Source organism: Mycobacterium sp. (assembly GCF_002863225.1).
GTDB lineage: Bacteria > Actinomycetota > Actinomycetes > Mycobacteriales > Mycobacteriaceae > Mycobacterium.
Genome location: NZ_PKEK01000022.1, coordinates 56,751 through 113,532, shown reverse-complemented (window position 1 = coordinate 113,532; position 56,782 = coordinate 56,751). Strand labels below are relative to the sequence as shown.

Here is a 56,782-nt window from a genome sequence, read left to right as displayed (position 1 = left end):
GCCCAGTCCGCCAAAAGCGATTGGGACCCCAAATTCCTCAGTGACGAGTGGTCGCAGGTGGTGCTCGGCAACGGAATCACCGATGAGGCTGAGTATCTGCGCGTGACGCGTAGTGGTCGGTCGCAGCGGCTGACCCGCCCTCAACGCGCCGACGTGTGGCTCGCTATCGAGCAGTTCCAACTTTTGATGCGAGCGCAAGGCCAGACCACCTTCACCGAGTTGGCCTCGCGCGCTGCCGCCGCCCTCGAATCCGATCCCAGATTGCGAGATCAATTCGGCTATCTCCACGCGGTGATTGATGAAGCTCAAGACTTGCATCCGGCTCACTGGAAGCTATTGCGTGCGTTGGTGCCCATCGGAACCGATGATCTCTTCATCGTCGGTGATGCTCATCAACGAATCTACGGTAAGCCCGCGCCCCTTTCACGTTTCGGAATCGAGACTCGTGGGAGAGCCCGCCGACTGACGGTGAATTATCGAACCAGCCGAGAGATCCTCCGGTGGTGTTTGCAAATCGCCGACGCTGACGCGGACGACCTCGACACGTCGTCGGACACACTCGCCGGTGCGCGCTCGGTGTTCAACGGACCAGAGCCGGAGTCGCTTGGTTTCAAGTCGAAATCGGAAGAGGACGAAGGAATCGTCGAGAAGATTGAGCAGTGGATTGCGGATGGGTACTCACGCTCTGACATCGCAGTTTTCACGTACGAGCGGAACGACGTGCGGGAGATCTGCGAGTCGCTCGAAGCGGCGGGCGTTGACGCCGAGGTGGTGAATGAGAACACCAAGGAGGAGAAGCTCGGCGATGTAGTGCGTGTGATGACGATGCACCGGGCGAAAGGCTTGGAGTACCGCGGAGTAGCGATGGCCCGGTTGGGCTCGAAGTCATTTCCGCCGTACTTCGTGCAGCAGAAGCATGGCGAGGAGAAGCAAGAGGAGGAGAAGCGGCTGCTACGCGTTCTCTACGTTGCGGGTTCAAGAGCTCGGGAGAGGCTTGCGTTGTTTTGGACCGGTGAACTTTCGCCGCTTCTCAACCGGACGTGAGAACAACCTTCTTGCCGCTCTTGGTGTTTTTCAGTCTGCCTCCATGTACCGCAGAGCGCAGATCGATGTCGTCTACCAGTGGTCCGACCTTTGCGCTTGACCATCGTAGCGGTGCCCGTCTGCAGGTCCAGCGCTTAAAAGACCACAGCGAGTACGTCGCAGCGTGGGATTCCTCGTACGGATTTCTCCATCCGAAAGCCGAATGACTGGCTTGTCGTCTTCGGTGAACTTGACTGCAATGTAATGATTTCCACCGTCAGCGCGGCGAACGACTCGCTAGAATCTCTCCCGCGCCGGCGGGTGAAAGATTGTGGCAGATGGCCATCCAGCTTTGGCCTCGGCCGTCGCAAGCGCGAGAGCAAGAGCGTTGCCTGTCAGTCATAGTCGTGCCCCGCCTGTCGTTCAGGATTGCGAGTCGCGATCTGCAGTCGCCAGTAGCTCCACGACCTCGCTCGGAACAGCAAAATGTGAGGACTTAACGCCGGCCTCATAGACCGCTCGCAGGAGCGGCACCACACCGAACGGCACGTCACCCCGCTCCTGCAGTTCGGTAGTTACGCGCTTCACCGGCTTGGTGAAACCACGAAGCATCTGACCGTGATCGCGGCCATCAATCTCGTAAACGCGTTCCCTTGAGATTCGACCGTTGTTCTCAACCGCTTCGCGAATCACCTCCGCCTGAGGGTGTCCCTGGGTTTCCAGCTCGCTTAGGACAGCGGTTATAGCTTCAAGCGTCCACGAGACCTGGGCATGCGTTTGGCTGTGAACTCGCTCGACGTCTTGCAACGACTCTTCACTCGTGCCGACGCCGAGTGCGGAGGAATGTTTCAGAAGATCTGAGGGTTCGAGAAGGTAAAAGCGGCAGCCAGTCTCGTGCAAGTATTCGGTGATCAGCTCGACGCGAGGGCCAACCTTGACCCCCCGCTCGGCGCGATTCCACCAGTCCTCTTTGACATCTGCAGTGACCAAGATGAGGTCTTGTTTTGCTCTTCGCCCTTCCTTAATGAGCTGGTACCAGACAAGGTAGTCGCCAGAGGCTCCCTCTTCGAGATCAAGGTCAAGCTTGTCGACGTCCATGTAACCGGGCGGCACAGAACTCTCGGCCCGGCGCTGTCCCTCAGCAACCGCGTTATCCCATTCCTCAGACGAAAGTTCCTCGCCGACGGCGCCTTGGAGAACTCGCTCGAGCTCGTTCAGCATGCGGTCCTGGCCTGTCGGAGTATCGGGCCTTACGCGAGTTGGCTCTTCGCCGATACGGTCGCGCAGCTGGGCAAAGAAAGTTTCGATGTGCCCTTCCATTTCATTTCGTTCGTATTCGCTCAAGGCGACACTCTTCGCCCATTGGCGGATTGCGTTCTGCGTCGATGCACTGTTTTTCTGGAGTGCTGCGTGAACATCTTTGGTCGCGCCGCCAGTGCCGCAGAGTACGAATTGCCGATTCCGCCAGAATTCGCGGATTACCTGGTGCGGCACGAACAGCCGCTCTTTAGCAGCTGCCAAGACGCCCAGCAGATCAGCGACCGTCTGCTCGTTATACCGATACAAATTCAGGAGAACGTTCGTATCGACCGCTATGATTCCGGCTTGCAGGGCACTGCGCATGTCGTCAGTGCCCATAACGCGATTACCCGCGAAGCCCGTGTAAAGACCACCACGCGACATTGATCCGACCTTCCCACCTCTGCTGGGACCTACGCCACAACCTACAGCCGGAGCAGACATAGGTGTCAGAGATTTCGCCACATCTGTCAGGGCGCTACCCGGTAAGGCTGGTGGCCGACATCGAAGAATAGAGATAAGGAAGCATGTTTAGCTCTGTGGCGAGTTTGCTCAGACTGAGCCGATGACCACCCCTCAGCCCCCCACCACCTAACCCTCCCCCGCCGCAACCAGCAACATGAACGTCCGCTCCCCTTTGCCGGCCTTGGTCGTCAACGTCAAGGGGTAGTACCCATCCCGCACCGACTCCGCTACCTTGATCGTCACCGTCGACGTCCCCGACCCGTCGTCGCCGAACTTCCCCGACACCGACTCCACGGAAATGCCTCGCTCAGACGACTTTCCGCTGATCTCGTAACCCTCTGGCCCGTCGACCATCCGCTGCACATTGACCGTCACATCCGTGGTAGTACCAGCATCCATCGCGACGACCGAAGGCGACACGTTCACCGTTACCGCCAGGCTCCCCGTCCCGAACGATGGCGGCACCGAGTCTGCAGCAGTCCCCCACGACTTGTTCGGCTTCGACGCGAGCGAGAACGCCAGCTCCCCGCCGCCGGCAAGCACTGACTCCGGCAAGTACGTCTTGTTAGTCGCTCGACCGTCAATGTGCAGGCCGGAAATGTACTGCATCCGGTGATGCCCGGACGCCCCCGGCGCAGTTATCCGAATGAATTTGTCTGCGGGCAAGGCGATCTCGACTTTGTCGAACAGCGGCGTATTCACCGTCAACACCGACGTCCCGGGCACAAAGGGATACAAGCCCAGCGCCGACCAGACATACCACGCCGACATCGCGCCCAGGTCGTCGTTGCCAGGCTCACCATCCGGCGTAGGGCTGAATAGCTCACTGCGGATCCGGTCGACCAATTCTTGTGTCTTCCAGGGCTGTCCGAGGTAGTTGTACAGCCACGGCACCGAAAAGTTCGGCTCGTTGCCCGCCCACAGATACGGCTCCACCGGGCCGACGTTCAGTTGCGAGGTGAACGTATCCAGCCGCTCCGAAGCAGCCGAACGCCCACCCAGAGCGGTCACCAGACCAGCCACGTTCTGCGGCACGTACCAGACGTATTGCTCGGCGTTGCCCTCATCGAACCCGACCTGGCTGAAGCAGCCCTTCCCGGGCGGCACCACCGCGGGCCCCTCGGGGAAGAATCCGAGCGAGTTGCGTGGCTGGATAGAGTGGGTGGTTGGGTTGAACAGGTTCTGCCAGTACTGCGCCCGATCCTGAAACTTGGCAGCGGCATCGGAATCACCTAGTGCCGAGGCGAATTGGGAGATGGCGAAGTCGTCGACCGACCACTCCAGCGAGATCGACGCCGCTGGGAATGAGCCGTGGCACGATGACGACGGCAACGGCAGATAACCACGTTTCAGATACGTGCCCACCGCGGGCCGCTCGACGTAGCCGTTGCGGCCGACCCCGCCTTCGGTCGCCGCATCGAGCATGAAGTGTAGCGCCCGCTGGACGTCGAAGTCCTTGGCACCGAACGCATAGGAGTTGGCAATCAGCGGCACCACGCTGTCACCGGTCATCTCTGCGGTCGCGGTATTGGCCAGCGCCCACCGCGGAAACGAACCGCTCTGCTCGGCGTCGTTGACCAATGACTGCGCCATGTCGCTGGCTTCACGCGGGAACAACATGCCCTGCAGCGCCGCCACCCCGCGGTAGGTGTCCCAGTCGGAATAGTTCGCGTACTGGGTGTGCCCGGCTTCGACGGTGTGGATGTCGCGGTCGAATCCGATGTAGCGGCCGTCGACGTCGTTGAATGTGTTGGGATTCAACAGCGAATGGTAGAGCGCGGAATAGAAGGTGACGATGTCGTCTTCGGTGTAGCCGGCGACCCTGATCCGTAACAGCGCGTCGTTCCACTGCTTCGACGCGACGCCGCGGATGTCGTCGAAATTCGCCGCGGCCTCGTCGAGATTCTTGCGCGCTCCGTCAATGTCGACGTAGGACAACGCCGTTCGCACTTCCAGGTCTGAGCCGGCGTCGAATTCGACGTACCCTCCGCTGGACCCCTGGTAACTCGAATACGCGCTGCGACCGTTCGGAAATACCTCGAAGCCGTCCCAGGTGCCGAATGCCTTGAACGGCTTGCTGAACTTCATCACGAAGTAGACCGTGTAGACGTTGTTCTTGCCGCAGAATCCGCCGCTGGTCGCCGATCCGGTGATCGTGGTGTTGTCGTCGCTGATCGCGATGTTCGCGGCCGAAGTCCCACCCAGCGAGCCGCCGGGTTGCACCAAGAACCGGGCCGCGCGATCACGCGGATAGTGGAACCGCCCGACCCCGGTGCGGTTGGTGGCGGTGAGCTCGGCCGTCACACCGGCCGACGGCAACCGCACCGTGTAATAGCCCGGCACACCGCGCTCGTGTCTGTCGTGCGCGATCTCCTCGGACGCCTTCCACGGCTCGTCGCCCACCGGGCTCGTCGTTGGCAGCATCGAGATGTCCCCGAAGGCTGGGCAACCCACCGAGGCGTGCGTCATGCTGAACCCGGTCGCGCGGCCGTTAGAGTGGCTGTAGCCCGCATAGTTGCCGACCGTGTCCGGCGAATACTGGACCATCCCGAACGGCACCGACGGCCCGGGGAAGTTGTTGATCTCGCCGACGGTTTTGCCGCCGTTGCCGGTACCGATCAGGGTGTCGACGTGCTCGACCGGGTTGGCCACCATCGGCGGCGGCTCATACGAGGTGGGCGTAGCACTGACCAGCATCGCGCTGACCAGCACGGCAGCAGCGATAAATGCCACGGCACCTCGACGTGACCGCATAGTCCAATTGTCCCCCTCCGTCGGTGCTCAACGTGGGAGGCGGATCGGTGGGGCGTCCTCACCAAACGGTGCAGAATTCTTTTATGCAGGAACCGCACGCGACGACGCGAACGTGGCTGCCTGGGCCGACTAGAAGCAGGCAGCCCGCGGAATGAGGAAAGACCAAATCGACCTCGCCGCGGAGCTCCTCAATATGGACCCTGCGCTCGTCGAAAGCCGAGCCTATGAGGCGCGGGACGGAATTATCAGAGTGTCCAGCGATATTCGCGGTCTCGGATCAGTGCTGGTCGGCCGTGATCTGTCGGTGATGTTCTTCCCGTCCTCAGTATTTCCAGAGCAAGCACTCGAAATCTGGGACACCGGCAAAAGGACACCGAAAGAATCCTTCGACGTCCTGCACGTTGGCAAGGACGGAACGCGCAGGCCGCCAAGCCGGGGCTAGGGACGGACCTGCTTTCCGGATGTGGGGCTGATCGCTCAGCGCCCCGCCCGAAGGCATGAAAGTATCCGAATATGCGATCAACCATCGCCAGGGTCGGCGCGCTGCTGGCCACCTTGATGCTGATCACGTCGTGCGGCGGCAACGACGAACCGGCCCCGGCACCGAAACCACCTGCGGCGCCGGGCTTGTCGCAGTCCGAGGCCACCGACATCGCGACCGAGGCTTACGCGTATGCCTATCCGCTCGTCACGATGGAATACACCCGCCGCGAATTCACCAACGTCCCCGCCGGCGAAGACACCCGCGCCCCGATGGGCCAATTCGCCCGCCAGCGCACCTACCCCACCGCCGCGGTCCACACCACCGCCGTGCCCAACGCCGACACGCTCTACACCCAGGCCTGGTTCGACGTGTCCAAAGAACCCTGGATCGTCACCGTCCCGGACATGGGCGACCGCTACTTCCTGCTGCCGATGCTGGACGCCTGGACCAACGTCTTCGCCGCGCCCGGCACCCGCAACGGCGGCGGCAGAGCCCGCACCTTCGCGATCACCGGCCCCGGCTGGCACGGCACCCTGCCGCCGGACGTGCTGGAGTACAAGTCGCCGACGGCGCTGGTGTGGCTGCTCGGCCGCATCTACTGCTCGGGCACCCCGGAGGATTACGACGCGGTGCACAAGCTGCAGGACGAGATCACCGCGACGCCGCTGTCGTCGTTCGGCAAGCCCTACCTGCCGCCGATCCCCCAGCTGACCGCGTCGGTGGACATGACGACGTCGGTGCGCCAGCAGGTGAATACCCTTGGCGCGCCGGAGTTTTTCAAGCTGTTCGCCCGCCTGCTCAAGACCAACCCGCCCGCTGCGGCCGACGAACCGATGGTGACCAAGCTGGCCCGGCTCGGCATCGTCCCGGGACAGGACTTCGACCCGTCCAAGCTGCCCGCCGACGCGAACAAAGGTCTCGCGATGGCGCCGAAACTTGGGCAGGACAACATCTCTGGCTGGCGCGAAGACGGCGTGGTCGCCGGCGACTTCGTCTTCAAGAACGGCTGGGCCTACACGATCAAGGCCGGCACCTACGGCACCAATTACCGGCAGCGGGCCTTCGTCACTCAGGTCGGCGTCGGCGCCAACCTGCCCGAGGACGCGGTCTACCCGACCTCGGACGGCCCGGACACCAAGCAGAAGTACAGCGGCGCAACCAAATACCTGATGCACTTCGACAAGGGCCAGCTACCGCCGGCGAAAGGCTTCTGGTCGCTCACGATGTACAACGGCGACCACTTCTTCGTCGAGAACCCGCTCAACCGCTACACGCTGAGCCCGCGCGACAAGCTGGTGGCCAACCCCGACGGCTCGACCGACTTCTACATCCAGGCCGACTCCCCCGGCCCGGACAAGGAGGCCAATTGGCTTCCCGCGCCGAAGGATCGGTTCTCGCTGATGCTGCGGCTGTACTGGCCCAACGAGAAGAAGCCGTCGATCCTGGACGGGACGTGGCACATCCCGCCGGTCAAGCCGGTGCCCTAAGCCACTCGGGCGTCGACGAATTCGTTAGCCGGAACCAGATCTGCCACCGCGCTGTCGGCGCTGCGACCATAGCCGGCCATCAGATCGGCGGCGGGAGTCACGCTCACGTCGAAGCCGTGCCGGGCGAACCACTCGCCGACCCGTTCGCGGTCTTCGAAGTACCACAGCTCGTCGGTCCTGGGCACCTCGCGGTCCGTGTCCGTTTTGGCCAACACCTCGCGCACCCGATTCATCCGCTCGCGACGCTTGGCCCGCAACTCCTCGTCGTTGAATTTCGGCCCCAGCGCCTCGACCGCTACCCGGCTACCGGGAGCCGCCAGCTCGGCGATCCGCTCGAACAGCAGCTCCTGCGCCGCGTTCGGCAGGTAGGGCATCAGTCCCTCGGCCGACCAGACGCTCGGCTGCGACGGGTCAAATCCGGCTTCCAGCAATGCTTTTGGCCAGTCGTGTCGGAGGTCGACCGCAACAGCCGTCCTGTTTGCGGCCGGCTGTGCGCCGTGATCGGTAAGCGTCGCCAGCTTGAAGTCCAGCACCCGATCCTGATCCAGCTCGTACACCGTCACGCCGTCCGGCCAGGGCAGCCGCCACGACCGGGCGTCGAGGCCCGCGGCCAGAATGACGGCCTGCTTGATGCCCGCCGCGGCGGCGTCGAGGAAGAACGTGTCGAAGAACTTGGTCCGCGAGGCCATGTAGCCGACCATCGCGTCCATCTGCAGCGGCAACTCGGGCACGGCCTCGACCACCTCGGCCGGCAGCTCTCCGCCGGCGTGCCAGTTCCACACCCCGTCGCCGGCGGCGTCCAGGAACACCCGCGCGAAAGGGTCCTGGATCAGTGGATCAGCCCGCTCGGTCTCCGAGGCGCGTGCCGATGCCACCCCCAATGCCGTCGCGCCGACGCTTTCGGTGATTTCCCAGGAGTCGTTGTCCGTTCTCGCCATGACTCGAAACTACGTGAGTTGGCTAGGTAGTCGCTGTGCGTTGTCTCGGCAGCCACAGCAGTCACTGGCTCCGGGGTGTGTACCTCTTTCGAAAACGGACCTACGGGCGATATCACGTCGAGCTGCCGATGACCTGGTGATATCGCCTGTGGTCACGTTTTTGAAAAGATTGTTGTGCCCAGACATTGATACGCAGGTGACAGCTGTGACTCAGCATGGCATCGAAGCGGTCCGCGACCCTCGACAATCCGGCTATCGGCGGAGGTCACCGGTTATGTTGTCCGCGGAACGCTGACAGACGCCGGAGGTTGCCTGGAGCATGCTCGTCGACGGTCGCGAGGTCAGGGTTTCCGGCAGCCTGCTGCAGCCGCTGACTCGCCGTACCAACGACATGCTGCGGGTGGCCCTGTCGGGGGCGCTGCTGGCGGCCGTGATCACCAGCTCGCTGATCACCCGCACGCGGTGGGACGGCCTGGAGATGTCCATCTCCCGGGTCATCGGGGTGCTGACGCCGACCCAGTCCGACATCGTCTACCTGGTCTACGGCCTCGCGGTGCTGGCGCTGCCGTTCATGATCCTGTTCGGTCTGATCTTGGCCCGGCAGTGGCGACTCCTCATCCCCTACGCCGCCGCGGCGCTGATCTCCGTGCTCGCGCTGTCCATCACCGGCACCGGCCTGGCCGCACCGCGCTGGCACTTCGACCTCAACGAACGCCTGCGCACCGTGCTGGCGCAATTCCTTGACGACCCGCGCTGGATCGGCATGCTCGCCGCCGTACTGACAGTGTCGGGACCGTGGCTGCCGGCCCGCTGGCGGCACTGGTGGTGGGCGCTGCTGCTGGCGTTCATCCCGATCCACCTGGTGGTCAGCGCGATCGTGCCGGCCCGGTCGCTGTTGGGTCTCGCGGCCGGCTGGTTCGTGGGTGCGCTGGTAGTGCTGGTCAGTGGGACGCCGGCGCTCGAAGTACCGCTCGACGGCGCGGTGCGTGCGATGGCCAAACGCGGCTTCGCGGTCGACGAGCTGCGGGTGGTCCGCCCCGCCGGCTCGGGGCCGCTGGTCCTATCAGCCGTCACCACCGACCCGGAAGAAGACGCCGTCGTCGAGATGTACGGGCCGCATCAACGCAGCGGTGGCGCGCTGCGGCAGGCGTGGCGAATCCTGCGGCTGCGCGAGAACGAGACCGCTCCCCTGCAGACCTCGATGCGACGCGCCGTCGAGCACCGGGCCCTGATGGCCATCGCGATCGGCGACCTGGGCGTAGCCAACACCACCACGATCGCGGTCGGCACACTGGACCGAGGCTGGACGCTGTACGCGCACAAGCAAATTCGCGGCGGACCGCTCAAGGAGTGCCACAGTTCCATCCCCGCGGCCGAAGTCTGGGAGTCGCTGCGCAAGCTGCAGGATCATCAGATCGCCCACGGTGACCTGCGCGACAAGGAGATCACCGTCAGCAACGGCGCGGTGTTCTTCGGCGGCTTCGGCAGCGCGGAATACGGCGCCACCGATAATCAACTCCAGGGCGACATCGCCCAGCTGTTGGTGACGACGACGGCGTTGTACGGCGCCGAGGAGGCTGTCGCTGCCGCGATTGAGGTGCTCGGCTGCGAGACCGTGCTGACCGCGTCGCGGCGGCTCACCAAAACTGCTGTGCCGAAACACGTCCGGAATTCGGTGAACGATCCGAAAGCCGTGATCTCCCGCAGCCGGGCCGCGGTGATGCGTCAAACCGGTACGGAGAAAATCAAATCCGAGACGGTCACCCGGTTCACCCGCAGCCAGCTGATCCAGTTGGTGTTGCTGGTCGCGCTGGTCTACGTCGCCTATCCGTTCATCAGCACGGTGCCGACGTTCTTCAACGCACTGGGCAAGGCCAACTGGTGGTGGGCGCTGCTCGGCCTCGCCATCTCGGCGTCGACGTACGTAGGCGCCGCGGCCGCGTTGTGGGCCAGCGCCGACGAGTCGGTGAACTTCTGGCGTCTCTCGATTGCACAGGTGGCCAACACTTTTGCCGCGACCACCACGCCGGCCGGCGTCGGCGGGCTCGCGTTGAGCACCCGCATCCTGCAGAAGAGCGGGCTCAGCACCACGCGGGCCACCACCGCGGTCGCGCTGCAGCAGTCGATGCAGGTGATCATGCACGTCCTGCTGCTGATCCTGTTCAGCACCGTCGCGGGCGCCGGAACCGACCTGTCGCATTTCGTGCCGAATTCGACAGTGCTGTACCTGATTGCCGGTGCGGCGTTGGGCCTGGTCGGCGTGTCACTGTTGGTTCCCAACCTGCGGCGCTGGCTGTCGACGGCGGTGACGCCCAAGCTCAAGGAGATCAGCACCGACATCGTCGAGGTGGCGCGCGAGCCCCAGCGGATGGCGTTGATCGTCTTGGGCTGCACCGGGACGACACTCGGTGCGGCATTGGCGTTGTGGACCAGCGTCGAGGCGTTCGGCGGAAGCACCAGCTTCGTCACCGTGACCGTGGTGACGATGGTCGGCGGCACGCTGGCCTCGGCCGCCCCGACGCCCGGCGGTGTCGGCGCTGTCGAAGCGGCCCTGATCGGTGGCCTCGCCGCGTTCGGCGTCCCAGCGGCCGTCAGCGTGCCCTCGGTACTGCTGTACAGGGTCCTGACCTGCTGGTTACCGGTCTTCATCGGCTGGCCGGTGATGCAGTGGCTGACCCGCAACGACATGGTCTAGCTCACACCATGGCTGGAATTACCCGCCGGTAGGTTAGTCTGGTCTCAACGTCGGCATCATCAGCACGCTGACACGTCGTGGACTGCTCCGACATTCCATTCCAAGCTTTCTCGCGGCGATCGATTTTGCCCACCGGCAATCTCGCCACCTGTATTTCCTGATGCCCGAAAGGCACTGTCGCACAATGACTTCTGTTTCCTTCGCTGAGCTCGGTGTGCCCGAGCGACTGATCAGCAACCTGTCCTCGCGCGGAATCGACGCGCCCTTCCCGATCCAGGTCGACACCCTGCCCGACACCATGGCCGGCCGCGACGTGCTCGGTCGCGGAAAGACGGGTAGCGGTAAGACGCTTGCCTTCTCGATCCCGCTGGTGACCCGCCTCGCCAACGCGAAGCGGCGGCCCAAGCACCCCACCGGCCTCGTACTGGCACCCACCCGCGAGCTGGCCACCCAGATCACCGCGGCCCTCGAGCCGCTGGCGGCCAGCTACGGCCTGAAGGTCACCACGATCTTCGGCGGCGTGTCGCAGACCCGCCAGGAATCCGCGCTCAACGGCGGCGTCGACATCGTCGTCGCGTGCCCGGGCCGACTGGAAGACCTGATGCGCCAACGGCTGATCAGCCTCGACGCGGTCGACATCACGGTCCTCGACGAGGCCGACCACATGGCCGACCTCGGCTTCCTGCCCGGCGTCACCCGCATCCTGGCCGCCACGCCGCCGAGCGGTCAGCGGCTGCTGTTCTCCGCCACCCTGGACAACGGCGTCGACAAGCTGGTCAAGCGATTCCTGCGCAACCACGTCATGCATTCCGTCGACGAGGCCAACTCGCCGGTGGCGGAGATGACCCACCACGTGTTCCACGTCGAAAGTGCCGGCGCAAAAACGGAATTGGTGCAGCGCCTGGCGTCTGGCACCGGCCGTCGGATCTTGTTCATGCGCACCAAGCACCAGGCCAAGAAGCTGGCCCGCCAGCTCACCGAGTCCGGGGTGCCGTCAGTTGACCTGCACGGCAACCTTTCTCAGCCGGCCCGCGACCGTAACCTGGCCGCCTTCGCCTCCGGCGAGGCCCGCGTACTGGTCGCCACCGACATCGCCGCCCGCGGTGTGCACGTCGACGACGTGCAGCTGGTGGTCCACGTCGACCCGCCCGCCGAGCACAAGGCTTACCTGCACCGCTCCGGTCGTACCGCCCGCGCCGGCAGCTCCGGCGATGTGGTCACCGTCGTGCTCCCCGACCAACGCCGCGACACCTCGGCGCTGATGAAGCGGGCCGGTATCGCCGCCCGCCCGCAGCAGGTGACCGCGACGTCCGAGCCGGTCGCGCAACTGGTCGGCGAAATCGCCCCCTACCAGGCCCCGGCTCCCAAGCCGGTGCAGGCGCAGCCCGCGCAGCGGTCTCAGCAGCGTCGCCGTCCGAACCGCGGTGGCGAGCGCGCCAAGGCCGCCCACAGTGGTCAGCGTGCCGGCGGGCGTAACCGTCGCAGTGGCGCCGGCGCGGGAGCGTCACGCCGCAGCTCCTACTGAGACTTGTTTCGATTGTTTCAATAGGTTGGCGCTGCTGGTAGCCTGGAGTCGTGTCCACTACCGTCGCTCCGCTGGTTCGCCGGGTCGTCGAACGTGCCAGCACCGAGCCCGGTTTCGCCGAGGTGCTCGACGCCATCCTCGGCGCGCCGACCACGCCGCACGGAACATTGCAGCGCGTCGCCGCGAAGACTCTGAACGAAGAGCGCCGTGGCTCCCTGGTGCGCGAATTCGTCGACGGCTCGCTGGCGACGCCGAAGGTGCAGCAGCGGCTGGCCCTGCAGTCACCGCAGGCCGTGCATCGGCTTCGCAGCCGGGGCAAGCTGATCGGCTCGGCAGTCGGCAACCACACCTATTTTCCCGCTTGGCAATTCGACGCCGACCGGGTGCGGACCGACCTGCCGCGCATCCTCGAACTGCTGTCGGCGTTCACCGCCGACCCGTTGGCCGCTGACCGGATCATGCGGCTGAAACACGACGAACTGGGCGGCGTGTCGATCGCCGAGGCGCTGCGCCGGCCCAAGACAGCCGACGCCGCCTGGCGGATGCTCGCCGCCATCGGTGCCTGACCTTCCCACCGGCTATCGAGAGCCGCTGCCCGACGCGAGACCTGTCGGCCTGCGGCGCCGCCGCGTGGACGCCGGCACCGAACTGTGGCGAGTCGAAGCGGCTCCACCGCAAGAGTGGACCTGGGCCGGATTCCCGTCAGCCCGCTACCGGTTCGACCCGGAATCCGGCGCATTCCGAACCCGCTATGCGGCAAGCGCTCTCGTCGGCGCATTCCGCGAGCGCTACCGCCCGACCGGTCTGATGATCCCCGCCGACCACGCCGAGCATCGGCTGGTGCGACTGGTCGCCGCCCGACATCTGCGGGTGTTCGATCTGCGCACCGAAGCCAATCTCGACATCCTGGGCGTCGACGACCAGATCAGCACCGGGCAGCACGAGGACGTGTGGCGGACCTGCAATCGGCTCGCCGACGCCGTCAAGCGGTGGTGGCCAGAACTGGATGCCGTCGTCTATCGGCCGCGCACCACGCCCGAGACGTCGATCAACTACGCGTTCTTCGCCCTCGAGCCGTTCACCATCGAATCGTGGCCGCTGGCCGAGCGCACCGAAGTGCTGACTGATTTGGTCCTGCGGCACGGATTCACCGTCGGCTGGGAGTTACCGTGAGGGCTACCGACCTCGGCGAGCAGATCGAGCCGGCGGGGAGGTAACCGGGTACCGATGTGCCCACCTCTGAGCGAAAAGTCTCGGCAGCACGGCGGAATTCGCTCGGAGGTGGGCACATCGAACTCCACCACCTCGCTGTGACTCACGTGGCGGATGCGCCTTCTGCGGCGTAAGTCCGCGTCACGACCGGCTTGTGGTCGCCAGCGGTGCACACAGCATCAGAAACGGCAGCGACGCGGTCGGCCGGCACCAGGGCGATCACGCAGCCGCCGAACCCGCCGCCGGTCATCCGCGCACCCAGCGCTCCGGCGTCCACCGCGGCGGCGGCGATCAGGTCGATGTGCGGGGTGGTGATGCCGAAGTCGTCGCGCATCGACGCATGCGACGCGCTGAAAATCCGCCCGGCCTCCGCATAATCCGAATCACCCAGCGCCGCAACGAAGTCCAGTACCCGCTGATTTTCGGTCAGCACGTGCCGGGCGCGACGGGCATCGACCGGATCGCTGACGCGGTCCAACGCCGAGACGTCGCGCACCTCGCGCAGTGACGCCACGCCGATATCCGCAGCGGCCCGCTCACAGGACAGCCGCCGCGCGGCATACTCCCCGCCGACGTGGCCGTGCCGCTCCCGCGAATCGATCAGCAGCAGTTCGACACCCCGCGACGACGGATCGAAACCCACCGGCAACACGGTCAGGTCGCGGAAGTCGACCAGCAACGCCGTCGCCGGCGCCCCGAACAGCGACGAGATCTGATCGAGCAAACCCGTTGGTGCGCCGACGTATTCGTTCTCGGCGCGCTGTGCAATACGCGCTTGGTCGAGACGGTCCACTCCGGAACACAAAGCGCCCAGCACCGCGCATTCCAGCGCCGCCGACGACGATAGCCCCGAGCCCATCGGCACCTGGCTGGAAACGGACAGTAAACCACCGGGCACCCGATGTCCGGCGGAACGCAGCGCCCAGACCACGCCGGCCACGTAGGCCGCCCACCCGGTCACGTCACCGGGTTCGGTGGTCAACGGAATTCGCACCGAGCCGTCGGCTAGGTCGCTGGACACGGTCAGGGCGTCGTCGTCAGATGGTTCGAACACCACAAAAGTCCGCTCCGGCAACGCGATCGGCAGCGACCAGCCCAAGTTGTAGTCGGTGTGCTCACCGATCAGGTTGACCCGCCCCGGCGCGGAATACCGGATCGTCATGCGAGGTCTCGAAGGCGGGCGGCGACGGCCTCGGGCACCACGTCGGTGATGAACGCGTCCATCGCCGACTCCGACGCCGCCAGGTATTTCAGCGCGGTGGCACTGCGCCGGATCGACATCAGCTCGACGTGGAAGTAGCCCGCGCGCAGGGCGGGAGTGTCCGAATATTGGTGCAGCGCCGAGATATAAGGCAGCGGGCCGGCATACATGCGGTCGAAGCGGCGCAGGATGTCCAGATAGAGCGTGGCGAAGTCGTCGAGTTCGGCCTCGGACAGATCAACGAGGTTGTGCACAAACCGGTTCGGGTAGATGTGCACCTCGACCGGCCAGCGCGCGGCGAACGGCACGAACGCGGTGAACAGGTCGGTGCGGGCGACGATCCGGCTGCCGTCAGCGACCTCGGCGGCCAGCAGGTCGGCAAACAGGTTGCCGCCCTTGTGCGCAGCGGCCTGCTGCATCATCGCCGCCGTCCGCGGGGTGAGAAACGAGTAGCCGTAGATCTGGCCGTGCGGGTGGGCCAGCGTCACGCCGATCTCTTCACCCCGGTTCTCGAAGCAGAACACCTGCTGCACGCCCGGCAACGCCAGCAGTGCCGCGGTCCGGTCCCGCCAGGCGTCGACCACCAGCCGGGCATGCGGTGGCGCAAGCTCGGCGAACGACCCGGTGTGGTTGCTGGAAAAGCAGATCACCTCACACCGTCCGACGCCCGGCAGCGGGGCGAATCCGTCCGGAATCGAAGCGGACGAACCGGCGCCGGACAGCGACGGAAAGCGGTTCTCGAAGACCACCACGTCGTAGTCGGGTGCGGGCACCTCGCTGGTGAGCCCGGTCGGCCCCGGGCAGAGCGGACACTGGTCCGGGGGCGGCTTGTAGGTGCGGTCCTGGCGGCGGGCGGCGATGATCACCCACTGCCCGGTGGCCTGGTCGAAGCGCAACTGCGACTGCCCCGGCTCGAACGGCGGCAGCGGGCGTCGGTCGGCGACCGGTGCCACCGAACGCCCGGGCAGTGAGAAGAACAACAGCTCGCGGCCGTCGGCCAGCGTCACCTGCGTGCTCATCGGGTCCCATCTTGGTCGCTGTGCCAGAGTCGAGTGAGAGAGACACGCACTTACCGCGAGAGAGGCTGGCCACGGGTGTTCGGTGACGCAACCGCGCTGTACGAGCGGGCGCGCAACTGGGCGGTCGGGTCGGATCCCGGGCTGCTGCGGCTGCGGATGGCCACCCGGACCACCGGAGCTTTGGCGACGGCGCTGCTGGTGCTGTTCCTGCTCACCAAGGCGACCGGGCAGCCGATGACCGTGGCCCTGCTGGGCGCGCTGATCACGATGGTGTCGGGGCGCTCGGTGAATGAGCCCGATCCGCGTCGGCAACGCATCACGATGGCGTTGCTGCCGCTGCCCACCGCGGCGGCGATCACCGCAGCGGCGCTGGTGACGCCGCACCCGGTGATCGGCGACGCCGTCTTCGTGGTCGTGGTGTTCATCGCCGTCTACGTGCGGCGGTTCGGCCCGCGCGGGACGGCGCTGGGCATGGTCACCTTCATGGCGTACTTCTTCTCGCTGTACCTACGGGCCCAGCTCTCCGAGCTGCCGTGGCTGATCGGCGCGACGGTGGTCGGCACGCTGTGCACCTTCGTGTGGAGCACCTACCTGATGCCGGACCGTCCGAAAAGTGTGCTGCGTCAGAGTATTCGCTCGCTGCGAGCGCGGATGGCGATCGTCGTCGACACCACCGCGGAGACCGTGCGCATCGGTAACCCCGACGAGCGACGGCAACGCCGGCTCCGTGTCCGGTTGCGTCGGCTCAACGAAACGGCGTTGACGGTCCAGACCCAGATCGAAGACCGCGTCAATCCCGGCCTGCTCTGGCCGGGCGTCAGCGGGGAGGATCTCGCGCTGTGGCTGTTCGACGCCGAGCTCACCGTCGAACGTCTCGCGACCGCGGGCACCCGGGCCGCCCTGGCCGACCTCCCGAGCGCCACCCGGGCCGAGCTGGCCGACACCGTGGCGATGCTGTCGCGGGCGATCCGGACACCACACACCGACGCCCTGCGGCAGACCGCGCAGGTCGCTCAGCAGCAGCTCGACGCCGACCCCGACGACCTGCCGGTCCGCCGCCTGGCGCTGGCGATCGTCGACACCGCCAAAGCCACCGCCGAAGTCCGTAAGCGGATCGAGCACGTCGCCGCCGAACCGGCGCCGCCCGAAGGTCTTGCGGCGGTCGAGCGTCAGCAACCCACCGGACTGCTGCCCACCACCCGGCAGGCCATCCAGGTGGCCGTCGCGGCGACACTGGCGATCATCCTCGGCGAGATCGTGTCGCCGTCGCACTGGTACTGGGCGGCGATCGCCGCGTTCGTCATCTTCGCCGGCACCAACACCTGGGCCGAAACCCTCGACAAAGGCTGGCAACGACTCCTCGGCACGGTGCTCGGTGTGCCCAGCGGTGTACTGGTCGCCACGCTGGTGTCCGGCAGCAAGATCGCCTCGCTGTCGATGATCTTCGTATGTCTGTTCTGCGCCTTCTATTTCATGAAGGTCACCTACAGCCTGATGACCTTCTGGATCAGCACCATGCTCGCGTTGATGTACGGCCTACTCGGCGAATTCACCTTCAGCCTGTTGCTGTTGCGGATCGAGGAGACCGCGGTCGGTGCGGTCATCGGCATCACCTCCGCCGTGCTGGTGTTGCCGATCAACACCAGAGCGAAGATCCGCGGCGACGCCCACGCGTTCTTCCTGACGCTGGCCGATCTGATCGAGGCCTCGGTCGCCAGCCTGCTGGGCACTCCCGCACCCGCGAAGCTCACCGAGACAGCGCGTCAGCTCGGCCGCGATTTGGCACAGTTCCGCATCACGGCCAAGCCGATGAGCGCCGGCATCGCCGGACTTTCCGGTCGCCGAACCATGCGACACGGCCTGCGGATGCTCGCCGCCTGCGACCGCTACGCGCGAATCCTGGCCCGCAGCAGCGAGTTACACATCGACACCCCACCGGAGCTGGCCGGTGCCATCCGAGCGGCCGCCGACGAGGTCCGCCGCAACGTCGACGTGTTGATCACGGCGCTGGAGTTCGACAAGCCCGCGAACGTCTTTCCGTCGACCGACTACATCGACACCGCAGAGACGCTCGCCCGACAAGACGTCGACGATCCACTGGCGCCCGAGCACCGACGGCTGGCGAACGCGCTGCACGCCCTGCGACAGATCGACCGCGTGGTGATCAACACCGCCATCGATCTGGGCGCCCACTACGGGGCGCTGCTGTCGATCTAGATCCCCTGACGGGCAAGGAAATCCAGCACCGCATCGGCGAACAGATCGTTGCGGTCGCCGGCCACCATGTGCCCGGCGCCCTGGACGTCGACGAACTCGACCTTCGGGAAGCGGGCAAGAAACTCCTCGGCGCGGTCCTGGCTGACCAGGTCGCTGACTTGACCGCGCACCAGCAGCACAGGCACGCCGCCGGCCAAGATCGTCTCGACCGCCCGGTTCATCCGGTCGACATCGGTCAACTCGTGGGGCGGCAGAGATGCGTTCTCGCTGATGAACTTCGGGTCCCAGTGCCAGTACCACCGGCCGTCGCGGCGCCGCAGGTTGGTGCGCAGTCCGTCGAGGTCTGACGGCCGCGGCCGGTGCGGGTTGTATTCGGCGATCATGTCGGCCACTTCGTCGAGCGAAGAGAATCCGGTCTGCATCCGGCCGGCCATGAACTCGTGAATCCGGTTGGCGCCGGACTGGTTCATGTTGGGCACGATGTCGACCAGCACGACCGCACGGGCGATACCGGGCGAAAGTTCGCCCGCCAGAAGCATTGTGGTGAATCCGCCCAGCGACGCGCCGATCAGTACCGGCTGCGGAGGAAGCCGGCGCAGCACCTCGGCCACGTCGCCGGCGAAGCTGGTCAACCGGTAGTCACCTTCCTCTGACCAGTCGGATTCACCGTGGCCGCGGAAGTCGAGTGTGACCGCCTGCCAGCCCCGCTCGGCCACCGCGGCGGCCGCCTTGCCCCACGAGCGCCGGGTCTGCCCGCCACCGTGCAGGAACACCACCGCCGGTGTCGCCGGATCCCCGATCCGGTCGGCGACGATCCGGGTGCCGCCGACACCCGACGTGGTGAAGGTTTCAGTCGTCACGGTCGCCCCTGTCGTGCAACTGCCGTCCCAAAGCCCGGATCTCCTCGCGCAATTCCTCGATGTGCGCGACAGTGGCCGCCTGCATCGTGCTCTCCTCCTCCGCCACCCGCTGGATGATCCAGGACGCGAGCGCGGCGGTCACGACGCCGACCAGGCTGATGCCACCGATCATCAGCAGCACGGCGATGACCCGGCCGGTGTTGGTGATCGGATAGAAGTCGCCGTAGCCGACCGTCGTCACCGTGGTGATCGACCACCAGACGGCCTTGCCGAACGAGTCGATCTTCGCGCCGGGCAGGTAACGCTCCTTGTCGAATACGGCCAGCGACGCGGAGTAGATCAACAGCACCACACCGGACACGGTGTAGACGACGATGCGACCGCGGAACGCATCGCCGACCGCGCGCTGCATCAGTTCGATCAGAATCAGCAAGCGCAACAACCGGAGTGGCCGCAACAGCGGCAACGTCACGATCGCGAGGTCGAGGAGGTGCTGGCGGAACCAGTGCCACCGGTTCGGCGCGAGGTTAAGCCGCACAACGTAATCCGCCATGAACAAGCCCCAGATGGACCAGTCGGTCGCCCACAGCACGCGGGCGGTGAACCCCTGCGGCTGAATCAGCACCTGGACCGAGAAGATCACCAGGAAGCAGAAAGCCGCGATCGCCAGCGGCCACTCGGCAAGCCGGTCCCAGCGCTGCAGCTTGGCCTCGGTCCTCATGATCGGAAAGTATCTCCGTTGCGCTGGGCACGTGTTAGACGATCCCGGAAAGTCGGGCGGCGAACATGCTCGGCGTGATGCGCTGTCTCACGGTTGGTTCCGACACCGACTTCGAAGTGGTGGAGAGTCGAGAGTCGACTTGGTAACGTCTTCACCGGTTGACACTCCAGCCTCACGGACACGTCACGGTGGCGACGCGATCTCCCCGCCGAAGAGCGCCTCAGCGCCGATGTAGACCGCCAAAATTCGGGTTCTCCTTTGCGCACCGGGAGTCGCATCGTGAGCCGATTCACCCAGACCATGTTCGACAACGCCCACAGCAGCCTGCAGGGCCTGATCACCGGAGAGCCGGACGCGCCCGTCCGGCACACCTGGCGCCAGGTACACAACCGCGCCCGCTGCGCGGCAGGCGGCCTGGCCAACGCGGGCGTGGGCCACGGCGACGCGGTCGCAGTGCTGGCCGGCGCACCGGTCGAGATCGCCCCGATCGCCCAGGGCATCTGGATGCGGGGCGCCAGCGTGACGATGCTGCACCAGCCCACGCCGCGCACCGACCTGCAGCGCTGGTCCGAGGAGACGACCGCCGTCATCAACCTGATCGGCGCCGGGGCCATCGTGGTGTCCGACCCGTTCATGGCCGCGGCACCACTGCTGGCCGGACTGGGCATGCGGGTCCTCACCGCCGAACAGTTGCTCGACAGCAGTCCGATCGAGCCAGTCGACACGTTCGACGACGACATCGCGCTGCTGCAGTTGACCTCCGGCTCGACCGGGTCGCCGAAGGCGGTCCGGATCAGCCATCGCAACGTCGTGGCCAACGCCGAGGCGATGTTCGTCGAAGCGGAGGTCGACCCGGACCTCGACGTGATCGTCAGCTGGCTGCCGTGCTTCCACGACATGGGCATGACCGGCTACCTGACCGCTCCGATGTACTTCGGCATCGAGCTGGTCAAGATCACCCCGATGGACTTCCTGCGGGACGCGCTGCTGTGGGCCAGGCTGATCGACAAATACCGGGCCACCATGACCGCGGCCCCGAACTTCGCCTACACCCTGTTGGCCAGACGGCTGCGAAACCAGGCCAAGCCCGGGCAATTCGACCTGTCCACCTTGCGGTGGGCGTTGTCCGGCGCCGAGCAGGTCGAACCGGCCGACGTCGAGGACCTCTGCGACGCCGGGGCGCCGTTCGGCCTGCGCCCGGAAGCGATGGTGCCCGCCTACGGCATGGCCGAGACGACGGTCGCGCTGTCGTTCACCGAGTGCGGCCAGGGATTGCTCGTCGACGAAGTGGACGCCGATCTGCTCGCCGCGCTGCACCGGGCAGTGCCGGCGTCGCGGGGCAAGACCCGGCGGTTCGCCTCACTCGGCCGTCCGCTCAAGGGACTCGAGGCACGGATCGTCAACCAGGACGGCACGCCACTGCCCGCCCGCAGCGTCGGCATCATCCACGTGCGCGGGGAACCGGTGACGCTCGGCTACACGACGACCACCGGCTTCGTCTCCGCCCAAGACCACGAGGGGTGGTATGACACCGGCGATCTGGGCTACCTCACCGAGACCGGCGATCTCGTGGTGTGCGGCCGGCTGAAGGACGTGATCATCATGGCCGGGCGCAACATCTATCCGACCGACATCGAGCGCGCCGCCGCTCGCGTCGAGGGAGTCCGGCCCGGTTGTGCGGTCGCGGTGCGCCTGCAGGCCGGCCACCCGCGCGAGACGTTCGCAGTGGCCGTCGAGGCCGCCGTCTGGGACAACCCGGACGAGGTTCGCCGGGTCGAGCGTCAGGTGGCGCACGAGGTGATTGCCGAGGTCGACGTCCGGCCCCGCAACGTCGTCGTGCTTGAACCGGGAATGATCCCGAAGACGCCGTCCGGGAAATTGCGCCGCGGCCACGCGCTGACCTTGGTCAACTAGGTTCGAGCAGCCGATGAGAAACTTTGACGCCCAACCAGGTCGCATCACGGAAATGTCCAGCGCTCAAAAGGGTTCCGACGAGATCGACCTGCACGCCGGGTTACGCGGCCTGGCCCGGATGGTGTCGGGTGCCCGTGACGTGATCGAGTTGCTGTGCCAGGTGGCGGAGTTCGCCGCCGACGCCATTCCGGGCGTCGACGGCGCATCGGTTGCCCTGATAAATGAGGGAAAAGGCTTACCCGTACTTCAAACAGCCTCTGCCACAGCGGGATTCGTTCATGATATCGAGTCATTTCAGTACAACGAGTTGGGCGAGGGCCCGTGCATCACATGCGTCCACACCGGACGGCCCACTGTCAGTGGATCACTCGCGGCCGATGAGCGCTGGCCACGATTCGGCGGTCGGGTGGGACGAATGGGCGTGCACTCCGCATTGTCGTTACCGCTGATGGTCGGCGAGCAACTGATCGGGGCGATCAATTGCTACGCCAAGACCCACAATGCCTTTGGCGAACATGCCGTACAGCTGGGCACTCAGTTCGCCGAACCGGCGGCGGTGTCCATCTACAACGCCGAACTCCTGGCCGAGGCACGGGCGCGCGCAGAGAAGTTGGAAGAGGCGTTGGACAACCGGGCACTCATCGATCAAGCGATCGGGATCATCCGAAGCCGGACGGGCATCACCCACGAGGTGGCCTTCAGTCGGTTGGTCCAAATGAGCCAGAACGGCAACCTCAAGCTCAGGGTGGTGGCGGCGCGACTGGTCGAGGACGCCGTGCGGCGTGCGCAGGCGCGCCGGACTCAGTCGTGAGTCAGCTGACCGAGCCGCCGCAATAACGCCGGCCGCGCTCCGGGATCGGACATCAGCTGGCGCGCCACGTCAGTCAGGTGTTCACTGTGCGAACGCGCGTACCTGCGCAGCAGCGAAAAAGCCTCGTCGACCGTGATGTCGAGACGTTCGCGCAGAAATCCCTTGGCTTGCTCGACCACGATTCGGTTGGTCAGCGCCGACCGCAGCTGCGGTATCACCGTCGCGGCTGTGGGCGGATGTTCTTGCAGGATGGCCACGCACGCGACGTGCGCCAGCGTCTGGCTGACCAAGAGATCGGATTCACTGAGTCGGCCAGCGTGGTTGCCGAACAGGCCGAGCGAACCCAGGACGATTCCAGCGGCCCGCATCGGCACGGCATGCACCGAGACAATGCCGGCCTCCAGCGCCGCCGGGACGAATTGCGGCCAGCGCCGAGACTCGGTGCGCAGGTCTGCCACCGACACCGGCTGACCGCTGGTGTAGCAGTCCACGCAGGGACCCTCGTCGACTTGTAGCTGGAAGAGTTCCAGCTCACGGGTCTGCCTGGAGGTGGCGGCCAGGAGCCGGAGCTGACCGAGCGGATCGGCGAGCAGGAAGCCCGCTGTCCCGACATTCAGCAGCTCAGCGCAACGTTCGGTGAGCTCGGTCAGCAGTTCGACGACGTCGAAATCGTCCAGCAGGGTGTCGACGAGTGATACCACCGCGTCGAGTACTCGCGCCTCGCGACTCTGATCGGTCATGTCGCCCTCCTCATCGGGCTAGTCGTCATCAAGACGCAACCTGCGATCCAGAATGTCGCGCGCTACCTCGGTGGCGCTGCGATTGGTTGCGTAGGCGTGCGCGCGTAGTCGCACCAACGCCTCGGCGGGTTCGATATCCAGTTGAGCGACGAGCATGCCGGTGGCCTGGCTGACCTCGGTGCGGCTCAATGCGTTGAAGTCAGCCCACGAACTACTGCTCGGATCGTTGACCGCGGCCTGCAAATCGGCATCCATCAGGTCGAGCAACGGGGCGCCGGCCAATTCGGCGGCGACGATGGCGCCGGCCAATTCCTCGCTGCGCAGATCGCCCGGTTGCCGGCGGAAAAGGTCAAGGGCGCCAACGAATTCGCCGGCCAGCACGACCGGAATGGCGAATACGCCCCGAATCTTGTGATCGAGCAACGCTGGGCGGTATAGCGGCCAGCGAACGTTGCTGGGCTTGGCCAAGTCAGCTATCAGAATGGGGCCGCGTGCACTGACGGAGTCCAGGCAGGGGCCTTCACCGATGGTGAATTGGAGTTCGTCGTAGACCCGGGCCGCCGGGCCACTGGAACCCAACGTTCCGCTGGAGACGCCGGAGAAGACCAGCGAAATGGCAGCTGCGTCAATGCTGAACAAAGTCACGCACGCCTCGCACAGCGAGTCCGCCGCCGCCAAGCCTCGCCGACCGTCTACGGCCGCGCGTAGTTGCTCGTCGATTGCCACATTCAACCGAGCGAGGATCGGGCGTCGGCCGAAAGGCCTGAGTCGCGAAGTGGCGAGTTCATGGGTTCACCATTCACTAGTCGGAGTCGAATAGCGAGCACCGGCGCACCCGGCCGGCTAGCCGATCGAAACAAGTTGGTCGATCGAGTCGATCGGCAGATCGCCGTTCACGATCGCGATCACCGCCAGCTTGTGCAGAACAATGGCGCCGCGGTGGTTGTCCAGAAAGGCGATGTCGGCGGCGTCACGCCCGGTCGCGATCCGCACCAGCGATTGCCTCGGCGCCAAAAGGGTTCCGTCGACGACCCGCCACTGCCCACCGACGAAAGCCTCGGCCACCGCATGGAAATCCATCGGATACAGGCCAGGCGCGTAGACCGACACCGCGCGCGCCGGGACCTTGACCGCCCGCAGCAAAGCCACGACCAGGTGCGCGTAGTCGCGGCAGACGCCGGCGCCGGCGAGCAACGTCTCGACCGCTCCGTCGATCGGGTCACTCGAGCCCGGCACGTAGTTCAGTCGGGTGCCCACCCAGAGCGACACCCGCTCCAGCAGCGTCGTCGAATCGACGTAGCTGCCGAATTCCGTTCCGGCGAAACCGTAGAGCTTGTCAGCCTCGGCATACCGGCTCGGACGTAGATACATCGACAGGTCGGCTTCGGTCACCGGAGCCGGGTCGGTCCGGCCGACGATCGTCGCGGCATAGTCGACGGTCAGATAGCCGACGGGGACCTCGAGCTTGTGGATGCGGTTGCCATGGGTTCCGCTGATCTCCAAGGCCTGGACCGGCTTGCCGTCCAGCAGGAACGAAAGCCGTTCTTTCACTTGGGTATTGGGATGCGGCGCGACTGCGATCTGGAATTCCAGGGTCGTCGGGTCGGTGATCTCGACCTCGAGCTCGGCGGCCACCTCACGTTCGAGCTGGCGGTCCATCAGAGATTCCTTGTCCTCGAAAGTGATACGTGCGGTCGCAGAATCGCCGCTGGCCGGGAGCGTTCCCCCACCGACACTACACGCGCGGTGTAGCGTCGAGTGGGTCGGCGATTCTTCGCACACGACCGGTTGAGATTGTGTCGTCGCCGATCTGAATTATCTGGTCGATTCGCGGCCAAGACAGGAGCGTCGGATGACGCTACGAGATGGCCGGGGCGCACCAGATTCCAGCGGGCCACAAAACACCCCCCGCCTGCGCCTGAAGCCCAAAGCGCCGAGCACCGGCCACGTCGATGGTGCGTGGTGGCCGCACAGCGACGACCTTGCGGTCGAACTCCCAGATCTGTTGGCGGTGCTGTCAGTACGCCTGGGGCCGATCGAGCAGGTCACCTACAACTTCGCGGACTGGGCGGCGGCGCCGGCCACGTTTTCGACCGGTGGCGACACGGTCCGACTCAGCGGCTTCTACCAACAACAGGGCAGCACCGTCGAGATCATCGGCATCGATCGCGCCAAGCTCGTCCTGCTGGTGGTACCGAGCCGCACCGATCCAGAACACGCGCACGACATCTTGATGTCGGCCGCGACGCCGCGGGACGAGTCGACGGTGGACTGCCTGCTGAACGACTAAGCGCGAGCCTGTCCGCGCCTGCTGGCGTGGATGGCCATCTCGGTGACGACCGAACGGCCCTGTCCGCGTGGTGATTTGCGCGCGGCTGTCACCAGTGCACTCAACGCTTCGACGATTCCGGTCGCTATCTCGTTCACCGCCGGCACATTGTCGGGACATACGCACACACTGAGGTGCAGTTCGTCGCCGTGGGTGGTCGGTGTGATGGTCAGACCACACCCCGGCGCCAGCGGAGTCACCGTGTGCAACCCGACCACCTCGGCACCGGCGCAGTAGGGGGCCAACGGTTCGTCCGGCACCGGGAAGACGCTGCCGTGCGACAGCGGTGTCAGTCGTTGCCGCACATCCAATTTCCGAACCAGGCGCATACCTGCGTTCAGCACCGGCGCCGGGACCAGCGACGCGATGGCTGCGACGTCGACGCTGAGCGGGTTTACGTGGTCTCCGTCCGGCAGCGCCGTGTTCAGACTCTCGGTGGCGGAGTGAAGATTGGTCAGCACTTCGACGGGATCACCGAGCTGCACCGGCACGCGGATCAAACCCGCCGACTGCGAGAGTGGCATCGACATCACCAGGGGGTTGTCGGGGACGGTGTCGTGGCGTCGTAGCCACGCCCGCAACGACAAGGTGCACGCGGCCAGGAGAACATTGGTGACGTCTCCGCCGAACGCATTGCTGACCGTTTCCAGATCGGCTTGCCGTACTGACGCGAATGCCACGGCGCGGCGATCTGTCAGAGGTGCGGTGAATGCGTTCTGCGTGGGCCGCCCTGAGGACGTCTGGTGCGGCTCTGAATCACGTTCGGCGACAACGTGTATCCCGCGCGGTTGGTCGTGCACCGGGCGCCGCGTGCCGGTGAGCGTCTGGGCAACCAGGAGGAGACTCTTGATCTGCAACTCGAGCACTGCGGCGACCGCCTCGGCGGCCAACTCGCCCAACTCGGGATTATCCGCACTCGGCTGCCTCGGCTGCTCTTCGCTGCCGTCGTGCAGCGGTTCGGATCGGAGCAGGCGCGACCAGATGGACGCGACGCCGAGCCCGCTCTCGGCCAGCACCGACGACAGTCGCAGCACCAGCGCCCAGCGGCCACCCGGTAGGCCGTCGACACTCCAAGCCTCCCAGAGCATTTCGGGCCGGTCGGGTGATCGAATGCAAATCCGCGCGATCAGATCTTCGAATTGACGCTGACCACCGGGCGCATCGAGGGTGGTCCGGTGAATCTGCGGTGACGGATCGTAATCCTCGATCTCGGCCCAATACGGCGGGCCCACGCCGAGCGGCCTGACCACCAGCCTGCTGCGGAGCTGGGTCAGTTGCGGCAGCGCCGAGGCGATCAGCCGCCCGAGCCGCTCGTGGCTGAGGCGATCTGTCGGCTCCATGACGACGAACGAGACGGTCGACCCGTGGGTTGTCGACTTCTCCGCGAGGAGCCGTAACGCATCGACTGCCGATGACCGGACAGTAGTCAGAAAACTTGCGGGCACATCGACCAGACCTAGCCGACGGCGAGGACCAATCGAGGCTCGCTTGGCACGCCGTCAAAGACCGAGCCAACACTACGCTTGTCCGGACTAGAAGGACACCCAAGAACGAGCTCCGTTCGGAGAAAGCAATTCTCGTGTTCAGAGAAAGGAATTCTCGGCAGTCAGACCGCGCTCGGGAAACGCGCCCATCGCGAACGTCTCGGCGTTGCCCAACCCGCTGCCGCCGCCAACCGGGTCGTCAACACGCACCAACAGGTCCCGCAGCTGATGCAGCTCGCGGGCCTTTTCCGGCTCGTCGCAGTGGGTCACGTGGCTGCCTTCGACTTTGAGGTCACCGACCCACTGCCCGTACACCCAGTCATTCCACCCGTAGTAGCCCGCGGTGCCGAGATGGAATCCGCCGGGGCCGGCGGCGGTGACGGTCAGCGGACGTCTGGAGCCGTCGGTGTCGATCAGGGTGATGGTGCCGTGGGTGAACCGCCGGTTGTCGTCCTGGAAGTGCATGTCCTGCTCGACCGACGGAAAGCGGTGCGAGGTGCCGTCGGAATTCTGTTGCTCAGCCTGACAACGTATTTCAGTGAATCCGTCGCCGCGCTCCTCCTGATACATGACGAACAGCGAGTAGGCCGATCCGTCGGGCCGGGTCAGCGTCATCGGCAGCCACGTCATGAACATCTGCTTGATCTTGCGACTCCCCCGCGGCAGGCCCGGTATCGGCTTACCGATCCCGGGTCGCAGACCCCAGGAATGGTCGCGGATCGAGATCCATTGCTCCGCAGTGATTTCGGTCCGTTCGCCCTCGACGTCGACCCAACCGGCTGCCACGCCGACCTGGTGGTAGCGCAGGATGTTGTGGGTCACCCGGTAACCGTCCGGGCTGCGATCCGGCCACGGGTCCTCCAGCGCGGCGTCGAAGCTGCCGCGCAGTTCGACGTCGAACGCGATCGGCTGGTGCTCGTTGGCGTCCAGGCTGATCCGGATCGCGCGCAGTGGTTCGACCACCTGGTAGTGGACCGGCCCGACCTCGGTGCCGGCCGGTGCCGAGGACAACCGGCGGCCCGCCCGCACCGTCCACTGCTCGGTGCCGCGGCACACACCGGCGGCGCCGTCGAACACACCGCGGTTGGTGTACTTCCCGATCCCGAGGACCACTTGCAGCGAGTTGTCGCGGGCGTGGGCGATCGTCCAGATCTTCTCCGTCCAGGACGGGTCCGACTGGCTGACTGTGGCGAATGTGTCAACGATCTGATGGGTGAGCAACTCATCCTCGGGCACCAGGGCGCCGTAATTCGTTGACAGCAAATCGATTACCTTTCGGTCGCAGGGAAGTACCGGGTCATGTCGACACCGTCGGCGTATTCGCGCATCCAGGTGTCGGCCCACTCCGGCAGCGGCTGATCGGCCGGGTCGTGATGCGGTGTCTGCGACAACAGCAACCGCCATGCCATGGCGACCAGTTCGCGGGTCGGGACCGCATTGAAAAGGGTCGGCGGCCCGCCGCGCCGGGCACGTCGGCGCTTACCACCCGGCCCGCGAAACATGAACTCGCCGTAGAGCAATGAGATCGACAGCAACTGCCGGGTCGAAGCGCCGCGGTCCTCGAAGGGGACCACCTCGTCGAAGACCTTGGCGATCTCCCCCGCGACCGTGCCGACGTGATCGAAGGTGGCCCGGATGAGTTTGGTCCGGTACCACGGGTCGGGACAGAGGTGCCGGTACAGAATCAGCCCGGAGCTGCGGTGTTCGATCTCCTCGACGAAATGCCAAGCCATCAGCGAGGCAACCCGCCGGTCCCCCGCACCGAACAGCGAATCCCGGTTGTCCAGAATCAATTTGAACAGCGGGGTGAACGTCGCCTCCAGGTTGGCGATGTAGGCGGCGTGAAATTCGATCGGGCGTTCGGTAAGCAACTGGTCATAGGCGCGGCAGGCGTCGTCGTAGCACTGCTCGAGATCGGGATACCGCTGCACCAGAGCGAGCATGTGTTTCCGGTGCGCCGAGGCGTGTTGCGCCTCCTGCCGCAGGAAGGCTTCGGCCTCGGCAGCGACGGCCGGGTCCTGCTGCAGCGTGTCGTGGGCCTGGCGGACCACGTTGACGATGTAGCGCTCGAACGGCACGGCGATGAATGTGAATGCGTTGCAGAACAACCCGAAATTCGGATTGTCCGGTTGCCACATGAACGGCACACTCGCATCGAACTCCCACGGGATCTTGCGGATCACGAGGTTGGTCACCGTCGCTACCTTCCAATCGGCCAGGGTCAGCGGTAGGGTCAGTGTGACATTTGCCCCCTTGAATGTAAAGGACACGATGGTGGCTTCCGGGCATGCCGCCGCCGCCGAGCAATCGACGCGGCGGCGCATCCTTGCCGCCACTTTCGTCGTGCTGGCCCGCGATGGGCGTCGACGGCTGCAACTGTCCGATGTGGCCGTCGAGGCCAAGGTGTCGCGCCCGACGCTGTACCGCTACTTCGGCTCCAAAGAGGGCCTGCTCGAGGCGTTCGGCCTGTACGAGCAGGACAATTTCGACGCCGGAATCGCCACCGCGATCGCCGGGTTGAGCGGAGCGGACCGGCTCGATGCCGCGCTGCGCTTCGTCGTCGACTTCCAGCACAGCTATTCGCTGGGATCGTTGGCCGAGACCGAGCCCGAACATGTTCTGCAGCAGATGAAACGGGTGCTGCCGATCATGCGAGACCGCATCGCACGGATCATCGGCGGCGAGCACGCACAGGTCGCTGCCGCAGCGGTGGTGCGAATCGCGGTGTGCCACTACGTGATCAGCGACGACACCCCCGAGGGCTTCCTGGCCGAGTTACGGCACGCCGCGGGGCTCAGTCGCGCGCGCTCACACGCCTAGCCAGCCGGCGATCTTCTTCGCGACCAGCTCTGGATTTTCCAGGTGCAGGAAGTGACCGACGCCGTCAAGGATTTCCGCGGCCGACCCCGCGGCCGGGAAGTACTGGCCGAGGTCGTCGAGCAGGTCGGCCCCGACCGCCCCGTCATTCGTCCCGTGCAGATACAGCGTCGGCACCGGCGGCAATTGCATGGTGGCCAGCGTCTCCGCCTCGGCGTTCGGGTCGGCGAACTGCGGGTTGAACGAGGCACGATACGGCCCAACGACATTGGCGATGTTGTCCGCGCCGACGTGCTTCCGCAGTTCGGCGATGTCCTCCGTCGCGTCGTAACCCGGCGACCAATCCGCCCACAGCGCCTCCCAGAACCCCGGTGCCACCAGCGCCACCTCGGCCATGCCGACCTGTTGGATGAAGTAGATGTAGAACGACCGCTTGAGCTGGGCGTGGCTGAACAGCCCCCCGGCAAGAGCGGAAACCGGCGGAACGGCAAGTGCGACAAAGCGGCTGAACGCATTCGGTTCGGCGCTGACGACCCCGTAGCCGGCCTGCGCTCCCCAGTCGTGCCCGACGAGAACCGCGCGGTCGTCGCCGTCGTAGCGACGACGGACGTCGAGCAGGTGGCGAACGTAAGTGCCCGTGCTGATCGGCTGGTCGGTCGGCGCGTCGTAACCGGGCAGCCAGGGCGCCGCCACCCGGTAGCCGCGCCCGGCGAGCTCGGGTCCGAGATGCCGCCAGGTGAACGGGGTGTCGGGGAAGCCGTGGACGAGCACCGCCAATGGCAACGACGTGTCCTCAATGGCTCCGAACGTGAGCGTCTGCGGCGAAGTCACCCGGCGAGCGTATTACAGCGCTTCCCGCCGGTGTAAAGGATCGGACCATTTACATCCGAACCGTCATATGTAAATGTGAACGGCATGGCGGGAATCGCGCTCGTTCAACGCGACCTGGCGGACACCCGGGCCCGGCTCGAGACGTGGTTCAGCCACCGATCTGACGCTGATGCCATTGTCTCCGAGCTGAAAGCAGCGAACCGCGCGGCCGGCTGGTCCAGCGAAAGCCTGGTGTTCACCGCGGACGTCGATGGCCGCTCCAGCGACTACGTGCTGCGGATCCCGCCGGCCGGCGGTGGCATCTATCCCGACTATGACCTGGCCGCGCAGACCCGCACTCAGGAGTACCTGCACCGGCATGGGATCGCGACCCCGTCGCCGATTCTCTACGAGCCCGACGAGTCGTGGATCGACTCGAAATTCCTGGTCATGCCGCGCATCGTCGGACACACCCCGTCGGACACCACCTATGCCACCCGCGGCTGGCTGCACGACGCGGGCCCGCAGGTGCAGCGCCGCGCCCACGACTCGTTCCTGGAAACGCTTGCAGCACTTCAGCGTGTGCCGGTCGACGAGGCGACATGGCTCCATCGACCCACAGGCACAGGCGTTTCCGCCGAGCTGACCTGGTGGCAGGAGTACGCCGCCTGGGGCACCGACAACCAGACTCCGGACATCATGACCGAGGCATTCGAGTGGCTGCACCGCCACCAGCCCGACTACGAGGGCGACGCCGCGGTGTGCTGGAACGACGCTCGGCTGTCCAACGCGATCTTCGGTGACGACGGACAGATCGTCGGCGTGCTGGACTGGGAGCAGGCCTGCCTGTGCCCGGCCGAGACGGACTTCGCCTGGTGGCTCGCGACCCGTCGACAAATGTTGGAAGTCAACGGGATTGACGCCGACCCCGAACTACCCGGCTTCGACAGCCGCGAGGTGCTGATCCGCCGTTTCGAGGAGATGATCGGCCGCGACCTGATCGCCCTCGACTGGTACGAGATCTTCGCGATGGCGCGGATGGGCTGCTGCATCCTGCGCACCCAGGCGCTGCTGCGCAGTATCGGCCAGGGCGACCACTTCCTGACCCGGGCGCCGATCCTGCCGGCGTGGACCGTCTCGGCCGTGCGCGGCTGACGTACTGAGTCACAGCGACCCCACCCGTACCTGGGACTGGGGACACAATCTTTTCTGAAATCGTCACCACATGCGATATCGCGCCGGTCGGTGATATCGCATGTGGTGACAAATCGCGAAAGCGATATATGCCTACCCTCGGGGACCCCTGAGGCTGATGTGGCGCAAGGTAGTTCACAGCCAGGGCGGAACGATCCATTCGCCGTAGGGTGCGACGGCGAGCCGATCGAGAATCCCGGCATCGTCGAAGGCGACGCCGACCTCTCCGACGCCTTCGCTGAAATGCGCCCACCCGTCCACGTGCGCCGGGATGACCAGCCGGGCGCCCAGCACTTCAGCGGCGGCCGCGGCACGCTGACCGGTCATGGTCAGCGGACGGCCACGCTCCTTGGCCGGAACCTTCGCGGCGCCCGCGAAAATCACCGCGACGTCGACGCTGCCCACCCGCTGCGCGATCTCCCCGACCGCGGCGATCGACGCGTTGTCGCCGCTGAGGTACACGGTGGGCAGGCCCGCACCCGAGAGCACGAAACCCGTCACCTCGCAGTTGACGTGACCACCCGCATCGCGCACCCCGTCCGCGGGACCATGCACCGCCGGGACCGCCTGCACCGTAATCGCTTTCGCGCCGTCTCCGGCGGGCAGCTGGAACGTCTCGAACGGTGCGATGCCGACCGCCGCTGGGCCCAGCCGGGACGCGGCGCCCGGGTTGGTCAGAACCAGCGGCGCCGCCAGCGCCACCCGCCGGCCCTCGTCGTCGAGGTTGTCCGGGTGGTTGTCGTGGCTGACCAGCACCGCGTCGACGGGTCCCAACGCCTCCGGCTGGATCGCCGGCCCGACCAACTTCTTCAGGTAGTCGTGCGGTCCTGGTTCGTCGAACGTCGGGTCGATCAGGAACCGTCGACCGCCGAGATCGACGACGGTGGTGGGGCCGCCGAGGACGCTGAATGCGACGTCACGCCGTCGGGCGTCTACGCGAGTGCTCACGACTTGGACTGTAGATGCACTATGGGTTGGTGGACATCTATGACGTCATGCGGACGACGTTCGCGGCGCGCGAATACACCGGCGACCCGTTACCCGACGACGTGCTGGAGCGGATCCTCGACAACGCGCGCTTTTCGCCCAGCGGAGGCAACCGCCAGGGCGCGCACGTGATCGTGATCCGCGACCGCGCGACCCGCGAAACGCTCGCCGAGTTGTCGTTGACGGGTGCCCGCCGCTACGCGGCGCAGGTGGCCCACGGCGAGAGCCCCTGGAATCCACTGCACGAGCCGGGGCTGACGGCTGAGGAGATTGCGGGTACCGACGTGCCGGCGCAGTTCACCGCTCCTTTCGTCAATTCCGCTGTGGTGCTTGCGGTCTGCGTCAACCTCGAGGTCGTCGCGGCGATGGACCAACACCTGGACCGGATCGGGGTGATCAGCGGTGGCTCGGTGTACCCGTTGGTGTGGAACATCCTGCTGGCCGCGCGCAACGAGGGTTTCGGCGGCACCATCTCGACGATGGCGGTCGCAGAGGAGCCACGGGTACGCCAATTGCTGGGCGTACCAGACACATACGCCATTGCGGCGTTCCTGCCGCTCGGCAAACCGGTCAAGCAGCTGACCAAACTGCGGCGGGTGAGCGTCGCCGACCTGGCCAGCCGCGAGCGCTTCGACGGCGAGCCGTTCGAGGTCTAGTCGGCGATCACCATCTCGACATGGCGCCCATTGGACGGCACACCCGCTGCGGCAGCGACGGTTTCGATCGCCTTCTCGGTGTACACCCGGTAGCCGAAGTTCGGCTCGTAACCGTGGATCTCCTTGGTGTCGAGGTCGCGCATGAATTGCAGGATCTCGCGGCTGAACACTTGACCGGGAACCAGCACCGGGAAACCCGGCGGGTAGGGAGTCACGTAGGTCGCCGACACCACATCGATTCCGGCGTCCAGCTTTTCGTCGATCTGCTCGCCGCTGAGGTATTCGCAGTTGGTGTCGTCGTAGGACAGGTAGAACGCGCGCCGGACATCGCCCTCGGGTGTCGGCTCCGCACCGCTGTGGTCCCGGAAAGCCGGGTGGAATCCGCTGAAGTTGCACAGCGGCACCGGGCGTTCGGTCAGCCGCCAGACCGCCTGCTCGAAATGCTCGCGCTCACCCAGGCTCATCTCCGAGATCGACTGGTCGAGTTCGGCCGCGATGCTGACCAGCACCTCGACCAGGAATGCGACCGAGCTGCGGGTGGTGCCGATATTGGTCATGAACAGCACGCTGTTGCGTGACGTCTTGTTGATCTGGATGCCGTAGCGGTCCATCAGCTGCTCGCGTTTGAAGGTATCGCCGTCGTACCCGGTTCGCCCGATGGACAACGTGATTCGCGACGGGTCGAGCACGAACTCGTCGTCGTGCCAGGCCGCCATCATGTTGCGCAGACCGGAGCGCAGCGGCTGGTCGATCGCCGTCGGGCGGAACTGGTCCGGGATGAGGTGCGACGTGCCAAGGCAATTCATGTACTTGCTCAGCAGCGGATGGTTGTCGATCGCATCGCGCAACTGCATGGCGTTCTCGATCTGACGCTGCACCAGCTCGGCGCCCTCCAGGGCGACCTGGCGACGACCCAGGTCCAGCGACGCCAGGATCTGGTAATTCGGCGAAGTCGAGGTGTGCGCCATGTACGCCTCGTGGAACGGCACCGCGACCTTCTGGTCGAAGTCCTGGTCGAAGACGTGGATCATCGACCCCTGCCGCAACGAAGTCAGCGTCTTGTGGGTGGACTGCGATGCGTACACCCGCACCCGGGCCCGGGCCGGGTCGGGCAGCAGCCGACGGTCCAAAAAGTCGTCGTCACGGGGGTTTTCGGCGGTCTGCTCGGCCAGGTACTGCTCGAACTGTGCCTTGTATTCCGGTGACTGCAGCCGCTCGCGCACCGCCGCCGCGGACGCCATCGCGGTCCGGGTGCGGTACACCGGGTGGAACCGGGCGAAGGCGAACCACGCCTCGTCCCAGAGGAACACCAGGTCGGGCTTGATCGCGAGGCACTCTTCCATGACGCGTTCGACGTCGTAGACGATCCCGTCGAAGGTGCAGTTGGTCAGCGACATCATCTTGACGCGGTCGAGTTTGCCGGCCCGCTTGAGCGCCAACAGCTTCGACTTGATCTCGCGCAGTGGCACCGCGCCGTACATCGAGTAGTCGTTGAGCGGATATGCCTCCAGGTAAACGACATTCGCGCCGGCCATCATCATGCCGTAGTGGTGCGACTGGTGGCAGTTGCGGTCCAGCAGCACGATGTCACCGGGGGCCACCACCGCCTGGGTGATGATCTTGTTGGCCGTCGAGGTGCCGTTGGTAACGAAGTAGGTGTGCCGTGAGCCATAGGCTTTCGAGGCCAGCTGCTGTGATTCCCGCAGCGGGCCGGTGGGCTCCAGCAACGAGTCCAGACCGCCACACGTCGCCGAGGTTTCGGCCATGAAGACTTCCAGGCCGTAGAACCCGACCATGTCTTTGATCCAGTGCGAGTTGACAATCGACTTGCCCTGCGAGATCGGCAGCGCGTGGAAGACGCCGGTGGGCCGGTGGCTGTACTGCTTGAGCGCACTGAAGAACGGCGTGCGGTAACGGGCCGCGACGCCGTGCAGGATCGACAGGTGCAGCTCGAGCATTCCTTCGCGGGCATGAAACACCCGGCGGAAGTACTGACCGAGCCGGCCGGCGATGTCCTCGACCTCGATTTCGGTCATCAGGTAGAGGTCGAGTTCCGGCCGCAGCTTGCCCAGCGAGGTGGCCAGGATCTGCGCGCGCTCTTCGGGTGAGTAGTGGTCGACCAGGTCGTGCAGCACGTCGGTGTCGACGAACTCCGACAGCGACGACAGGTCGCGGGTCGACTTCGCCGAGAAGCGCCGCCGGATCACCACCGCCTGCAGGTTCACGTTGAGTCGCGCCGCGATCAGCGCCTCGTCGCCGCTGGCCACCACCACCAGCTCGTAGACGAATTCGTCGTCGGGGCGGCGCCACTTGCGAACCTCGTTGCGCAGCGCCCGTTCCTGGGCCTCGGTCATCTTCTCGACGACCAGCACCTCGAAGTAGGGGCGGTCGCGCTCGTTGTCGGCCTGACCCTCGAGCTGACGCGGGTCGGACGGGAACATGTCCAATTCGTCGGCGCCGGCGTTCTCGACATCCCCGGAGCGGTAGGACTCCTGGGTCAGCGCGCGATTGATGCGCGCCACGGCCTGGGAGAACTTGTCGTGGTTGCCTCCGGCGAAAAGCCTTTGCACACGCGCGAACTGGGGCGAGCCCGGATACGCCCAGTACGGCTCCAGCGAACTCAGGCGGGTCAGCAACTCCTGGCACGCCGCGACGCATTTCTCTTTCAGCTCGCCGGCGGTGTCCGGACGGGTCAACCGGTCCGCGGCTTCCTCCAGACGGCACCAGGAGTCGCTGCGGACCTGCCACAGACTGTTGTAAGCACGCAAGTGTTCTGTCATGGCGGACCTTTCGGAGAACGTCAGGTCAAGGTTCGCAGAAACAGCCCGCTCGCCGGTGGCCGGCAAACCAACAGTGGGCGTCCGTCGTGTGATGCGCCGGCCCGGCATCCGCCAACTGCGGACATGCTCCTGCGGCTAGGGTTCTGCGCATCACCCGGAATCCGCATGTGAGGACGACATGTCGCTGCCGACAGTGCCGCAACGCCCGCTTCCACCGGTTCACCATGTGTGGGTCGCGGGTCCCGGTGACGGGCGAAGGCTCTATCGCACCACGCTGATCCGAACCAGCGGCCTGCGCCGCCTGGGCATCCTGTGGGCGATCTGCCTGGCGTTGGTCGTCACCTCGGTTGTTCTCGACCCGGCGCATAACCTCGCCTGGCTGATTCTGGTGGTCCTGTTTCCGGCGCTGTTCGCTTTCTTGCTGTGGCAGCGCGGTAAGGCCCAGGAGGCGATCATGACGCCCGGATCGGTGTGGGCCACCGGCTTGGGGGTCAACGAGCTGCTGATCGTCACCCCGATCAGCACGCTGGTGATCGACTATGCGGCACTCAAGCCGGTACTGGTCACCGGACCCACGGTGCTCGTCCAAACGCGCTATGGGCCGAGCACGACAGCGCTTCCGCTGGAACTCTTTCCGCCCGAGGCGCTGGCATTCCTGCACCAGCGGACCACTCACAATGCGTGACTGACAGGAGTCGATGGTCATGAAGATCTGGGAACTCGTTGCGCGCGAGCATATTCGCGACACTGTGGCGCGGTACAACTGGTCCGGCGATGCCGGTCGGCTCGACAACTTGGCCGACACCTTCTGCGAGGACGGCGTTTTGGAGATCCGCGGCTTCGAACCGTTGCGGGGTCGGGCAGAGATCGTGGCATTTCTCGGCGGCGTCACCGGTAGCGTGGCGCTCAGCGCCGACGTCAAACCGATCGTGCGGCACAACGTCACCAATATTCTGTTCGACGACATCACCCGCGACCGGGCTCAGGTGTCCTGTTATTTCGCCGTCGTCACGCACATCGGCCTCGACCATGTCGGCCGATACCGGGACGTCCTGGTGCCCGACGGCGACACGTGGCGAATCAAACACCGCAAGGTGACCACCGACTGGGCCGCACCGACGTCGGTGATGGCCGGCGGCCCGCGCTGAAACATCGCAGCCGGCGAAAGACGCTCAGACGTCGTGAACGCCGATCAGCCCGTCCTGGACCGCGCGGGCGAACAGTATCGCCTTGGACGGAGCTGACCGGTCGATCTCGCGGTAGCGCCGCCGAATTCGCTGCAGGTGCGTTCGAATCGTGCGCGGCGGCACTGACGGCGTCGATGAGGATGCTGTTCGGCACGTCTCGAGAATCGGTTCGGCCCCGCAGCGAAAACCTCGTGCTGCGGGGCCGTTGTCCTTCGACCTCGGTGGCAGATCCAGGATTCGAACCTGGGTAGGCGTTAGCCGACGGATTTACAGTCCGCTCCCATTGGCCGCTCGGGCAATCTGCCGTGTATTACGGGTAGCTAGCCTACAACGAAGATGTACTGAGACAACAAACGGCCAACATCGATGGAAGGAGACGTATCCGATGGCAGATTCATCGTTCGACGTCGTGAGCAAACTCGACCGCCAGGAGGTCGACAACGCGCTCAACCAAGCCGCCAAGGAACTCGGCACCCGGTTCGACTTCCGCGGCACCGACACCAAGATCGCCTGGAAGGGCGACGAGGCGATCGAGTTGACCAGCTCCACCGAGGAGCGGGTCAAGGCCGCGCTCGACGTGTTCAAGGAGAAGCTGATCCGGCGCGACATCAGCCTCAAGGCCTTCGACGCCGGCGAGCCGCAGGCCTCCGGCAAGACCTACAAGGTCACCGGCACGCTGAAAGAGGGCATCACCAGCGAGCACGCCAAGAAGATCACCAAGCTGATCCGCGACGAGGGACCCAAGAGCGTCAAGACCCAGATCCAGGGCGAAGAGGTCCGGGTGAGCAGCAAGAGCCGCGACGACCTGCAGTCCGTCCAGGCGCTGCTGAAGGGCGCCGACCTGGAGGTCGCACTGCAGTTCGTCAACTACCGGTAGGCCCTCGCCCAATCAACCGGTCGGTGCCTAATCTGGTGACGTAGGTAACAGCCGAACAGAGGGGCACTGATGACCGTGACGCCACCAGACATCACCGACGTCGACGTCGTCATCATCGGCGCGGGCATCTCCGGGCTGGGGGCCGCCTACCGCATCACCGAACGCAACCCGGGGACCAGCTACGTCATCCTCGAGCGCCGCGGACAGCTGGGCGGCACCTGGGACCTGTTTCGCTACCCGGGCGTCCGCTCGGACAGCAGCATCTTCACGCTCTGCTTTCCGTGGGAACCCTGGACCAAGCAGGAGCGGGTGGCCGACGGGAACGACATCCGCGACTACCTGACCACCACGGCGCACAAGTACGGCATCGACGAGCACATCCAGTTCGACACCCACGTCCGCTCGGCGGACTGGGACTCCTCGACCGACACCTGGACCGTCACCGCATCCCAGAACGGCACAGAGAGAACCTTCCGTGGCCGCTTCGTGTTCTTCGGGTCCGGCTACTACAACTACGACGAGGGCTACACCCCCGACTTCCCGGGCTTCAATGAGTTCGACGGCTCGGTCGTTCATCCCCAGCACTGGCCCGAGGATCTCGACTATCGGGGCAAGAAAGTCGTGGTGATAGGCAGCGGCGCGACCGCAATGTCGCTGATTCCGTCACTGGCCGAACAGGCCGCCAAGGTCACCATGCTGCAACGCTCGCCGACCTACCTGTTCTCCGCAGCCCGGAGCAGCGCGGCGACGAACTTCGTCCGAAAGATCCTGCCGCGCAGGCTTTCCCATTCCTATGCGCGCCAGAGCAACGCGCTGATGGAAGGGGTGATCTGGTTTTTGGCCCGCAAGACGCCGGGCTTCGTGAAGTGGTGGATCCGCCAGATCGCCGTTTACTACCTGCCCAAGGGCTACGACGTGGACACCCACTTCAAACCGCGCTACGACCCCTGGGACCAGCGGCTGTGCCTGATTCCCGATGCCGACCTCTACGTCGCGATCGGCGACGGCCGGGCCGAGGTGGTGACCGATCACATCGACCACTTCGATTCCACCGGAATCGCGTTGAAATCAGGGCGGCATCTGGATGCCGACGTGATCGTCACCGCGACCGGCCTGCAGCTGCAAGCGCTCGGTGGCGTCACGGTCTCCAAGGACGGCGGCGAGATCAAGCCGCAGGACCGCTTCGTCTACAAGGCCCACATGCTGGAGGACGTGCCGAACCTGTTCTGGTGCGTCGGCTACACCAACGCGTCGTGGACGTTGCGCGCCGACATGACCGCCCGCGCCACGGCAAAACTGTTGGAGCACATGGCCTCGCACGGCCACACCCACGCCTACCCGCATCTGTCCGGCGAGCCGATGCCGGAGAAGCCCGCCTGGGACATTCAGGCCGGCTATGTGCTGCGGGCACCGCACGCGTTGCCGAAGTCCGGGATCAAGCGGCCGTGGAACGTGCGGCAGAACTACTACGCCGACGCCATCGACTATCGCTTCGACCGGATCGCCGAAGCCATGGTGTTCGGGCGAGTCGAGGAGAAGTCCGCCCTGGCCGGATGACTGCACAGGGGTGAAGTGACATGACCTGTGGGTTCGTGACAAGCTCCGTCCCGTGACGGGTCTGTCTGTTGCGGATATCGACCGCTGGAAGCCCGGCGACGTCCGCGAGGTCTTCCATGCGGCGCGCAGCCGCGCGGAGGCCAACCAGCTGGCCCGGGACGGCCTCGCCACCCTGCCCGTGTTTCAGACCTGGGGCGGTGTCGCGGGCGAAGCGGCGAAGAACTCCGTCGAGCAGACCCGCAAGGACCTGGACAAAGACGGCCGCGAGGCGCTCGCGGTGGCGATGGCCGCCGACCGGGCCGCCGACGGCATCGAGGCGGTCAAGGCCAAGCTGCAAGCGCTGCGCGACGCGCTCGGCGACGGGCTGACCATCGACCCGGTGGCCAACAAGATCGTGGCCACCTCGGCGTTCAAGGGCAGCGCGCACATGCTCGCGGACAAGCTGGCCAAGTTCCAGCCGCAGCTCGACGCGATCATCGGCCAGGCGACCGTGCTGGACGAGGACCTCGCGCAGGCGATCGACATGGCCGACGGCGATGTGCCCATCCCGCACGCGACTCCGACGATCGATCGCGTCGGCCCCAACGGGCTGACGCCCGATCAGATGGCCAAGGACGCCGCGCAGGAGAAGAACCAGCGCGACGCGTTCAAACAGGTGTACGGCCGAGATCCGGTGTCGGCCAACGATTGGCGGATGGCCGAAGGACTCGACCCGCACACCTACGATCCGCGCTACGGCGGGTACGAGTCCAACGTCGTCGTTGGTCGATTCAACCCGATCCCGGGCGGGGGCGTGTACCGGCAGAACATGTACATCCCCAGCGCGGAGGTGCAGAACTTCGAGTTCAACGATCGCGTCAACCCCCACATGGTCGGCGACAACAGGGGTCCGTCCCCGTTCGCTCCGGCTGAATCATCGCGGGTCAGCATGTTTGTCGACATGGAGCACGGGATCATCGTCGCTCGCCAGAATCCGACGATGTCGACCGACGGGGTTGACAAGGGCACCGGCAAACCAGTGGTGAGCGCACTACAAGCCGCCGACGGTTCCCTGATGATCAACTACACGGCCGCCGACCCGTTCGAACCGGGAATCGCCAAGCCGTTCGTCAACGTCAACGGAACGATGAACATCGTCCCGCACGCCGATGGCACCGTCGCCATCGGCGGCGAGATCACGCCCTATCCCAGCACGGAGGGATACCAGTTCAAGCCCGACGGAACAGTTACGCAACTGTTCAACCAGCAGGTGACGGCGAATCAGCTTGGACCACTGACGCTTCCGCTGCCAGGCAACCACGTCGGCGCAGACTTGCCGGACCTGCCACGGCCGTGGGCGCCGCAGATGCCCGACGGGTTGCCTCCCGATGCGCCGCGCCTGATACCCACTCAGCGGTTGCCCGGGACCACCCTGATGCCGGCGCCGAACGTGCCGCAGATCTATACCCTCCCGCCGCCGTTCGTACCCCCGCCTCCGGTCGCCGCTCCCCCGCTACCCGTGCCCACACCGCCGCCGCTACCCGCGCCACCCTCCTGACAGAAAGCGTGCCGACCATCAAATCGATCAGGATGTCGCCGCAAAACTGGGCATTCGCAACCTTTTTCATTCCCATCGCATCGGCTATCGCCTACGGGGTATGGCTCGTCGTCAGCGGAGCGGACCTGGCGCACTCGATTCATGCCGAAAAAGCCGTTCGTGTCGGCACATTGGCGGTCTTGGCCGTCGTCTTCGCCGCGATACCGCGGGCGTGGGCGCGAGCGATTGCGGTCGCGTCCGCAGCGGCACTGATTCTCATGATGGGCGTGCTTGCGCTTGACACGGTCAGGCTCCGATGACGGCGCCGAGCTACTCGGCCTGGTCACCCGCTGTCGCGATCGCCGGCGCGTTGGTGGCCCAGTCGGTGCCCGGCTGGGTGACCTTGATTGCCTGGGGGTTGGCGGTCGTGTGCGCGCTGCCGTTCGTACGATTTCGGCTCGTCGTTCCGCTCGCGCTGCTGACCTGGGCTGCGGGCTGGCTGACGTCGTTCGCGGTGAGGATCGGCGAGTCGGGCGTGGTCGGCTTGTTTTTGGTGAAGTGACAACCCGCCGATAACTGGTAAAAAGTGTTCATGGCACTGCGGGTCAACCTCGAACACCTTGCGACGTCGGCGGTCCAGGTCACCGGTCACGGTGAAGACTTGGCGACCTCGCATCTGTCCGCCGACGACCGGATTGCCGGCGCCCAGGGCGGCTGGACCGGGCGCTCGGCCGAGGCACTGGCCCGTCGCGCGCCGCAGTGGACGGGCAACTCGACCGCACTGGTGACGCAGCTCGGTGACCACGCGCAGCACCTGTCCACCTGCGGGCAGGCCTTCGCGACGATGGAAGCGCAGCACACCCACCAGGTGGATTCACAGGTTCGGCCCTAGGCAGAACTTCTCGCCAACCGCCGGTAAAGATCAGGCGGCGGCAATACGCTGATCGCCATGGCAGCTACGCGCGAACCGAACGTCGTCGTTCTCGGTGGAGGCTCCTGGGGCACCACCGTCGCATCGATCTGCGCGCGCCGCGGGCCGACGCTGCAGTGGGTGCGTTCGGAAGAGACCGCCAAGGACATCAACGAAAACCACCGCAACACCAACTACCTCGGCGAAGACCATGTCTTGTCGGAAAGTCTGCGGGCCACCACCGACTTCGCCGAAGCCGCCCAGTGCGCCGACGTGGTCGTGATGGGCGTCCCGTCGCACGGATTCCGCAACGTGCTGACCGAATTGGCGGCCGAACTGCGGCCCTGGGTGCCGGTGGTGTCGTTGGTCAAGGGTCTCGAGCAGGGCACGAACATGCGGATGTCGCAGATCGTCGACGAGGTTCTGCCCGGACACCCGGCCGGCATCCTGGCCGGGCCCAACATCGCCCGCGAGGTAGCCGAGGGATACGCCGCGGCGGCCGTGCTGGCGATGCCCGACCAGCATCTCGCGGCGCAACTTGGTCAGCTGTTCCGCACCAAGCGTTTTCGCGTCTACACGATCGACGACGTGCTCGGCGTGGAGATGGCCGGTGCGCTGAAGAACGTCTACGCGATCGCCGTCGGAATGGGCTACTCGCTGGGCATCGGCGAGAACACCCGGGCGATGGTGATCGCCCGGTCGGTGCGCGAGATGTCGAAGCTGGGCGAGGCGATGGGCGGACAACGCGACACCTTCGCCGGGTTGGCCGGGATGGGCGATCTGATCGTCACCTGCACCAGCCAGCGCAGCCGTAACCGGCACGTCGGCGAGCAGCTGGGTTCGGGCAAGACCATCGACGAGATCATCTCCTCGATGAACCAGGTCGCCGAGGGCGTCAAAGCCGCCAGCGTGATCATGGAATTCGCCGACAAATACGGACTGAACATGCCGATCGCCCGCGAGGTCGACGGCGTGATCAACCACGGCGCGACCGTCGAAGACGCCTACCGCGGCCTGGCGGCGGAGACCCCCGGTCACGAGGTGCACGGCTCCGGTTTCTAGTCACAGGTCGAGCAGGCCGATCGGCGGCCGGTCTGCGAGCTTCTGCACCACCCACTGATTCATCGACACGTTCTGCTCGGCGGCCTCCACGGTGAGCCGCGAGTGCAGCATCGGCGACGTCCGCACCAAAAATCTGCCGCTGAACGTGCGCTCGGTGAGCGGTCTGGGGGCGTGGCCATCGCTCTCTTCGAGGTACTCGTCGACAGCGTGCTCGACGGCGGCGATGGCTTCTTTGAGGGTCGGTGCGCGCTGGGAAAGCCATGGCATTTCCAGACATCTGCCGATGTATTCGCTTGTCTCACGGGACCATTCGGCGCGGTAGGTATATCGATTCACCTGTTGGGTGATATCAGCCTCGCGGCGGGTTCGGCATTCACCCGCGTCGTCACCTGTGCAATGTGCAGATCCCGCGAGTCACACTGACCACACCGGCACCGAGTCCTTGGTACCAATACTTTTTGAAAAACGACTCGCATGCGATATCACCGGGCCGGCGGTGATATCGCGGGTGGGTACAGATTCGAAACAGTAACTGTTCCAACTGATAGAGGCGGCTGAGGCTGGTGTGACCGCGCCGCAGCCGAGTCAGCCGCGGGCCATGTCTTCCAGTCGACGGATCCGGTCGGCCATCGGCGGGTGCGTGGAGAACAGCGAGCCGATCTTCTCGCCGGCGCGGAAGGGGCTTGCGATCATCAGGTGCGCTTGGGCGGCCAGCTGCGGCTCGGGCGGCAGCGGGGCGGCCTGCACGCCACCGGAGATCTTGCGCAGCGCCGACGCCAGCGCCAGCGGGTCACCGGTCAGCATCGCGCCCGACTCGTCGGCCTGGTACTCCCGCGACCGCGACACCGCCAGCTTCACCACGGTGGCCGCGATCGGTCCGAGCATCGAAACCAGCAACAGCGCAAAGGGATTGCTGCCTTCGCGGTTGTTGCCGCCCATCATGCCGGCGAACATCGCCATGTTGGCCAGCGCGGTGATCACCGAAGCCAGTGCACCGGCCACACAGGAGATCAAGATGTCGCGGTTGTAGACGTGCGACAGCTCATGGCCCAGCACCGCGCGCAGCTCACGCTCGTCGAGGATGTTGAGGATCCCGGTCGTGCAACACACCGCGGCGTTGCGAGGATTGCGGCCGGTGGCAAACGCATTGGGCGCGGCGGTATCGCTGATGTAGAGCCGGGGCATCGGCTGGTGCGCCGCGGTGGCCAGCTCGCGCACGATCCGGTAGATCATCGGCTCCTGCACTTCCGACACCGGCTGCGCGTGCATCGCCCGTAGCGCCAGCTTGTCGCTGTTGAAGTAGGTGTAGACGTTCATCCCGACGGCGAACAGCACGGCGATGAACATCACGCCCCGGCCGAACAGGCTGCCCACGAACACGATCAGTGCCGACATGCCAACCAGCAACGCGAACGTCTTCGCCGTGTTGTGATGCGGATGCCAGGTCATCAAAAGTTCCTCCTATGACCGACTGCGAACGGCCGGATTCTCCCCATCTAACGCCGGGGAGGCGGCGCAGAGTTCCGCACGATCAGCCGTGTCGGTGGATCGTGTAGTCGACCAGCGTCGCGAGCGCGGTGCGTCCCGGACCGTCGGGCAGCGCGGCCAGCTCCTCGCGGGCCCGCTCGGCGTACTGGGCGACCATTTCCTTGGCCTTGGCCATGCCCGGCGAGGCCCGTAGCAGCCCGAGCGCCTCGGCCACGGCATCGTCGTCGTCGATGGGCCCGGCCAGCAGCTCGCGCAACCGGTCGGAGTCGGGTCCGTCGTCCTGCAACGCATAGAGCACGGGCAGGGTGTGCACGCCCTCGCGCAGGTCGGTGCCGGGCAACTTGCCCGACTCGTCGGGGTCGCTGTCGATGTCGATGATGTCGTCGGAGATCTGGAAAGCGGTGCCGACCAGGTCGCCCAACCGGCTGAGCCGCTCGGTCTGCTCCTCGTCGGCGCCGGAGAACATCGCGCCGAACCGGCCGGCCGCACCAATCAGGCAGGCCGTCTTCTCGTGCACCACCCTCAGGTAGTGCGCGATCGGGTCGGCTTTGTCCGCCGCGCCCTGGGTTTCGCGCATCTGCCCGGTCACCAGCTGGGCGAAGGTCTCGGCGATGATCCGCACCGCGTCCGGGCCCAGCCGCGAGACCAACCGGGATGCCGTGGCGAACAGGTAGTCGCCGGCCAGGATCGCGACGTTGTTGTTCCACCGCAGGTTGGCGCTGGGGGCGCCGCGGCGAACTTGCGCCTCGTCCATGACGTCGTCGTGGTACAGCGTGGCCAGATGCACCAACTCGATGACCGCGCCGGCGATCGCCACGTCGTCACTGTCCGGTCGCGGACCCAATTGCGCCGACAGCACCGCGAACAGCGGCCGGAATCGTTTGCCACCGGCTTCGAAGAGATGCAGCACCGCGTCCGTCATCAGGTCATCTGACCCACGGAGCTCGGTTTCCATCAGTTGCTCGACGCGGGCCACCCCGTCCCGCACACCGGTTGCGAACGCAGCGTCACCGAAGGCACTGAGATCAATGCCCGCCACCACTGTCGCCGGAGTCCTCACCTGACCAACATACTGGTGAGCATGGACTCCCATGCCGACGTGGTGGTCGTCGGCGCCGGGCCGGCCGGCTCCGCGGCTGGCGCCTGGGCAGCGCGGGCGGGCCGCGACGTGCTGGTGATCGACGCGGCCAACTTCCCTCGCGACAAAGCGTGCGGAGACGGGCTGACGCCACGGGCGGTTGCCGAGCTGGAACGGCTGGGGCTCGGCGAGTGGCTGGACGCGCGGATCCGGCATCGCGGCCTGCGGATGAGCGGCTTCGGCGGCGAGCTCGAGGTCGAATGGCCCGGCCCGTCGTTCCCGTCCACCGGCAGCGCGGTGGCCCGCGTCGAGCTGGACGACCGGATACGCAAAGTCGCCGAGGAATCCGGGGCCCGCATGCGGCTCGGCGTCAAAGTCGTCGGCGCCAATCATGATTCGTCAGCCCGCGTGACATCGGTGACGCTGTCCGACGGCTCTCAGGTCGGTTGCCGCGAGTTGATCGTCGCCGACGGGGTGCGGTCGGCCCTGGGCCGGGTGTTGGGTCGGCGCTGGCACCAGGAGACGGTGTACGGGATCGCGGCCCGCGGCTACCTGGCCACGGAGCGCAGTGACGACCCCTGGCTCACTTCACATTTGGAGTTGCGCTCGCCCGACGGCGCGGTGCTGCCCGGCTACGGCTGGATCTTCCCGCTCGGCAACGGCGAAGTGAACATCGGCGTCGGCGCGCTGTCGACGATCAAGCGACCGGCGGAACTCGCCCTGCGACCGCTGATGTCCTACTACACCGATTTGCGCCGCGAGGAGTGGGGCTTCGAAGGCCAACCCCGGACCATGTCGTCGGCGTTGCTGCCGATGGGCGGCGCGGTTTCCGGTGTGGCGGGCCGCAACTGGATGCTGATCGGCGATGCGGCGGCCTGCGTCAACCCGCTCAACGGGGAGGGCATCGACTACGGCCTGGAGTCCGGCCGGTTGGCGGCCGAGATGCTCGGCTCCGGCGACTTCTCCAAAGCCTGGCCGGATGTGCTCCAATCCCATTACGGGCGCGGCTTTTCGGTGGCCCGCCGGCTCGGATTGCTGCTGACGTTCCCGCGCTTCCTGCCGGCGACCGGGCCGATCGGAATGCGGTCGACGACGCTGATGGGTATCGCCGTGCGGGTGATGGGCAACCTGGTCACCGACGAGGACGCCGACTGGGTCGCGCGGGCGTGGCGCGGTAGCGGGCGGGTGTCCCGACTGCTGGACCGCCGCAAACCGTTCAGCTGATTGCGTTGCGCAGCAACGGCAGAACCTGGTGGCCGATCCTCGACACCTCGGACAGGTACGGCGTATCGGACAGCACGAAGTGCTTCACCCCGAGGTCGGCGTATTTCTGCAGCGCGGCCGCCACCTCCTCGGCCGAGCCGACCAGCCACGTCGTCCCGGCGCCCTCGCCGCCGTACTTGCTCGGCGTGGTGTACAGGCAGGAGTCCAGCACTTCTCCCCGGCCCGCGAGATCGCTCAACCGTCGCTGACCCTCCGCCGACGACGCGTTGTGCAGCGCCAGCACCGACGGCTTGCCGGCCAGCTCGGCGACCTTCGCCTCGGCGTCGCGCCACGCCTCCTCGGAGGTGTCGCGGACCAGCGTGGTGATGCGCAGCCCGTACTCCAGCGGTTCGTGCTCGCGGCCGAGCTTCTCGGACAATGCCTGGAGACGTTCGATGCGCTCGGCGATGCCGTCGAGTGGCTCACCCCAAAACAGTTGCACGTCAGCCTCTTCGGCGGCGACCTCCTCGGCAGCCGCCGATGCCCCGCCGAAGTAGAGTTTCGGGTGCCGACCGTCTCCGAATGGTCGCGGCTGCAGCGTCGAATGCTCGACGGAGAAGTACTCGCCTTCGTAGGTGACGTCCTCCTCGGTCCACAGCTTGCGGACCAGCTGCAGGAATTCGCGGGTCCGGTCGTAGCGGCTGGACTTGTCGAGGTCGACGTCGCCGTAAGCCCGCACGTCGTCGGCGCCGGTGACCACGTTCACCAGCAGCCGGCCCTGGCTGAGCTGGTCCAGCGTGGCGGCGGCGCTGGCGAAGTGCGCGGGATGCCAGTAACCGGGACGGATCGCGACCAGCGGCGCGAACGTGGTGGTCCGGGCGGCGATCGCGGTGGCGATGGTGAACGAGTCGGCTCGTCCCCAACCGGCGCCGATCAGCGCGCCGCCCCAGCCGTTCTGCTCGGCGCGCTGCGCCAGCTCGGCGGAGTATTCCAGGCTGCCCCAACCGTCGACGGTGTCGTCGCCCCGGTGACCGGACAGCACGGTATTCGGTATGTACCAGAGATATTCGCGGCTCACCGGGCCCGATAGTTGCATACCCGACCGCCCCGGACCAGACCGAGAATCAACGCGAATGAAAGTCAGCGCGGCGCTTTGTACGCGGCATGCAGGGCCACGATGCCGCCGGTCAGGTTGCGCCACCGCACCGCCGACCACCCGGCGGCGGAGATCTGGTGGGCCAGCTCAGCCTGGTCCGGCCAGGCCCGGATCGACTCGGCCAGATAAACGTAGGCTTCCGGGTTGCTCGACACCGCGCGCGCCACCCGCGGCAACGCCTTCATCAGGTATTCCTTGTACGTGGTGGCGAACAATTTGCTTGTGGGCGTTGAGAATTCGCACACCACCAGGCGTCCACCGGGCCGCGTCACCCTGGCCATCTCGCTCAGGGCCCGGTCCCGCTCGGCGACGTTGCGCAGCCCGAAGCTGATCGTCACCGCGTCGAACACGTTGTCCGCGAACGGCAATCGAGTCGCGTCGCCGGCGACCTTGGGCACCTTGCGGGCATGGCCGGCGCCGAGCATCCCGACCGAGAAGTCCGCCGCCACGCACCACGCCCCGGATGTGGCCAACTCGACCGTCGACACCGCGGTGCCGGCAGCCAGGTCGAGCACCTTCTCCCCCGCCCCGATGTCGAGCGCCTTGCGGGTGGCGCGACGCCAGTACCGGTCCTGGCCCAGCGACAGCACGGTGTTGGTGATGTCGTAGCGGCGCGCGACGCCGTCGAACATCGACGCGACCTCACGGGGGTCTTTGTCCAGCGTGGCGCGGTTCACGCCTCGAACCTACCCGTCGCCGGGAATGGTGAGCCGACCTGTGCGTTGCACTGCGTCATGGCTGAAAAAGTTTGGTTCATCACCGGTACATCACGCGGCTTCGGACGAGAGTGGGCCATCGCGGCCCTGGAGCGGGGCGACAAGGTCGCGGCCACCGCCCGCGACACCGCCACGCTGGACGATCTGGTGCAGAAATTCGGCGACGCGATCCTGCCGCTGAAGCTCGATGTCACCGACCGCGCGGCCGACTTCGCCGCCGTCAAGCAGGCGCACGAGCACTTCGGCCGCCTGGACGTCGTGGTCAACAACGCCGGCTACGGCCAGTTCGGCTTCGTCGAGGAGCTCTCCGAACAGGACGCCCGCGACCAGTTCGAGACCAACGTGTTCGGCGCGCTGTGGGTCACCCAGGCCGCACTGCCCTACCTGCGGGCGCAGCGCAGCGGCCATATCGTCCAGGTCTCGTCGATCGGCGGCATCACGGCGTTTCCCAACGTCGGCATCTACCACGCCTCGAAGTGGGCGCTGGAGGGCTTCTCGCAGTCGCTGGCGCAGGAGGTCGAATCATTCGGTGTGCACGTCACGCTGATCGAACCGGCCGGGTTCTCCACCGACTGGTCGGGTTCGTCGTCGCGCAAGGCCGAGGAGCTGGCGGACTACGCCGAGGTGCACAAAGCGACCGAGCAGGTCCGCAGCACGCGGTGGGCCGCTCCGGGCGACCCGAAAGCCTCCGCGGCCGCCGTGCTCAAGGTCGTCGACGCCGAACAGCCGCCGCTGCGGGTGTTCTTCGGCGAGGCACCGCTGGGGTTGGCCAAGGCCGACTACGAGCAGCGGCTGAAGACCTGGGAGGAATGGCAGCCGGTCGCCGAGTTGGCGCAGGGCTAGCTACTGCCCCAGCGCCTGTTGCCGGCGCGCCATCCGGGCGCGGGCGATCGGCGACAGCACCGCCTCGTAGTGGCCGAGCAGTTCGTCGCAGATGGCCGGCCAGCTGCGCTCGAGGATGCTCTTGCGGGCAGCCACCGAGTAGCGCTGCCGGTCCTGCAGCAGGTGCGCGACGGCGTCGGGCAGTTGCGCCTCGAATTCCTGGACTCCCAACAGCAATCCGGTGCGCCACGGCGTCACCAGGTCACGCGGCCCGCCGGCGTCGGGCGCGATCACCGGCAGCCCGGACGCCAGCGCCTCCTGCACCACCTGGCAGAAGGTCTCGTGCTCACCGGCGTGGACGAAGACGTCCATGCTGGCGTACGCGGTTGCCAACTCCTGGCCGTAGAGCGCACCGGTGAAAACGGCCGTGGGCATTGCTGATTGGAGTTTGGCGCGGTCCACACCGTCGCCGACGATGACGACCTGAACGTCACCGGCGGCGGCCAGCGAGGTGAGCCGTTCGACGTGCTTCTCCGGCGCCAACCGCCCGACGAAGCCCACGACCGGCTTGCCGTCCGGCGACCAATGCCGGCGCAGCGCTTCGTCGCGAGCCGAGGGGGCGTAGCCGATCATGTCGACGCCGCGGGCCCATTTATGCACTCGCGGAATGCCGTGCGCTTCAAGTGATTCCATGGTGGCGGTGGACGGCGCCAGCGTCCGGTCGGCGAGTTTGTGCAGATGCCGGAACCAGGACCAGGCGACTTTCTCGGTGACGCCGATGCCGTAGCTGGCAGCGAATCCCGGCACGTCGGTCTGGTAGACCGCGACCGTGGGAACCCCCAGGCGCCGGGCGGCCTTGACGCCACCCCAGCCGAGCAGGGCCGGCGATGCCAGATGCACGACGTCGGGCTCGAATCCGCGCAGCACCCGCAGAATTCGCGGCATCGGAAGACCCAACGGCAGCGTGGTCACCTTGGGAAACATCCACGACGGCACGCGGTGCACCCGGATGCCGTCGTAAAGGCGATCGGCGGGTTCTTCGCCGTGTGGGGTGTCAGGCGCAATGACGAGCGCCTCGTGGCCGGTGCGCCGCAGGTGCTCGAGCGTGCGGATGACAGAGTTGCTCACGCCGTTGACGTGCGGGAGAAAGGATTCCGCGACAATCGCTACTCGCACGCTGACTACGGTCGCAGCGTCGCCTGTCGTTATGGTTACCGACGGGCGTACACGACACGAACTCTGACCCAAAGGGGAATCTGACAATGCGGTCCTACCTGGGCGTTTTGGCCACGATGCTGGGTTTGGTGATGTTCACCACCGGCAGCGCGCACGCCGACGTGCCACGAACGCTCGACGGCAACGGGGTGCTGGTCGGGTCGTGGATCGCCCCGGTGCAGTTGGAGGTCTTCTGCGAGCCGCAATGCCCGCACTGCGCTGAGTTCGAAGCGGCCGACGGCGACAAGCTGGCCGCGGCGCTGGCCGGCGGGCGGCTGGCCATCACCTATCGGTGGCTGACGTTCCTGGACGGCCGGCATCACAACGACGTGTCCACACACCTGGTGAACGATCTGTTCCTGGCCGCCGACCCGGCGACACCGCCCGCGGCGTATCAGGCGTTCGTGCAAGCCCTTTACCGCCACCAGAGCGCCGACGGCCCGTCGCGTGACTCCGTCGCGGCGCTGGCTCGCGACAGTGGACTACCGGATGTGGTGGCCGATCGAATCGCGGCCGGCGACGACGTAGTCGACTCCACAGCGGTCAACGACGCGAATAAGGCCCGGCTCCAGGAGGAAAACCCGGAGAACCCGGGCACCCCGACGATCTACAACCTGAACACCAGAAGTGTTGTCGACACTCAAGATCCGGGTTGGCTGGCCGCGCTGACCAACTGACGGTCCAGCCGCTTGTCCACCCACGCGAGGGCGCTCAGCGCCGCCGCGCCGATCAGCAAGCCGAACACGGCGATCGACCCCGCCGGGATGATCGCCAGCTTGGCGTTACGGTGTTGCACGCGAACAAGATTCGGGTTGCGTTTGTCGTACTCGACGTAAATCCGCATGCCCGTTGCCAATTGGGACGGGTACAGCACACCGAGCTCCGGTCGGTAGGTGACCCGGTCCGGGGTGACGAACTCGATGGTCGAGCGCCGCGGGCCGGCGTCGAGCACCTCGGCCTCGGCCACGCCCATGTTGTGCTTGATCGCGATGTCGTTGCGCACGGCGCCGGCCACCAGCAACAGCGATTGCAACGTCACCAGGCTGACCAGAATCAGCACGCCGATGCGGGCCAGGCGCACCGCGCGATGCCCGCGGGTGTCGGGGAATTCGCCTCGACGGCCGTGAATCAGGATACGAGCCCACGTCTCCAGTGCAGCCACGGCACCGGCGGCTCGCGTCACAGAGCGGCCTTGATGGCCGCATGCAGCCCGCGCAACGAGGACCGGTCGGCCTTGACTTCGAGCACCCGCATTCCGGCGGCCGGCTCGTCGAGCGCCGCTGCCAGCTCGCCGAGTTCGATCTGCTTGCTGTCGATGTGATACGCCCGGCACAACGCGCCGACGTCGACGTCGTGCGGTGTTCCGAACACCCGCGCGGACACATCGGAGAACCGCGGGTCGCCCTGCTCGAGCAGTTCGAAGATGCCGCCGCCGTTGTCGTTGGAAACCACGATGGTCAGGTCCGCGGGCACCGGCTCGGTCGGCCCGATCAGCAGCCCGGAGCTGTCGTGGACGAAGGTCAGGTCGCCGATCAGCGCGACTGTTCGGGGAGTGACGTCGCCGCCGTCGCGGCTCCGGCTGCCCGTCTGCTCGTGCGCAAGCGCCGCACCGATCGTGGTGGACACCGTGCCGTCGATGCCCGCGACGCCGCGGTTGGAGCGGACCGCGATGCCGTGCGGGTTGAGCCCGACCAGGGCGATGTCGCGGACCGGATTGGATGCGCCGAGCACCAACTGGTCGCCGGGGCGCAGCGCATCGGCCACCGCGGCGGCGACATGCAGGCCGGTGGTCAACGGGTGCGCCGCAAGCTGCTCGCGCACCGTCGCCATGGCGTGATTGTGGAGTTCGGCGCAGCGACTCAGCCACGCGGGATCCGGCGTGCCGCTGGTGACGGCGCGGGTGCCGGTGGCCTGCGAGTTGCCGGAGACGTCGGGCCAGCGTGGCCCGGTGGTCAGCGCGTACACCGGCAGCGACGGATCAGCCAGCAGCGTCGACACCGGCCGGTGCAGGGTCGGCCGGCCCAGCATGATCACCTGCTGCGGGCGCAGGTGTGGCAGCGCCAACGGGTGCAGCGGGTTGGCCGCGGGCGGAGCGGTCGGCTCGGCGACGGTGGGCAGCGCGGCCAGTTCCGGCCGCACGCCGGCGCCGTGGCCCGCGATGACGACCGTGTTCAAGGTCAGGTCGATGTCCAGCGGCTGGTCGAAGGTGACCGTCGGGGTGTAGGTCCAGGGCCGGCCGTCCGGTCGTCCCGGCGGGACGGCGCCGGGCTCGGAATCGGGCACCAGCGGCTCGCGCAGCGGGATGTCGAAATGCACCGGGCCGGCGTTGGCGCTGCGGGCCCCGGTCGCGGACACCAGCACCCGGCAGACCGCCGATCGCCAGGTCGCGTTGAGCGCTTCCATCCGCGCGGGGGCGTCCTCGGCCAGACCGAGGCTGATGGTGGACCGGACCTGGTTGCCGAAGTAGCCGAGCTGTTCCATCGTCTGGTTGGCCCCGGTACCGAGCATTTCGTAGGGCCGGTTGGCCGACAGCACGATCAGCGGCACCCGGGCGTAGTTGGCCTCGACCACGGCCGGGCCGAGGTTGGCCACGGCGGTGCCGGACGTCATCGCGACGCAGACCGGCCGGCTGGCGGCGATCGCGAGGCCGACGGCCAGGAACCCGGCGGTCCGCTCGTCGATGCGGACGTGCAGCCGGACCCGGCCTTCGCGGTCGGCGTCCTGCAGCGCGAAGGCCAGCGGGGCGTTGCGCGAGCCCGGGCACAACACGACGTCGCGGACGCCGCCGCGGATCAGTTCGTCGACGACGACGCGGGCTTGAGCCGTCGAGGGATTCACCAGTTCAGCCTACGTTGGGCGACGATGCGGACCCGGAGGGTCGGCTGAGGAGCCCGACAATCGAGCCTCGTTGGGCTTCATCAAGCGCCGACTGTGCAGCTTGTGATCGCGGAATCGGAGAAATAGCGCATAGAACCTGCACACTCAGCGCCGAGGTTCAAAACCCCATGCTTTTGAAGAACTTCAGGATCGCGGCGTTGACCACCTCGGGCCGTTCCAGGAACCCGAGGTGCCCGGTGTCGGCGATCAGCTGGTACTTGGCACCCGGGATGGCGTCGGCGACTTCCTTGCCCAGCTGCGGCGGCGTCACCACGTCGTCGGCGAACCCCAGCACCAGGGTCGGCGTGTGGATGCCGCCGTACGAGGGCAGGTGATTGCCCTGCGGCGAGATCGCGCCTTGGCGGATCAGCCCCGGTGTGATCTTGACCGGCCAGATGGTGAACATGCTGATCCACTCGGCGACCGCCTCGTCGTTGCTGAGCGTCTTCGGCGAGAAGCTCTCCAGCAGCCGGATCTTGGCGTCGTAGGCGGTCGGGATCTGCACCCCGGACGCGGCCAGCTCGTCCTCGGCGGAGCGGAAGAACTCACGCGCCTTGTCCAGCCGTCCGCGGGTGGCCATCAGAACGGTCTGGGTCACCAGGTCCGGCCGGGCCAGCATCAGCTCCTGGGCGATGAACGATCCCATCGACACGGCCACGATGCGCACCGGCCCGATGCCGAGCTGCTCGATCAGCGCCGCGGTGTCGGCGACCATGCTTTCGGTGGTGAAGCCGTCGGCACTCGCCGTCGCCCCCGACCCGCGGTTGTCGAAGGTGATGACGCGGTAGCCGGCGTTCAGGAAGGCCGGAACCTGATTCAGGTGCCAGGTGCGCCCCAGTCCGCCGCGGCCGGCGATGAAGAGGACGGGTTCCCCCGTCCCGTTGTCGTCATAAGCCAGGTTGATCACGACGACGAACCTACGCGACATCGCCTCGTTGGCAGCATTTGGCAGTCCGCGGCGTCGTGCTGGCAGCGGGTTCCGGCTTTGACTGGGCGCATGACACAACTGGCGCTCACGCAGGCAACCATCGAATACCAGGAGTTCGGTCCGCAGGATTCGGCGTATCCACCCGTCGTGTTCGTGCACGGCGTTCTCGTCAACGGCCAAATGTGGCGCGAGGTCGCCGAAAAGCTTGGCCGACTCGGCTACCGCTGCATCGTGCCGACCTTGCCGCTGGGCTCGCACACCATCCCGGTCACCGACGCCGGGGTGCTGTCGCTGGACGGCGTCGCGGGAATCGTCAACGACACGATCGCGGCCCTGGGCCTGTCCGAGGTGACGCTGGTCGGCTGCGACACCGGCGGCGGGATCTGCCAGCTCGCGGTCGACGCCCGGCCGGAGCAGATCGGCCGGCTGGTGCTGACCAACTGTGACGCCTTCGACCAGTGCCCGCCGTTTCCGTTCAACACCGTGTTCGGTTTGCTCCGCGGGCCGATCTCGATCAAGACCATGTTCTCGCTGATGCGCCCGGCTGCGGTGCGCAACTCGTCGATCGGCTTCGGCCTGCTGGTCACCCGGCCCGACGCGCGGGTGACGGCCGATTGGCTGGCGCCGTGCCTGAACGACGTTCGCATCCGTCGTGATCTGGCCGCCCTGCTGCGTCAGATCGCGGTCACCGACCTGACCGACGTCGCGAACCGACTGACCCGGTTCGACAAGCCGGTCACGCTGGTCTGGGGTCAGGGCGACGTGGTGTTCAAACCGAGCCTGGGCCGACGGCTGGCGGCGGTGTTTAGCAACGCCAAGCTGATCGAGGTACCGAGGGCGCGCACCTTCGTCTCGATGGACGAGCCGGACGCGGTGATCGACGCGATCGCCGGCTAGCGACGGGCCTTGTCGCGGGCTTTGCCCCGGGCCGCCGACAGCGCACGGTCCCAGAGCAGTTGGGAGCCGGCTTTGAGCGTCGCGCCGACCGGGGTCTCGCGGGCCATGCCCGCAGTGGCCAGCGCCTTGGTCTTCGCCGACGCCTTGGACATGTGGCCGGAGTCGAACGGCGGCTGCGGGTCGTATTCGATGCCCAACTGGATGGCCTTCGCGCGTTCTTCGCCGGCGAGCTGGGCGGCCAGCCACAGGCCGAGGTCGATGCCGGCCGACACCCCGGCGCAGGTGACGATGTTGCCTTCGTGCACCACCCGCTCGTCGCCAACAGCGTTGACGCCCAACGTCTTCAGCAAGGGCAGCACACCCCAGTGCGAGGTGGCGCGCTTGCCCTCGAGCAGGCCGGCGGTCGCCAGGATCAGCGACCCCGAGCAGACCGACGTCGTCCAGGTCGCGGTCTGATGCGCCCGGCGCACCCAGTCCAGCAGTTTCTCGTCGCGGGAGTGTTCGACGGTGGTCATCCCGCCCGGCACCAAAATGACGTCCGGCGAAGGGGTTTCGTCGAACGTGTGGGTGGCCCCGATGACCAGCACACCCGACTCGGCGGTGATCGGGCCCGGCTCGTGCCAGACGAACCGGATCTCCGCGCCGGGCACCCGCTGCAGCACTTCGTAGGGTCCGACGAAGTCCAGTGCGGTGTAGCCGGGATAGACGACGATGGCGATCTGGGTCATGCGAAGGCCTTTCGGTATTGGTCGGGTGACACCCCGACACGTCGGATGAAGTTGCGCCGCATGGTTTCCGCGGTGCCGAAGCCACACCGGTTGGCGATGGTGGTCACGGTGTCGTCGGTCTGTTCGAGTTGGCGACGGGCGGC

54 protein-coding genes and 1 tRNA gene (2 of these 55 only partly in view) are annotated in these 56,782 nt (G+C 66.2%); 27 read left to right on the top strand and 28 right to left on the bottom strand.

All coding sequences use genetic code 11. The annotated features are described in order from the left end of the window. Positions 1-1,044 carry the 3' portion of a 3'-5' exonuclease gene (locus CYU59_RS04990; protein WP_292976569.1) on the top strand. Its footprint begins 1,125 nt before the window's first position, so only the last 1,044 of its 2,169 coding nucleotides appear in the window; the start codon falls outside the window, past its left edge; the stop codon is at positions 1,042-1,044. Between the two features lie 402 nt (positions 1,045-1,446). On the opposite strand, the gene CYU59_RS04985 is transcribed toward CYU59_RS04990, so the two are convergent. Then, positions 1,447-2,661: a PIN-like domain-containing protein gene (locus CYU59_RS04985; RefSeq protein WP_292976566.1), complete on the bottom strand. Its 1,215-nt coding sequence runs from the start codon at positions 2,659-2,661 to the stop codon at positions 1,447-1,449. A 252-nt stretch (positions 2,662-2,913) separates the two neighbouring features. Continuing rightward, positions 2,914-5,541 carry a GH92 family glycosyl hydrolase gene (locus CYU59_RS04980; protein ID WP_292976563.1) on the bottom strand — a complete coding sequence of 876 codons (2,628 nt, stop codon included), beginning with the start codon at positions 5,539-5,541 and terminating at the stop codon, positions 2,914-2,916. A 151-nt stretch (positions 5,542-5,692) separates the two neighbouring features. Here CYU59_RS04980 and CYU59_RS04975 point away from each other — a divergent pair, with 151 nt between their 5' ends. Together CYU59_RS04975 and CYU59_RS04970 are read left to right on the top strand one after the other, a co-directional pair. Beyond that, entirely contained in the window at positions 5,693-5,983 is a 291-nt protein-coding gene (locus CYU59_RS04975; RefSeq protein WP_292976560.1) for a hypothetical protein, read from the top strand. 71 nt (positions 5,984-6,054) lie between these two features. Further along, on the top strand, positions 6,055-7,512 hold the full coding sequence (locus CYU59_RS04970; RefSeq protein ID WP_292976557.1) for a DUF1254 domain-containing protein: 1,458 nt from the start codon (positions 6,055-6,057) through the stop codon (positions 7,510-7,512). Here the strand turns inward: CYU59_RS04970 and CYU59_RS04965 are convergent. Continuing rightward, a complete protein-coding gene (locus tag CYU59_RS04965) occupies positions 7,509-8,450 on the bottom strand; it encodes a class I SAM-dependent methyltransferase (RefSeq protein ID WP_292976555.1) in 942 nt (313 codons plus the stop codon). The genes CYU59_RS04970 and CYU59_RS04965 overlap by 4 nt on opposite strands. A gap of 319 nt (positions 8,451-8,769) precedes the next feature. Between CYU59_RS04965 and CYU59_RS04960 the strand changes: the two genes are divergently transcribed. The 4 genes from CYU59_RS04960 to CYU59_RS04945 all read left to right on the top strand — a co-directional run bounded on the left by CYU59_RS04960 (position 8,770) and on the right by CYU59_RS04945 (position 13,843). After that, positions 8,770-11,145, top strand: a complete 2,376-nt coding sequence (locus tag CYU59_RS04960) for a lysylphosphatidylglycerol synthase transmembrane domain-containing protein (protein WP_292976553.1) — start codon at positions 8,770-8,772, stop codon at positions 11,143-11,145. Positions 11,146-11,305: 160 nt separating this feature from the next. Continuing rightward, the gene (locus tag CYU59_RS04955; protein ID WP_292976550.1) at positions 11,306-12,670 is read left to right on the top strand and encodes a DEAD/DEAH box helicase; all 1,365 of its coding nucleotides are present in this window, start codon (positions 11,306-11,308) and stop codon (positions 12,668-12,670) included. A 50-nt stretch (positions 12,671-12,720) separates the two neighbouring features. After that, positions 12,721-13,236, top strand: coding sequence for a hypothetical protein (locus tag CYU59_RS04950; RefSeq protein WP_292976547.1), 516 nt, complete (start codon positions 12,721-12,723; stop codon positions 13,234-13,236). After that, entirely contained in the window at positions 13,229-13,843 is a 615-nt protein-coding gene (locus CYU59_RS04945; RefSeq protein WP_292976544.1) for an RES domain-containing protein, read from the top strand. The genes CYU59_RS04950 and CYU59_RS04945 overlap by 8 nt, the downstream gene beginning before the upstream one ends. Before the next feature lie 142 nt (positions 13,844-13,985). Here the strand turns inward: CYU59_RS04945 and CYU59_RS04940 are convergent, their stop codons facing one another. Continuing rightward, entirely contained in the window at positions 13,986-15,044 is a 1,059-nt protein-coding gene (locus CYU59_RS04940; RefSeq protein WP_292976542.1) for a galactokinase, read from the bottom strand. Then, positions 15,041-16,102 (bottom strand): galactose-1-phosphate uridylyltransferase, encoded by a 1,062-nt coding sequence (gene galT, locus CYU59_RS04935; protein ID WP_292976539.1) that lies wholly within the window; start codon positions 16,100-16,102, stop codon positions 15,041-15,043. Before galT ends, CYU59_RS04940 begins: the two co-directional genes overlap by 4 nt. 156 nt (positions 16,103-16,258) lie before the next feature. On the opposite strand from galT, the gene CYU59_RS04930 reads away from it, so the two are divergent. Continuing rightward, a complete protein-coding gene (locus CYU59_RS04930; protein ID WP_292976592.1) occupies positions 16,259-18,319 on the top strand; it encodes an FUSC family protein in 2,061 nt (686 codons plus the stop codon). On the opposite strand, the gene CYU59_RS04925 is transcribed toward CYU59_RS04930, so the two are convergent. Both CYU59_RS04925 and CYU59_RS04920 read right to left on the bottom strand, forming a co-directional pair. Then, entirely contained in the window at positions 18,316-19,179 is an 864-nt protein-coding gene (locus CYU59_RS04925) for an alpha/beta hydrolase (RefSeq protein ID WP_292976537.1), read from the bottom strand. The two genes, CYU59_RS04930 and CYU59_RS04925, sit on opposite strands and share 4 nt — an antisense overlap. Next, positions 19,169-19,900, bottom strand: coding sequence for a potassium channel family protein (locus CYU59_RS04920; protein WP_292976534.1), 732 nt, complete (start codon positions 19,898-19,900; stop codon positions 19,169-19,171). The genes CYU59_RS04925 and CYU59_RS04920 overlap by 11 nt, the downstream gene beginning before the upstream one ends. 279 nt (positions 19,901-20,179) lie before the next feature. Here CYU59_RS04920 and CYU59_RS04915 point away from each other — a divergent pair, with 279 nt between their 5' ends. Both CYU59_RS04915 and CYU59_RS04910 read left to right on the top strand, forming a co-directional pair. Next, entirely contained in the window at positions 20,180-21,814 is a 1,635-nt protein-coding gene (locus tag CYU59_RS04915; protein WP_292976531.1) for a fatty acyl-AMP ligase, read from the top strand. A 52-nt stretch (positions 21,815-21,866) separates the two neighbouring features. Further along, positions 21,867-22,625: a GAF and ANTAR domain-containing protein gene (locus tag CYU59_RS04910; protein WP_363113888.1), complete on the top strand. Its 759-nt coding sequence runs from the start codon at positions 21,867-21,869 to the stop codon at positions 22,623-22,625. Here the strand turns inward: CYU59_RS04910 and CYU59_RS04905 are convergent. The 3 genes from CYU59_RS04905 to CYU59_RS04895 form a co-directional block, all read right to left on the bottom strand. Further along, the gene (locus CYU59_RS04905) at positions 22,616-23,365 is read right to left on the bottom strand and encodes a GAF and ANTAR domain-containing protein (protein WP_292976525.1); all 750 of its coding nucleotides are present in this window, start codon (positions 23,363-23,365) and stop codon (positions 22,616-22,618) included. The genes CYU59_RS04910 and CYU59_RS04905 overlap by 10 nt on opposite strands. An 18-nt stretch (positions 23,366-23,383) precedes the next feature. Next, the gene (locus CYU59_RS04900) at positions 23,384-24,091 is read right to left on the bottom strand and encodes a GAF and ANTAR domain-containing protein (RefSeq protein WP_292976590.1); all 708 of its coding nucleotides are present in this window, start codon (positions 24,089-24,091) and stop codon (positions 23,384-23,386) included. A 117-nt stretch (positions 24,092-24,208) separates the two neighbouring features. Then, the gene (locus tag CYU59_RS04895; RefSeq protein WP_292976523.1) at positions 24,209-25,024 is read right to left on the bottom strand and encodes a transglutaminase family protein; all 816 of its coding nucleotides are present in this window, start codon (positions 25,022-25,024) and stop codon (positions 24,209-24,211) included. Between the two features lie 193 nt (positions 25,025-25,217). On the opposite strand from CYU59_RS04895, the gene CYU59_RS04890 reads away from it, so the two are divergent. Continuing rightward, positions 25,218-25,655, top strand: a complete 438-nt coding sequence (locus tag CYU59_RS04890; RefSeq protein WP_292976520.1) for a DUF5994 family protein — start codon at positions 25,218-25,220, stop codon at positions 25,653-25,655. On the opposite strand, the gene CYU59_RS04885 is transcribed toward CYU59_RS04890, so the two are convergent. The 3 genes from CYU59_RS04885 to CYU59_RS04875 form a co-directional block, all read right to left on the bottom strand. Next, positions 25,652-27,139: a wax ester/triacylglycerol synthase domain-containing protein gene (locus tag CYU59_RS04885; protein WP_292976518.1), complete on the bottom strand. Its 1,488-nt coding sequence runs from the start codon at positions 27,137-27,139 to the stop codon at positions 25,652-25,654. The genes CYU59_RS04890 and CYU59_RS04885 overlap by 4 nt on opposite strands. A gap of 138 nt (positions 27,140-27,277) precedes the next feature. Beyond that, complete coding sequence (locus CYU59_RS04880) at positions 27,278-28,441, bottom strand: hypothetical protein (protein ID WP_292976515.1); 1,164 nt, start codon at positions 28,439-28,441, stop codon at positions 27,278-27,280. Between the two features lie 5 nt (positions 28,442-28,446). Further along, a complete protein-coding gene (locus CYU59_RS04875; protein ID WP_292976512.1) occupies positions 28,447-29,373 on the bottom strand; it encodes a metal-dependent hydrolase in 927 nt (308 codons plus the stop codon). A 79-nt stretch (positions 29,374-29,452) separates the two neighbouring features. On the opposite strand from CYU59_RS04875, the gene CYU59_RS04870 reads away from it, so the two are divergent. Then, positions 29,453-29,998 carry a TetR/AcrR family transcriptional regulator gene (locus CYU59_RS04870; RefSeq protein WP_292976509.1) on the top strand — a complete coding sequence of 182 codons (546 nt, stop codon included), beginning with the start codon at positions 29,453-29,455 and terminating at the stop codon, positions 29,996-29,998. Here CYU59_RS04870 and CYU59_RS04865 read toward each other — a convergent pair. Continuing rightward, positions 29,987-30,826, bottom strand: a complete 840-nt coding sequence (locus tag CYU59_RS04865; protein WP_292976506.1) for an alpha/beta hydrolase — start codon at positions 30,824-30,826, stop codon at positions 29,987-29,989. The genes CYU59_RS04870 and CYU59_RS04865 overlap by 12 nt on opposite strands. A gap of 84 nt (positions 30,827-30,910) precedes the next feature. Between CYU59_RS04865 and CYU59_RS04860 the strand changes: the two genes are divergently transcribed. Next, entirely contained in the window at positions 30,911-31,960 is a 1,050-nt protein-coding gene (locus CYU59_RS04860) for a phosphotransferase family protein (protein WP_292976503.1), read from the top strand. 174 nt (positions 31,961-32,134) lie between these two features. Here the strand turns inward: CYU59_RS04860 and CYU59_RS04855 are convergent, their stop codons facing one another. Next, positions 32,135-32,947 (bottom strand): MBL fold metallo-hydrolase, encoded by an 813-nt coding sequence (locus CYU59_RS04855; RefSeq protein ID WP_292976500.1) that lies wholly within the window; start codon positions 32,945-32,947, stop codon positions 32,135-32,137. Between the two features lie 29 nt (positions 32,948-32,976). On the opposite strand from CYU59_RS04855, the gene CYU59_RS04850 reads away from it, so the two are divergent. Then, on the top strand, positions 32,977-33,642 hold the full coding sequence (locus CYU59_RS04850) for a nitroreductase family protein (RefSeq protein ID WP_292976497.1): 666 nt from the start codon (positions 32,977-32,979) through the stop codon (positions 33,640-33,642). On the opposite strand, the gene CYU59_RS04845 is transcribed toward CYU59_RS04850, so the two are convergent. Beyond that, complete coding sequence (locus tag CYU59_RS04845; RefSeq protein WP_292976494.1) at positions 33,639-36,422, bottom strand: ornithine decarboxylase; 2,784 nt, start codon at positions 36,420-36,422, stop codon at positions 33,639-33,641. The two genes, CYU59_RS04850 and CYU59_RS04845, sit on opposite strands and share 4 nt — an antisense overlap. Before the next feature lie 178 nt (positions 36,423-36,600). On the opposite strand from CYU59_RS04845, the gene CYU59_RS04840 reads away from it, so the two are divergent. Next, entirely contained in the window at positions 36,601-37,107 is a 507-nt protein-coding gene (locus CYU59_RS04840; protein ID WP_292976491.1) for a hypothetical protein, read from the top strand. A gap of 19 nt (positions 37,108-37,126) precedes the next feature. Beyond that, positions 37,127-37,570, top strand: a complete 444-nt coding sequence (locus CYU59_RS04835) for a nuclear transport factor 2 family protein (RefSeq protein WP_292976488.1) — start codon at positions 37,127-37,129, stop codon at positions 37,568-37,570. A 261-nt stretch (positions 37,571-37,831) separates the two neighbouring features. On the opposite strand, the gene CYU59_RS04830 is transcribed toward CYU59_RS04835, so the two are convergent. Next, positions 37,832-37,914 (bottom strand) — tRNA-Tyr (locus tag CYU59_RS04830). Between the two features lie 80 nt (positions 37,915-37,994). Between CYU59_RS04830 and CYU59_RS04825 the strand changes: the two genes are divergently transcribed. The 7 genes from CYU59_RS04825 (at position 37,995) to CYU59_RS04795 (ending at position 43,531) form a co-directional block, all read left to right on the top strand. Then, the gene (locus CYU59_RS04825) at positions 37,995-38,486 is read left to right on the top strand and encodes a YajQ family cyclic di-GMP-binding protein (protein ID WP_292976485.1); all 492 of its coding nucleotides are present in this window, start codon (positions 37,995-37,997) and stop codon (positions 38,484-38,486) included. A 69-nt stretch (positions 38,487-38,555) separates the two neighbouring features. Further along, positions 38,556-40,043, top strand: coding sequence for an NAD(P)/FAD-dependent oxidoreductase (locus CYU59_RS04820; protein ID WP_292976483.1), 1,488 nt, complete (start codon positions 38,556-38,558; stop codon positions 40,041-40,043). Between the two features lie 52 nt (positions 40,044-40,095). Then, positions 40,096-41,580, top strand: coding sequence for a hypothetical protein (locus tag CYU59_RS04815; RefSeq protein WP_292976480.1), 1,485 nt, complete (start codon positions 40,096-40,098; stop codon positions 41,578-41,580). 8 nt (positions 41,581-41,588) lie between these two features. Further along, entirely contained in the window at positions 41,589-41,879 is a 291-nt protein-coding gene (locus tag CYU59_RS04810) for a hypothetical protein (RefSeq protein WP_292976477.1), read from the top strand. Beyond that, a complete protein-coding gene (locus CYU59_RS04805) occupies positions 41,876-42,121 on the top strand; it encodes a hypothetical protein (protein ID WP_292976475.1) in 246 nt (81 codons plus the stop codon). Before CYU59_RS04810 ends, CYU59_RS04805 begins: the two co-directional genes overlap by 4 nt. Positions 42,122-42,151: 30 nt before the next feature. Beyond that, positions 42,152-42,451, top strand: a complete 300-nt coding sequence (locus CYU59_RS04800; RefSeq protein WP_292976472.1) for a WXG100 family type VII secretion target — start codon at positions 42,152-42,154, stop codon at positions 42,449-42,451. Positions 42,452-42,508: 57 nt separating this feature from the next. Beyond that, the gene (locus CYU59_RS04795) at positions 42,509-43,531 is read left to right on the top strand and encodes an NAD(P)H-dependent glycerol-3-phosphate dehydrogenase (protein ID WP_292976469.1); all 1,023 of its coding nucleotides are present in this window, start codon (positions 42,509-42,511) and stop codon (positions 43,529-43,531) included. Here the strand turns inward: CYU59_RS04795 and CYU59_RS04790 are convergent, their stop codons facing one another. The 3 genes from CYU59_RS04790 to grcC1 form a co-directional block, all read right to left on the bottom strand. Beyond that, positions 43,532-43,867 (bottom strand): toxin-antitoxin system HicB family antitoxin, encoded by a 336-nt coding sequence (locus tag CYU59_RS04790; protein ID WP_292976467.1) that lies wholly within the window; start codon positions 43,865-43,867, stop codon positions 43,532-43,534. 249 nt (positions 43,868-44,116) lie between these two features. Beyond that, the gene (gene htpX, locus CYU59_RS04785; protein ID WP_292976465.1) at positions 44,117-44,980 is read right to left on the bottom strand and encodes a zinc metalloprotease HtpX; all 864 of its coding nucleotides are present in this window, start codon (positions 44,978-44,980) and stop codon (positions 44,117-44,119) included. An 82-nt stretch (positions 44,981-45,062) separates the two neighbouring features. After that, positions 45,063-46,079 (bottom strand): nonaprenyl/(2E,6E)-farnesyl/geranylgeranyl diphosphat synthase, encoded by a 1,017-nt coding sequence (gene grcC1 / locus CYU59_RS04780; protein ID WP_292976462.1) that lies wholly within the window; start codon positions 46,077-46,079, stop codon positions 45,063-45,065. A 15-nt stretch (positions 46,080-46,094) separates the two neighbouring features. On the opposite strand from grcC1, the gene menJ reads away from it, so the two are divergent. After that, positions 46,095-47,321 (top strand): menaquinone reductase, encoded by a 1,227-nt coding sequence (gene menJ / locus CYU59_RS04775; RefSeq protein WP_292976460.1) that lies wholly within the window; start codon positions 46,095-46,097, stop codon positions 47,319-47,321. Here the strand turns inward: menJ and CYU59_RS04770 are convergent. Then, positions 47,314-48,396 (bottom strand): LLM class flavin-dependent oxidoreductase, encoded by a 1,083-nt coding sequence (locus tag CYU59_RS04770; RefSeq protein ID WP_292976458.1) that lies wholly within the window; start codon positions 48,394-48,396, stop codon positions 47,314-47,316. The genes menJ and CYU59_RS04770 overlap by 8 nt on opposite strands. Positions 48,397-48,440: 44 nt before the next feature. Next, positions 48,441-49,133, bottom strand: coding sequence for a demethylmenaquinone methyltransferase (locus CYU59_RS04765; protein ID WP_292976455.1), 693 nt, complete (start codon positions 49,131-49,133; stop codon positions 48,441-48,443). A gap of 57 nt (positions 49,134-49,190) precedes the next feature. On the opposite strand from CYU59_RS04765, the gene CYU59_RS04760 reads away from it, so the two are divergent. Continuing rightward, positions 49,191-50,015 carry an SDR family oxidoreductase gene (locus tag CYU59_RS04760; RefSeq protein WP_292976452.1) on the top strand — a complete coding sequence of 275 codons (825 nt, stop codon included), beginning with the start codon at positions 49,191-49,193 and terminating at the stop codon, positions 50,013-50,015. Here CYU59_RS04760 and CYU59_RS04755 read toward each other — a convergent pair whose 3' ends face one another. Continuing rightward, on the bottom strand, positions 50,016-51,170 hold the full coding sequence (locus tag CYU59_RS04755) for a glycosyltransferase family 1 protein (RefSeq protein WP_292976449.1): 1,155 nt from the start codon (positions 51,168-51,170) through the stop codon (positions 50,016-50,018). 86 nt (positions 51,171-51,256) lie between these two features. Between CYU59_RS04755 and CYU59_RS04750 the strand changes: the two genes are divergently transcribed. Beyond that, positions 51,257-51,886, top strand: coding sequence for a thioredoxin domain-containing protein (locus CYU59_RS04750; protein WP_292976446.1), 630 nt, complete (start codon positions 51,257-51,259; stop codon positions 51,884-51,886). Here the strand turns inward: CYU59_RS04750 and CYU59_RS04745 are convergent. The 3 genes from CYU59_RS04745 to CYU59_RS04735 all read right to left on the bottom strand — a co-directional run bounded on the left by CYU59_RS04745 (position 51,850) and on the right by CYU59_RS04735 (position 54,993). Continuing rightward, positions 51,850-52,371, bottom strand: coding sequence for a DUF3592 domain-containing protein (locus CYU59_RS04745; protein WP_292976588.1), 522 nt, complete (start codon positions 52,369-52,371; stop codon positions 51,850-51,852). The genes CYU59_RS04750 and CYU59_RS04745 overlap by 37 nt on opposite strands. Before the next feature lie 17 nt (positions 52,372-52,388). Then, complete coding sequence (gene menD, locus CYU59_RS04740; RefSeq protein WP_292976443.1) at positions 52,389-54,047, bottom strand: 2-succinyl-5-enolpyruvyl-6-hydroxy-3-cyclohexene-1-carboxylic-acid synthase; 1,659 nt, start codon at positions 54,045-54,047, stop codon at positions 52,389-52,391. A gap of 157 nt (positions 54,048-54,204) precedes the next feature. After that, positions 54,205-54,993 carry an alpha/beta hydrolase gene (locus CYU59_RS04735; RefSeq protein WP_292976586.1) on the bottom strand — a complete coding sequence of 263 codons (789 nt, stop codon included), beginning with the start codon at positions 54,991-54,993 and terminating at the stop codon, positions 54,205-54,207. 90 nt (positions 54,994-55,083) lie between these two features. Between CYU59_RS04735 and CYU59_RS04730 the strand changes: the two genes are divergently transcribed. Continuing rightward, on the top strand, positions 55,084-55,911 hold the full coding sequence (locus tag CYU59_RS04730) for an alpha/beta hydrolase (RefSeq protein ID WP_292976440.1): 828 nt from the start codon (positions 55,084-55,086) through the stop codon (positions 55,909-55,911). Here the strand turns inward: CYU59_RS04730 and CYU59_RS04725 are convergent. Continuing rightward, entirely contained in the window at positions 55,908-56,639 is a 732-nt protein-coding gene (locus tag CYU59_RS04725; RefSeq protein WP_292976437.1) for a DJ-1/PfpI family protein, read from the bottom strand. The two genes, CYU59_RS04730 and CYU59_RS04725, sit on opposite strands and share 4 nt — an antisense overlap. Then, positions 56,636-56,782: the final stretch of a helix-turn-helix domain-containing protein gene (locus tag CYU59_RS04720; RefSeq protein WP_292976435.1), read on the bottom strand. Its footprint extends 816 nt past the window's final position; only the last 147 of its 963 coding nucleotides appear in the window; its start codon lies beyond the right edge, outside the window; it ends in the stop codon at positions 56,636-56,638. The genes CYU59_RS04725 and CYU59_RS04720 overlap by 4 nt, the downstream gene beginning before the upstream one ends.

What these genes read in the sequence shown, in the direction of transcription:
- CYU59_RS04985 (WP_292976566.1), bottom strand. Translation starts at nt 2,661, where the DNA reads ATGGGCACTGACGACATGCGCAGTGCCCTGCAAGCCGGAATCATAGCG.
- CYU59_RS04980 (WP_292976563.1), bottom strand. Translation starts at nt 5,541, where the DNA reads ATGCGGTCACGTCGAGGTGCCGTGGCATTTATCGCTGCTGCCGTGCTG.
- CYU59_RS04975 (WP_292976560.1), top strand. Translation starts at nt 5,693, where the DNA reads ATGAGGAAAGACCAAATCGACCTCGCCGCGGAGCTCCTCAATATGGAC.
- CYU59_RS04970 (WP_292976557.1), top strand. Translation starts at nt 6,055, where the DNA reads ATGCGATCAACCATCGCCAGGGTCGGCGCGCTGCTGGCCACCTTGATG.
- CYU59_RS04965 (WP_292976555.1), bottom strand. Translation starts at nt 8,450, where the DNA reads ATGGCGAGAACGGACAACGACTCCTGGGAAATCACCGAAAGCGTCGGC.
- CYU59_RS04960 (WP_292976553.1), top strand. Translation starts at nt 8,770, where the DNA reads ATGCTCGTCGACGGTCGCGAGGTCAGGGTTTCCGGCAGCCTGCTGCAG.
- CYU59_RS04955 (WP_292976550.1), top strand. Translation starts at nt 11,306, where the DNA reads ATGCCCGAAAGGCACTGTCGCACAATGACTTCTGTTTCCTTCGCTGAG.
- CYU59_RS04940 (WP_292976542.1), bottom strand. Translation starts at nt 15,044, where the DNA reads ATGACGATCCGGTATTCCGCGCCGGGGCGGGTCAACCTGATCGGTGAG.
- galT (WP_292976539.1), bottom strand. Translation starts at nt 16,102, where the DNA reads ATGAGCACGCAGGTGACGCTGGCCGACGGCCGCGAGCTGTTGTTCTTC.
- CYU59_RS04930 (WP_292976592.1), top strand. Translation starts at nt 16,259, where the DNA reads ATGGCCACCCGGACCACCGGAGCTTTGGCGACGGCGCTGCTGGTGCTG.
- CYU59_RS04920 (WP_292976534.1), bottom strand. Translation starts at nt 19,900, where the DNA reads ATGAGGACCGAGGCCAAGCTGCAGCGCTGGGACCGGCTTGCCGAGTGG.
- CYU59_RS04910 (WP_363113888.1), top strand. Translation starts at nt 21,867, where the DNA reads ATGTCCAGCGCTCAAAAGGGTTCCGACGAGATCGACCTGCACGCCGGG.
- CYU59_RS04905 (WP_292976525.1), bottom strand. Translation starts at nt 23,365, where the DNA reads ATGACCGATCAGAGTCGCGAGGCGCGAGTACTCGACGCGGTGGTATCA.
- CYU59_RS04895 (WP_292976523.1), bottom strand. Translation starts at nt 25,024, where the DNA reads ATGGACCGCCAGCTCGAACGTGAGGTGGCCGCCGAGCTCGAGGTCGAG.
- CYU59_RS04890 (WP_292976520.1), top strand. Translation starts at nt 25,218, where the DNA reads ATGACGCTACGAGATGGCCGGGGCGCACCAGATTCCAGCGGGCCACAA.
- CYU59_RS04860 (WP_292976503.1), top strand. Translation starts at nt 30,911, where the DNA reads ATGGCGGGAATCGCGCTCGTTCAACGCGACCTGGCGGACACCCGGGCC.
- CYU59_RS04845 (WP_292976494.1), bottom strand. Translation starts at nt 36,422, where the DNA reads ATGACAGAACACTTGCGTGCTTACAACAGTCTGTGGCAGGTCCGCAGC.
- CYU59_RS04840 (WP_292976491.1), top strand. Translation starts at nt 36,601, where the DNA reads ATGTCGCTGCCGACAGTGCCGCAACGCCCGCTTCCACCGGTTCACCAT.
- CYU59_RS04835 (WP_292976488.1), top strand. Translation starts at nt 37,127, where the DNA reads ATGAAGATCTGGGAACTCGTTGCGCGCGAGCATATTCGCGACACTGTG.
- CYU59_RS04825 (WP_292976485.1), top strand. Translation starts at nt 37,995, where the DNA reads ATGGCAGATTCATCGTTCGACGTCGTGAGCAAACTCGACCGCCAGGAG.
- CYU59_RS04820 (WP_292976483.1), top strand. Translation starts at nt 38,556, where the DNA reads ATGACCGTGACGCCACCAGACATCACCGACGTCGACGTCGTCATCATC.
- CYU59_RS04805 (WP_292976475.1), top strand. Translation starts at nt 41,876, where the DNA reads ATGACGGCGCCGAGCTACTCGGCCTGGTCACCCGCTGTCGCGATCGCC.
- CYU59_RS04800 (WP_292976472.1), top strand. Translation starts at nt 42,152, where the DNA reads ATGGCACTGCGGGTCAACCTCGAACACCTTGCGACGTCGGCGGTCCAG.
- CYU59_RS04795 (WP_292976469.1), top strand. Translation starts at nt 42,509, where the DNA reads ATGGCAGCTACGCGCGAACCGAACGTCGTCGTTCTCGGTGGAGGCTCC.
- htpX (WP_292976465.1), bottom strand. Translation starts at nt 44,980, where the DNA reads ATGACCTGGCATCCGCATCACAACACGGCGAAGACGTTCGCGTTGCTG.
- CYU59_RS04770 (WP_292976458.1), bottom strand. Translation starts at nt 48,396, where the DNA reads ATGCAACTATCGGGCCCGGTGAGCCGCGAATATCTCTGGTACATACCG.
- CYU59_RS04760 (WP_292976452.1), top strand. Translation starts at nt 49,191, where the DNA reads ATGGCTGAAAAAGTTTGGTTCATCACCGGTACATCACGCGGCTTCGGA.
- CYU59_RS04750 (WP_292976446.1), top strand. Translation starts at nt 51,257, where the DNA reads ATGCGGTCCTACCTGGGCGTTTTGGCCACGATGCTGGGTTTGGTGATG.
- CYU59_RS04730 (WP_292976440.1), top strand. Translation starts at nt 55,084, where the DNA reads ATGACACAACTGGCGCTCACGCAGGCAACCATCGAATACCAGGAGTTC.
- CYU59_RS04725 (WP_292976437.1), bottom strand. Translation starts at nt 56,639, where the DNA reads ATGACCCAGATCGCCATCGTCGTCTATCCCGGCTACACCGCACTGGAC.